The following is a 54,456-nucleotide window of genomic DNA, read 5'->3' on the forward strand; positions in this document are numbered from 1 at the left end:
GACGAGCGGAGGCGATTCCTCGACCGGCGAATTCCTGGCACCACCGGCCGGCGCGCAGGGCGCCGTGTTCACGCCGTTGCCGCCGCCCCGGATGCCGCCGAAGGACGAGCAATAGGCTCTTCACCATCGCGACAGGGCAGTGCTGGCAAACCGCGCGCCGCTGGCGCATGTTCTTGACCTCCCTCAATTTAGCCTTATCGGCTCCCAATAAGGTTCGAGGGTGGAGGGTGCGTGCTTCTCGCTGTCTTCTCGGATATCCACGGCAACCGGCAGGCGTTCGAGGCGTGCCTGAAAGTCGCGCGGGCGCGTGGCGCCGAGCGCTTCATCCTGCTTGGCGACTTCGTCGGCTATGGCGCCGATCCGGAATGGGTGGTGGATACCGCGATGGAGCTGGTTGTCCAAGGCGCCGTCGCCGTGCGCGGCAATCATGACCAGGCGGTGAATTCCTCGGCCGAGACCATGAATGCCGAGGCGCAAATCGCGATCGAATGGACCCGCGGCCGGCTCGACACCGCGCAGCGGCGGTTCCTGGCGGAATTGCCGATGCTGGTGGAGGACGGCGATCGCCTGTTCGTGCATTCGGAAGCCTCCAGCCCCCGAAGCTGGCACTATGTCCGATCGACCGCCGACGCAGCCAAGAGCCTGATCGCGACGCCGGCTCATGTCACGTTCTGCGGCCACATCCACCGCCCGGCGATCTATTCGATGTCGGTGACGGCGAAGATGTCGGGACTCGTGCCCAAGACTGACGTCTCCGTACCGCTGCTGCGCGGCCGGCAATGGCTTGCGGTGCTCGGCTCGGTCGGCCAGCCGCGCGATGGCGATCCATCCGCGGCTTTCGCGCTGTTCGACACGGTCTCGTGCCAGATCACCTATTGCCGCGCGCCCTACGACGTCGAGACGGCCGCGAACCGGATCCGCGAGAACGGCCTGCCGCATTGGCTCGCCGACCGACTGTCGCAGGGGCGTTAGAGGCCGATGCCGAAACCCCTCGTCAAATCGGGCGCAGAGATCGACGGCTACACGATTGGCGAATGCGTCCATGCCGGCGGAATGGCGACGCTGTGGACCGTCACCCGTCCCGGCCTCGACGTGCCGCTGCTGATGAAAATTCCGCGGGTGTCGGAGGGCGAGGACCCCGCGGCGATCGTCTCCTTCGAGATGGAGATGATGATCCTGCCGCGGCTTGCGGGTCCGCACGTGCCCTCCTGTTTCGGCACCGGCGATTTCGCCCACCAGGCCTATGTCGTGATCGAGCGCATCTCCGGGACCACGCTCTACAAGCGGTTGCCCGACCTGCCGCTGCCGTATGACGAGGCGCGGCAGCTCGTCGCCAGGATCGCAACGGGGCTTGCTGATTTGCACCGGCAGAACGTGATCCATCACGACATCAAGCCGAGCAGCATCATGTTCCGCGAGAGCGGCGAGGCGGTGTTGATCGACTATGGCCTGTCGCATCACAACCATCTGCCGGACCTGTTGCAGGAGGAATTCCGCCTGCCTTACGGCACCGCGCCCTATATGGCGCCAGAACGGTTGTCAGGGGTGCGCGACGATCCGCGCAGCGATCTGTTCTCGCTGGGCGTGCTGCTCTATTTCTTCACGACCGGCGAGCGGCCGTTCGGCGAGGGCGAGACACTGCGTGCGATGCGGCGCCGGCTTTGGCGCGATCCGCACCCGCCGCGCGGCTTGCGCGCTGATTATCCGCCCTGGCTCCAGGAGGTGGTGCTGCGGTGCCTCGAGATCGAACCGGTGCGGCGCTATCCGACGGCGTCGCAGCTCGCCTTCGATCTGACCCATCCGGACCAGATCAGGCTCACCACACGCTCGGAGCGGATGAAGCGCGACCCGTTAAGCGTCGCTTGGCGGCGCCGCTTCAACCAGGGCGTCATGCAGCCGCGCGCGAAATCGGATGTCGCAGCCCAGATCGCATCAAGCCCGATCCTCGCGGTCGCGCTCGACACGGTGGAAGGCGCCCCCGAGCTGAACGAAGCGTTGCGCGTCACCACCGAGCGTATTCTCGCCACGCTGCCGTCGGCGCGGCTCGCCTGTCTCAACGTGCTGAGGCTCAACCGCATCGCGATTGACAGGACGCTGGATGAGCAGGGCTCCAACAAGCATATCGACCGGTTGGTGGCGCTCAGACACTGGGCCACGCCGCTCAAGCTCGATGAGAGCCGGCTCTCGGCTCACGTGCTGGAAGCCGTCGATCCCGCGGCGGCCATCCTGGAGTTTTGCGAGGTCAACCACGTCGACCACGTCATCATCGGCGCGCGGCAGGGCTCGTTCAGGCGCACGCTGCTCGGCAGCGTCTCGGCCAAGGTGGCCTCGGAAGCGGCCTGCACCGTCACCGTGGTACGGCCGCCGCGAATGGCTGCGGATGCGGGCGAGGAGGCCGGATAGGGCCGCGCTCTGGATCCTGGAGGCTCAGGCCGCGTGAGCGGTGTGGACGGAGCGCTTGCGACGGATCGGCCAGGAGAATTGCGGGCCGGGCTCGCAGTGATCCGCGCTGCCGCCGAAGAACTGGATGATCTCGCGGCACGGCTCGCAGTTGAACAGGTTACGCGACGCGGATGCCTTGGTCATTTCCTTGAGGCAGTTCGGGCAATGCGGCTTCATGAGCTTGGTCCAGAAAAGAATTCAATGCCGGCGCGGTGACCGGAGCGGGTGATCCAGGTCCATCTCGGGCCCGGTGTCGTCGCGCATCTCGCCTTCGGTGCGTTCGAGCCGACCGAAGAAAAAATCGAGGTCAGGATGTGGGCGCCGCGGGATGCGGCACCGGCGCTTCGGCTGACGTTTCACGAGCGCGATCTGCATGGGGTCAGGCCCGATACCAGTCGCGACGAGCGATGCGGGCCGAGCGTACCGAGACCTTCACCGGTCCGGCCGATGGACCAAACACAACAAACGCACAAAAACCAAGCCACAACGCCACGCCAGTCCAGACCAGGGTCGTCGTCATGATGTGCTCCCGCGAAAACAGGCAAGAATCACTTGCGGTGATTTGCGCGAATCAGGGAAGCCCGGAGGAGTACGGATCAAGTTGCAAATTTAGGCATTACGCGCCGCAACACCCGTAGAGGCCGCACGTCTGCGGAGTCGAGCGGGCCCTCAGATCGCCTCGCCGCGTGCACCCGCGGCGGCGTTGCGGATTGCGGCGATGTTGGTCTTATAGGCATCCTGCGTGCCGCCCCTGAACACGGACGTGCCGGCGACGAAGGCGTTGGCCCCGGCCGCAGCCAGGGGACCTGCGACGTCGGGCCCGACGCCGCCATCGACCTCGATATCGATCGGCCGGCCCGCTGTCATGGCGCGGATGTCGCGGATCTTGCCGATCGCGGAGGGGATGAAGGCCTGGCCGCCGAAGCCGGGATTGACCGACATCACCAGCACGAGGTCGACCAGGTCCAGGACGTATTCGAGCGCACTGATCGGCGTGCCCGGATTGAGCGAAACGCCGGCCTTCTTGCCGAGTGCGCGGATCGCCTGAAGCGAGCGGTGCAGATGGGGACCGGCCTCGGCATGCACGGTGATGTGGTCGCAGCCGGCTTTCGCGAAGGCCTCGAGATAGGGGTCACAGGGCGAGATCATCAGATGCGCGTCGAAGATCTTCTTGGTGTGCGGGCGCATCGCCTTAATGACGTCGGGGCCATACGAGATGTTGGGAACGAAGTGCCCGTCCATGACGTCGAGATGGATCCAGTCGGCTCCAGCGGCGTCCACGGCGCGCACCTCCTCGCCGAGCCTGGAGAAATCCGAGGCCAGGATCGAGGGCGCGATTGCCAGGGGGCGGGGAGCGAAGGCTTGGGTCATGGCGGTTTCCCGTGGCGGCCGTGGAAGATGGACTCGCCTAACATGGGCCTCTCAGCCGGGCAATGCAGGGGCGGCGTGCTTCCTGTGGGCGGAAATTTCTGCCGCGACCGGCATGAATTGCCGGTGTTCCGGGCCGTGCAAAGTGCGGTGAAAGCGGATTTCATTGAGCTTTTTGCGCTGGCACGGCGCTTGCTGACTTCACCTGAACAGAACATTGGCCGCGGCATGCCGCATCGGTTGGAGTTGTGCAATGTTGTTTGCTCTTGGGGCCGTATCGAGCGCACTCGACGCGATCCAGTCGCTGACGAATTCGAAATCGTCCTCGTCGACGCAGAAGACGGGATCCTCGCAAAAGCCCGCGACCAATCCGTTCGCGATCGAGAGCGGCAGCAACAGCACGACCGGCGCGGCCTCGTCGGTCAATGCGGGCAAGACCCCGCAGATCTCGCCGGAGACGATGAACGCGCTGTTCGCTGCGCAGAGCCAATCCTCGGACAGCACCGGCAGCGCCGCCAGCTCGACCTCGTCGAGTTCGACGTCCTCCTCCTCGACGCGCCGCGACGCCGCCTTGAAGGATCTGTTCTCGCAGATCGATGGGGACGGCGACGGCAAGATCACCAAGTCGGAATTCGAGAATGCGCTCGGCGCCGGCGGCACCAATCTCGCGCAGGCCGACGACGTTTTCTCGAAGCTGGATTCGAATACCGACGGCAGCGTCAGCCTCGATGAGATGTCGAAGGCGCTGAAGAGCGGCCATCGCGGCCACCATCACGCGCAAGGTGCGGGCGATGCCTCCGGCAGCGGTTCGGATTCCTCCTCGCGATCCAGCGGCGGCTCGACCTCGACCTCGACGACCGGCGCCGACGGTTCGACCACCACCACCGTCACCTATGCCGACGGCTTCAAGATGTCGACGACGGTCCCGGGCGCCCCCAGCTCCCGTAATTCGGCGTACGATCTGTTCGCGCAGTTGATGCAGCGGCAGGGCGGGCAGGGACAAGGCGCCTCAGCGGCTGTCGGTTCATCGATGTCGATGAGCGTGTAACCTTGCTCACGGCTAGCCTGCATATTCGTGCGTGATGTCACGATAGACATACCGATCACGGATTTCGCGGTTGAAGAACGTACCCTTTGAGCGCACATTCTTGAACGCGGCGGCGACCTCGGGCGGAACGTCCGCGTAGACATAGACGCGTCCGCTGACGAAAGTCACCGTCAGCTCGCGCCTATCGGGGGCGTAGCGGAAAAAGCGGATCACGGAAGACGGCATGGTTGTGCACCTTGTCGGCCAGGGTAACGCCGTGTCAGCCGTTTCGTTTCTATCCGAACCGGTCCTTCCACGCCGGCATTGCGCCGGCAAAGGACAGGGCCGTCGCATTGTAGACGCCGCGAGCGATGGCGCGTGCGACCACGTTGGCGGCGATCGTTCCGAGCTCGGTAAGGCCGACCAGCGGCTCGATCGGCTTCTCGCCCGTTGCGGCGGCGAACAGCACGTCGCCGTCGGTCGGGGCATGCACCGGATAGATCGCACGGGCGAACCCGGTATGCGCGATCATCGCAAGCCGCTTGGCCTGGGGTTTGGTCAGCGTGGCATCGGTGACAACGACGCCGATCGTGGTGTTCTCGCGCGCGTTCGCGGCGGGTCCGCCCTTGATGCGCATCGCCAGCATGTCCGGTGTGAACGTGGACGGCAGGCCGCGCCCGCCGAACTCGCCGTTCTCCTCGAAGGGCGCAGCCCAGAACCAAGGCCCTTCGCCAACGGTTGTGCTGCCGACCGCGTTGACGACCATGATCGCGGCGACCTTGATACCATTGGCCAGGACCGCGGAGGCCGACCCCAGTCCACCCTTGAAGGTCGCGGTGGTGGCACCGAGGCCGGCGCCGACGCTGCCCAGTGCGAAATCGTCGCTGGCGGCCAACGCTGCGGCGTAGCCGAGGTCGCGATAGGGCGCGAAGCGTCCCCAGGCCTTGTCGCCGCCGTTGAGCAAGTCGAAAACGATTGCGCCAGGCACGATCGGAATCACCGCCTCGCGAATCCGCAAGCCGCGGCCTTGTTCGGCGAGCCAGGCCTGGATGCCGCCGCCGGCGTCGATTCCAAAGGCGGAGCCGCCGGACAGCGCGATGGCGTCAACGCGATCGACGGTGCTGGCGAGGTCGAGCAACGCGTCTTCGCGCGTGCCGGGTCCGCCGCCGCGAACATCGATGGCCGCAACCGCGGGGGCGTCGAAGATGATCGCGGTCGTGCCAGTGGCGATTTTCGCATCCTCGGCATGGCCGACGCGGACGCCGGCGATATCGGTGAGAAGGTTTTTCAAGGCGGCTCCGCAGGCTGAAAGGCGCTCGCTTCAGCGATATCGCAGGGATGCCGCAGGCTCAACCTGCGAGCGCGGTCCTCAGCATCTTGGCGAGCTCGGACTTACGGTAGGGCTTTGCCAGCAGCAGCACGCCGGAATCGAGCCGCCCGTGATGGACGATGGCGTTCTCGGTGTAGCCCGAGGTGAACAGCGTCTTCAGGTCGGGGCGGCGGCGAGCCGCCTCGTCGGCGAGCTGGCGGCCGTTCATGTTGCCGGGCATGATGACGTCCGTGAATAGCAGGTCGATGTCCTTGTCGGCGTCGATGATGACGAGGGCCTCGGCCGCGTTGGCGGCTTCGAGGGCGGTATAGCCGAGGCTCTTGATCTGGGTCACGACATATTGGCGCACCAGCGCGTCGTCCTCGACGATCAGGATCTTTTCGTGGCCGCCGGTGACCGGCGCGTTCTGCAGCGCCTCGAATTCGGTCTCCTGCACGCCGCTCGAGCGCGGCAGGTAAATCTTCACGCTCGTGCCGTGGCCTTCCTCGCTGTAGATCTTGATGTGTCCGCCGGACTGCTTGACGAAGCCGAACACCATGCTGAGCCCGAGGCCGGTGCCCTTGCCGACCTCCTTCGTGGTGAAGAAGGGATCGAACACCCGGTCCATCAACTCCGGCGGGATTCCGGAGCCGGTGTCGCTGACGGCGATCATGACGTAATTGCCGGCCACCACGTCGGGATTCATGCTGGCATAGCCGTCGTCGAGGAAGATGTTGCGCGTCTCCAGCACCAGCGTTCCGCCGTCGGGCATCGCATCGCGCGCGTTCAGCGCGAGGTTGAGGATCGCGGTGGAAAGCTGACCCGGGTCGATCAGTGCCGGCCACGCATCCTCGGTGAGTTGCGGCATGATGGTGATCTGCTCGCCGAGCGTGGGATGCAGGAGCTTTGCGGCCTCGAGCGTCAATGCGTTGACGTCGATTTCGCGCGGTTGGAGCGGCTGCTTGCGGGCGAACGCGAGCAGATGCTTGGTCAGTTGCGCGCCGCGCTCGGCGGCGTCGTCGATCAGCTTGGTGATGGCGGCGAGCTCGGGACGGTCAGCGACCGCGTCCGCCAAAATTCCGATCGTGCCGGTGATGACGGTCAGCACATTGTTGAAGTCGTGCGCGACACCGCCGGTCAATTGACCAATCGAATCCATCTTCTGGACGTGCCTGAACTGCGCCTCGGCCGCCTGCTTCTCGGTGAGGTCGCGGCCGATGAAGAAATGGCGCTTGACCGGCTCGGACCAGGTGCCCATCCAGTTCAGCGTGACCTCGTGACCGTCGTAGTGGTAGTAGCGCGCCTCGAAGCTGCGCTTGACCGCGCCACGCCGCGCCGCGCGCATCTCGTCGCGCGTCTTCTGGAGGTCATCGGGATGAATGAACTCGGTGGCGCTGTGCCCGATCATGTCTTCCGGATTCAAGCCGAGAATGGTCTTCACGCTCGGGCTGACCTGGATGAAATTGCCAAAACCGTCGGTGACCAGGATCAGGTCCTGTGAGGTCTCGAAGATCCGCTGCCGCTCCTCGACCTCGCGGCGCAGTTTTTCTCGTGCCTGCTTCTCTTCCGTGATGTCGTGGGCGATCTTGGAAGCGCCGATGATCTGTCCGTTGGCTGATTTCAGCGGAGAAACATTGAGGACGACGTCGACCCGCCGGCCGTCTTTTCGGATCCGGACCGTCTCGTGCTGTGCGATCGTTTCGTTGCCGCCGACCCGGTTCAGGATACCCCTGACCTCGGCCTTGCGGTCCTCCGGGACGATGATGTCGATCGGCTGCCCGATGGCCTCCGCGGCGGCATAGCCGAACAGATGTTCGGCGGCCTTGTTCCAGCCCGTGATGACACCGTCGAGCGTCTTCGTGATGATGGCATCATTGGCGGATTCGACGACGGCGCCGTACAGGGCAAGGCGCTTGCCATAATAGTCGCGATCCAATGCCGACTGCTGGCGCAGCCTGCCGACGAGACCCAGCGTATGCGCCTGGAGGCGGACATTTTCGATCAGGAGCACCGCGAGCACGAAGGTCGCCGCGCAGAGGCCGTAGACACGACCGGCGTAGAAGCCGAGATCGAAGCGTGCCACGTTGACGATCGCCGACAGCGCGATGTCGAACAGCCATGCGCACATCACCACCATGAGCCAGACATCGATGACCGAATGCGGACGGCGGAACCACAGCGAGACCAGCGCGGCGAAGCTCAAGGACCAGACAAAGGACACCACGCCGATCATGATCTGCGTGTAGCCGCCATCGCGCAGCAGGACCGGAAGCAGGTCGTGCTGCGCAGTGACGATCCAGGTCAAGACGATCATGATCGTGACGACGCCGACCACGCTGGCGTAGATCGCCTTGCTAGCCGAGCCCGTGATCCGGGCGCCGCCGTCGGCCTCCTTCAGCCAGGCGTAGGCCAGCACGCAGAGCGGAAAGCCGCCGTGCCAGATCATGTAGAGCCAGACCGTGGTCTGCTGGTTGGCCCCCAGCAGCCCGGTCGGCGAAAAAAGTCCGGGGAAGGTGAGGGCATGGACCACGGCCGCGGCGGCTGTGAACAGATAGCCCGTCGCGAGCACGAGCAGCGCGCTGGTCCTGAGCACCGCAAACTGCGACAACAGCAGGACGGCGGTGACAATGTCCGCGACCACAAGGGCGGATTGATAGCTGGCGACGAAGGCTGGCACGGGCAGTAGCGAGATACCCGCGAAGGGCACGGCCACTGCGAACAGGATCGACGAGACGCCCACGATCGCCAATGCTGCGGTGCGGTCCTTCGGGGTAGCCGGCAACGTCGAAAGGAATGTGCTTCGATCGGTCGTCGCAGACACGTGCAGCTCGCGCAGATCGGTTTTGAGCATCTTCGCCAATCTCATTTGGCCCAATCAATTTCTGCCCATGGTAGCGGGTTCTGGGCACGCATCATGACAAAACCCACTGCGACTCAACCGAAGGTTACAGTTTACTTAATTTTGGGGGGAACGCGCACCGGGGATCGGGTAAGATGCGCTTTACTGGATGGTGCAATAATGCTCTCCCGCAGCTGCGGGTTCCAGGTTTGAACCAGGCATTTTGATTTCAGGATCCGGGAGTTGTTCCCTATGCCCCGCGTTCTCATCATCGACGACCAGAAGGACGTCCGTGCGATGGTCGCGATCGTGCTGCGCGTCAACCGTTATGAGGTCGTTGAGGCCGACAGCGGCGCAGCCGGGGTGAAAGCCTTCACCGAGGTCGGCTTCGACGCGGCAATCGTGGACATTTTCCTCGGCGATACCAGTGGCGTCGAGGTCATCACGACCCTGCGCGAGCTTGCACCGAGCCTCCCGGTCGTTGCCGTGTCGGGGATGACGGCGCTGGACTTCATGGAACAATCGCCCCACCTCGCCAGCGTGGTCTGCCTGCAAAAGCCGTTTCGGCCGAACGATCTTCTTCAAGCGCTGAGGAAGGCCCAAGCCGCGGTGGACGGCGCGATACAAGCAGCAGTCTGATCCTAACGCAGGAAGAAACGCCCCGGGCGAGCCGGGGCGCGATGATGATTGGAGGAGGCCTTCAGGCCCCGGCAAGCGTGCTTAGGTGCCGTTGCCGCTGATCGCGGCGTAGCCGCCCTTGGCGTCCCATTTGTAGACGACGTAGTCGAGCTGCTTGATATCGCCCTTGGAGTCATACTCGATCGGCCCGATCACGGTATCCCACTTGCCGGCCTTGATGGCTGCCATGACCTTCTTGGCGTCGGTGGTGCCGGCCTTCTTGGCCGCCTCCGACCAGACCTGCATCGCTGCGTAGGTGTAGAGCGTGTAGCCCTCGGGGTCGATGTTCTTGGCCTTGAAGGCTTCGACGATCTTCTTCGCGGTCGGCTTGTTGCGCGGATCGGGGCCGAAGGTGAACAGCGTGCCTTCGCCGGCCGGGCCGGTGATGGAGGCGTATTCCTTGTCGGCGAGTGCGTCGCCGGCCATCAGCACGGTCTTCAGGCCCTGGTCGCGCATCTGGCGCAGGAGAAGGCCGCTCTCTTGATGGTAGCCCCCGACATAGACGAGATCGATGTTGTCGCGCTTCAGCCGCGAGACGATCGCGTTGAAGTCCTTGTCGCCCTTGTTGTAGGACTCGTACATCTTCTCGGTGACGCCGGCCTTGTTGAGCGCCTTCTTGGTCTCGTCCGCAAGACCCTTGCCGTAGGTGGTCTTGTCGTTGAGGATGGCGATGTTCTTGCCCTTGTAGTTCTTGGCGATGAACTGGGCGGCGACCAGGCCCTGCTGGTCGTCGCGGCCGCAGACGCGCGCCACGTTCCACAGTCCGCTATCGGTGAACTTCGGATTGGTGGAGGCGGGAGTAATCTGGAGCACGTTGCCGTCGGCATAGGCTTCCGACGCGGGGATCGACGAGGACGAGCAATAATGCCCGGCCACGAACGGAATTTTCGCGCCGGCGATCTTCTCGGCGATCGAGCGCGCCTGTTTCGGATCGCAGGCGTCGTCCTCGACGGACAACGCGAGCTTCTTGCCGTTGACGCCGCCGGCGGCGTTGATATCGGCTACGGCCATCTCGGCGCCGTTCTTCATCTGGCGGCCGAAGGCGGACTCGCCGCCGGTCATCGGACCTGCGACTGCGACGGTGACATCCTGCGCGAATGCCGCGCTCGACAGCGCGATCGATGCGCCGAATGCCAGACCGATGAGCTTCAGTGATTTCATGAGATACCTCGAGGGTGGTCGCCTGTGGAAGTTACCGGGCATGCCCGGTTCAAACCGGCGCCATTCTTGAATGAATTCGAGGAGAAGTCACCGGCAAAATACGGGCATTGGCAGAGATATCGCCAAATTCGGCCGCACGGGTTCGCCTTGGGCGGCCTCAGCCGTGCCGGCCGCCTTCCAGGTAGGCGGCGCGAATCTCGGGGCGCTGCAACAACTCGGCACCGGTCCCGGCCAGGGTGATCAGGCCATTGACCATGACATAGCCGCGATGGGCGAGCTTGAGCGCGTGGTTGGCGTTCTGCTCGACGATCAGCACGGTCAGGCCGTCCTGCCGGTTCAGAGTGCGGATCGCATCGAAAATCTGGCGCGCGATCAGCGGCGCCAGACCGAGCGAGGGCTCATCAAGCAGGAGCAGGCGAGGGCGGCTCATCAAAGCGCGGCCGATGGCCAGCATCTGCTGCTCGCCGCCAGACAGGGTTCCCCCGCGCTGGCCGTAGCGTTCCTTCAGCCGCGGAAACAGCGTGAACACGCGTTGTAGCGTCACCTCGCGTTCGGCGTCGGTGCATTCGGTGGCGTCCGCCCCCATCTGGAGATTTTCCGCCACGCTCATGCGCGGGAAGATGCGGCGGCCTTCCGGCGATTGCGCGATGCGCAAATGCGCGATCTCGTGGGTGGGCACTTCGGTGATGTCGCGGCCTTCGTACAGGATCTGGCCGGCGCGGGCGCGGGGCTTGCCGAAGATCGTCATCATCAGCGTCGATTTGCCGGCGCCGTTGGCGCCGATCAGCGCCACGATCTCGCCGGCATTGATCTCGAGGTCAACGCCCTTCAGCGCCTCGATCTTGCCGTAGGCAGCGCGAAGGCCGTGGATCGCGAGCAGGGCAGTGGGCGACGTCACGACCCGCTCTCCATCACGGCCGCCGCCTCTTCCTCATCGGTGCCGAGATAGGCGGCGATCACCTTCGGATCGTCGCGAACCTCGCGCGGGGAGCCTTCAGAGATCTTCACACCGTGGTCCATCACCACGATATGGTCGGAGATCTCCATCACCACGGACATGTCGTGCTCGATCAGCAGGATCGAGGTGCCGAGCTCGTTGCGGATCGACAGCAGCAGCTCGCTCAGGGCGGCGCTCTCGCGCGCATTGAGGCCGGCGGCGGGTTCGTCCAGGCACAAGAGCGCGGGCTCGGTGCACATCGCGCGTGCGATCTCGAGTCGTCGCTGGTCGCCATAGGCAAAATTACCGGCAGCATCGTCGGCGCGATCGAGCAAATTGACGCGCTTGAGCCAGTCGGTGGCGAGATCGATCGCGCGCTTCTCGGCGTCGCGGTAGACGGGCGCGCCAATGAGCCCGAGCAAGGTGAAGCCGGAGGCGCGCATCAGCGCGTTGTGCTGCGCCACCATCAGGTTTTCCAGCGCGGTCATGCCGGGAAACAGGCGGATGTTCTGGAAGGTGCGGGCGACCTTGGCCTGCTTGGCGATGCGGAAATCGTTCAGCCGTTCCAGCGCGATCACCTTGCCGTCGTCATGGCCGAGGCGGATGGCGCCGCCGCTCGGCTTGTAGAAGCCGGTGATGCAGTTGAAGACCGTCGTCTTACCGGCACCGTTGGGTCCGATCAGCGCGGTGATCTTCTTCCGCTCGGCAGCAAACGACAGGTCCTGCACCGCGACGATGCCGCCGAAGCGCATGGTGAGCCGGTCGACCTCGAGAATCTGGTCGCGGCTCATCCGTGCCCCTCCTTGACGAGGTCCGATGAGATCGCGTGGGCCTTGGTCAGGTACACGGTCGGCGCGCGATGGCCGATCAGGCCGCGCGGCCGCCAGATCATGATCAGCACCATGGCCATGCCGAACACCAGCATGCGATAGCTCTCGAGGCTCCGGAACAGTTCGAAACCACCGATCATGGCGAGCGCTGCGAGCGCCACGCCAAGCTGCGAGCCCATGCCGCCGAGCACGACGATGGCGAGCACCAGCGCCGATTCCTGGAAGGTGAAGGATTCCGGGCTGATGAAGCCCTGGCGGGTCGCAAAGAACGCGCCGGCAAAGCCGCCGAACATCGCACCGGTCGCGAATGCCGTGAGCTTCGTCGTGGTGGTGTTGATGCCGAGCGCGCGGCAGGCGACCTCGTCCTCGCGCAGGGCTTCCCAGGCACGGCCGATCGGCAGGCGGCGCAGCCGGATCGTCACCCAGTTGGTGAGCAGCGCGAGCGCCAGGATCAGGTAGAACAGGAAGACGATGCGATGGGTCGGAGAATATTCGATGCCGAGTCTGGCGGCGAGCCCGTTGTCGCTGTTGTCGAGCGGGATGCCGAAGAAAGAGGGGCGGGGAATGCTGGAGACGCCGTTGGGGCCGCCGGTCAGATCCTGCCAATTAATGATGACGAGGCGAATGATCTCGCCGAAGGCGAGCGTCACGATCGCGAGGTAGTCGCCGCGCAGGCGCAGCACGGGGAAACCGAGCAGCACGCCCCAGAATGCGGCGAGGACGCCCGCTAGCGGCAGGCAGATCCAGAATGACCAGCCGAAATTGGTCGCAAGCAGCGCGTAGGAATAGGCGCCGACCGCATAGAAGGCGACATAGCCGAGATCGAGCAGGCCAGCCAGCCCGACTACGACATTCAACCCCCAGCCCAGCATCACATAGGTGAGCACGAGGATGGCGAGATCGAGGATGTAGCGCTGGTCATAGAAGATCACAGGCACCAGCAGGGTGAAGATCAGAAGCGCCGGTGCGAGATAGCGGCCGAGGAACGACATTCCGCTCTGCACCGCCGGCGGCACCAGCTTCTCGGCGCCGGTCGGACCGATCCATTGCTTGAGCAGCTCGAGCACGATCGAGCCGCCGAATACCGCGGCGACGAGGGAGGCGACCTCGCCGAAGCGCGTCCAATAGGTGAGCTGGCCGTCGGAACCGGCTTCGGTGCGGACGCCGACCATCAGCGAGAACAGCACCAGCGCGATCAGTGCGTTGACGCAGGCGGTCTTCAGGAGAGCGGGGATGCCCGATGCGGTTTTGGCCGTATTGATCGAGGGAGCTTTCACGCGCGCGACCGTCAGACTTTTTCGACTTCGGGGCGGCCGAGCAGGCCGGTCGGCATGAAGATCAGCACGACGATCAGGATCGAGAACGCGGCGACATCCTTGTATTCGACCGAGAAATAGGCCGACCAGAACGTCTCGATCAGCCCGATCGCGAGCCCCCCGAGCATGGCGCCGGGCAGCGAGCCGATGCCGCCGAGTACGGCCGCGGTGAACGCCTTGATGCCGGCGACGAAGCCCATGAAGAAATCGACCAGGCCGTAATAGAGCAGGTACATCAGGCCGGCCACTGCGGCGAGCGCAGCGCCGATCACGAAGGTCATGGAGATAGTGCGGTCGACGTTGACGCCGAGCAGCGCCGCCATGGTCTGGTCCTGCTCGCAGGCGCGCATGTCGCGCCCGAGCCGTGTGCGCGACACCAGCCAGGTGAAGATCGCCAGCAGCACGATGGTGGTGATGACCACCACGATCTGGATATTGGAGAGCTGGATGACGAAGCCATCGGCGCTCTCGTGCAGCGTATAGCCGCCGGTGATCACTGGCGGCACTGGCTTCACCCGCGCGCCTTGCGCCACCTGCGAATAGTTGGTCAGCACGAACGACATGCCGATCGCCGACAGCATCGGCGCGAGGCGGAAGGAGTGGCGCAGCGGACGGTAGGCGATGCGCTCGATGGTCCAGCCATACAGGGCGGTGATCGCCATCGAGACCAGGATCACGATCAAAAGGATCACCGGGACCGCAGTCAGGCCCGTCGAGACCAGCAGAAGGAAGGTGATCAGGGCGATGAAGCCGCCGATCATGAAGACATCGCCATGGGCGAAGTTGATCATCCCGACGATGCCGTAGACCATCGTGTAGCCGATCGCGATCAGCCCGTAGATCGAGCCGAGCACGAGACCGTTGATGAGCTGCTGGGCGAAATAATCCATAGGCTGCCGTACCCAAATCTGACGCGGCTCAAAGGGAGCTCTTCGAGAGAGTGCTGGTTTCTTCTCGGGCCCCGGCAGCCCTTAAGCATTCTCGTTTTGTAACAGGAGGGAACTGGCGGCTGCAACCGGCCTCGCCTCCGCATCAAGGCTTTTACAGAGATCATTTGGCGCTCCGGTTCCCCCGCAATGGGCGGAACCGGCTCCGTCAGCGCCATCGGATGCCTGTCGGGAGGCAGTTAAGGTAAACAAAGGGTTTAAATTGCCGCCACAGTCTGATGCGAGTTAGCTCCCGGCAGAGCCTTTCATCGAAGGCGCGGCCAAACGAAGCGGGAAGCGGCATGTTCGGAAACTGGCGGATCGGTTCGGTCAACGGCGCACTTCTGGCGGCCTATTTCATCCCGACCTGGACCCTCGTTGCCTTCAACATCATGGTGGCGCCGGTGCACGGCCTCTATGAGCGGCCGAGCGTCGCAGTCGCTCTTTTCCTCAGCGACCATCTCCAGATGGCGGGGATGGACACGGTGCGCGCCGCCTGGCTGCTGGCGCTGGGGCGCTTAACGGTGGTGGCGTTCTTTGCGATCTACCTTGCGCTGCTCTGCATCCCCCGTATCCGCAAGAACGGCGGCAGCGACGAAGCGCTCGGCATTGCGCTTGCGATCGGCAGCCTGATCTCGTTTGCGAGCATGATCATGGCCTCGAAGGTCGGCGAGATGGCCGCGCTGCGGCTGCACGCCACCGAACTTCTGCTCTTGCTCGGTGCCGCCATCGTGGTGGTGATCGAGCGGCCCGCGGCGGCGCCCAAGATCGTTCAGAAGCCCGTCGAGGCCACCCCGCCGCTAGGTCTTGAGCAGGCCGAGCTCCTGCACAATCGCTGAGGCTTCCTTGACGGCGTGGTTCGCCGCCGGCACGCCGCAATAGATCGCCTGCTGCAGCAGGATTTCCTTGATGTCGTTGGGCGTGAAGCCACCCTCAGCGAGGGCCGCGCGCACATGCAGGCGGAATTCATCCCATTGCCCAAGCGCAACCATGGTGCCGATCACCAGCACCCGCCGCGTGCGCTCGTCGAAATGCGGCCGCGTCCAGATCTCGCCCCAGGCGTAGCGCGTGATCATGTCCTGGAAATCGGTGTTGAATGCATTGCGACCCGCGATCGACTTGTCGACCCAGGCATTGCCCAGCACTTTTCGGCGCACGTTCATACCGGCATCGCGGCGTTTCTGGTCGTCCATGCTGTTTCCTCCTTCGTCATTGCGAGGAGCGAAGCGACGAAGCAATCCAGTCTCTCACGGCAGACGGATTTCTGGTTGCATCGCTGTGCTCCCAACGACGGTTGTGGCTAGCGTTGCGTCAAAAAGCCCACGACCGCGTCGGTGAATGCGTGCGGCTGCTCGACATTGGAAATGTGGGCGGCGTCAATGATGGTCATGCTCGCGCCGGGAATGCTTGAGCGGATCAATTCACCCGCCGAAATCGGCGTCGCCATGTCGTGGCGGCCGGCGATCACCAGTGTCGGGTTCTTGATGTTCGGCAGCAACGCGCGCTGGTCGAGCGTCGACAGCGCTTCGCAGCAGGCGAGATAGCCTTCGAGCGGCGAGGCCAGCAGCATCTCCTTCATCCTGGCGGTGATGTCGGGCGCGCGCTCGCGGAAATCCTGGGTGAGCCAGCCGGCGATAACGGCGTCGGCGACGGCGGCGATGCCGCCCTTCTTCACCGCGTCAATGCGCTCGAGCCATTTGGTCGGCTCGGCGTAGTAGCAGGAGGTGTTGGCGAGGATGAGCTTGCCGAAGCGCTCCGGCGCGTTCGCGCCGAGCCATTGCCCAACCATGCCGCCCATCGACAGGCCGCACCAGTGCACTTTTTCGATATTGAGGTCGTCCAGGATGGCGAGCACGTCGCGGCCGAAGCGCTCCATGGTGTAGGGGCCGGGCGGAACGTTGGACTTGCCGTGGCCGCGGCGGTCGTAGCGGATGACGCGGAATATCTGCGTCAGTGCCTTCATCTGCGGCTCCCACATCTGCAGCGTGCAGCCGAGCGAGTTCGAGAGCATCAGCGTCGGCCCGCCGTCGCGGCCCTCGACGGAGACGTTGATCAGGCAACCGTCGGCATCAATCATGGGCATGCGGGCGTCTCCGTTTTATTTGCGCGCAGGACTGCTTTATTCGCGTTCGAGGCTGTCGAGCAGGCGATCGATCAGGGCTTGGGAAGCGCCTTGATAGGCCATCGGCTCGAGCAACGCCGCAATTTTTTCCGGCGAAAGATGCGCAGTGACATGCGAATCGGCTGCGAGCACCTCGCGCAGATGCTTCTTCTCGGCGACCGCGCGCTTGCTCGCGGCCTCGATCAGATGATGCGCATCGCTCTTGCCGATCGTCTCGGCCAGCGCAAAGGTAACCGCTTCCGCCATGATCAGCCCGTGCGTCGCATCGAGATTGCTGCGCATGCGCGCGGCATCGACATCGAGACCCTCGGCGATGTCGACGATGGCGGCAAGCGCGCCGGAGGTGACCAGCATCAATTGCGGCAGCGTCGGCCATTCCGCGTGCCAGGGACCGGCGCTGCGTTCGTGGTCCTGCACCTGTGCGGCAAAAATCGTCGCTGCGAGCTGAGGCGCCATGGTCGCGCAGCCGAGCGCGCTTGCGGCTGCGACCGGGTTGCGCTTGTGCGGCATGGTCGAGGAGCCGCCGCGGCCTTCCCCGGCGGGCTCGAACGCCTCTGCGACGTCGGTCTGCATCAGCAGCGAGACGTCGCGCGCGATCTTGCCGCAGCTTCCGGCGAGAATCGCGAAGGCTGATGCGGCTTCCGCGATGCGGTCACGGTGGGTGTGCCAGGGGGCTTCTGGCAATGGCAGGTTCAGCTCCTGCGCCAGCCGTTCTGAAACGACGAGCCCCTTGTCGCCAAGTGCCGCAAGCGTGCCGGCCGCGCCGCCGAATTGCAGTGCGAGGCCCTCGCGGCGCAGCCGCCTGAGGCGGCAGCGGGCGCGGGCAAGGCTTGCGGCATATTCGGCGGCCTTCAGTCCGAACGGCATCGGCAGGGCGTGCTGGAGCCAGGTTCGCGCCACCATTGCCGTGTTGCGATGACTGCGCGCAAGTGCGGCAAAGCCCTTGATGGCGCGGCTGAGATCGGCGTCCAATGCATCGATGCCGGCGCGAAGCGTGAGCATGGTCGCGCTGTCGATGACGTCCTGGCTGGTCGCGCCCCAATGCACGTAGCGTGCGGCCTCGGCGTCGGCCTTGCCGACATTGGCGGTTAGAGTCTTGACCAAGGGGATCGCGAGATTGCCGGATCGAGTCGCGGCCTCGGCCAGCGCAGCCATGTCAAAGGTATCGGCCTTGCACGCGGCTTCGATCGGGCCCACCGCGGACGCGGGAATCACACCCGTGGCCGCCTCGGCTCGGGCGAGGGCTGCCTCGAATTCGAGCATATTCTGAAGGGTCGACCGGTCGTCGCAGACCGCGCGCATGGCCACGCTCGACAGCATCGGCGCGAGCAGGGGGGAGAGGGATGTGCTCATATTGTGCGGGACCTAACCACCATGACCCGCCTGTGCCAATCCCAAACCGGCGGCGCAAGCTTTTTGCAGTTGCGAATATGCATTGCACGTGACCGAGGGCCACCCTTTCTTTTGCCGCCTCCGTGCGGTACTTGAGCTGCATTATAGTTGCGCGATCCAAGTTCGGTCCCGGGAGGCACCCAATGGCCATGACGATGAACGGCGAAGTCCAGCTTGCGGCGCCGCGCGAGGCCGTGTGGGCCAAGCTCAACGATGCCGAGGTGCTGAAGGCCTGCATCCCCGGCTGCGAGGAGCTGGAGAAGACCGACGATGGCGGCTTTCGCGCGACGGCGAAAATGAAGGTCGGTCCGGTGTCGGCGCGCTTCAAGGGCAAGGTCACACTGTCCGATCTCGACCCGCCGAACGGCTACAAGATCTCCGGCGAAGGCGAGGGCGGGGTGGCCGGCTTCGCCAAGGGTGGCGCCGTGGTCAAGCTTGCGGAGAAGGACGGCGGCACGCTTTTGTCCTACGAGGTCGAGGCGCAGATCGGCGGCAAGTTGGCGCAGCTCGGCCAGCGCCTGATCAACGGCGCCGCCAAGAAACTGGCCGACGAATTTTTCGCGAACTTCGCCAAGGCGGTACAGGGCTGAAGGCCAACACCTCAAGCATTGCGCCTTTCGGCATATCGCGTTTTGTCATGGCGCCTTGCATTCCGGGTGATGTTGCCCCGGGGCATAATGGCCCATATGATGGGTTGGAATAAATATAAGAACCGCTTCGACGGGACCCGTCGGGGCGCTGATAGAGAGTGTTTATGGCAAAAATCTCCCTCATCGTGAACGGCAATCCTGTCACGGCCAATGTCGATCCCCGCACCCTGCTGGTGCAGTTCCTGCGCGAGAATCTGCGGCTCACCGGCACCCATGTCGGCTGCGACACCTCGCAGTGCGGCGCTTGCGTCGTGCATCTGGACGGCAAGGCCGTGAAGTCCTGCACCACGCTCGCCGTGATGGCCGACGGCCACGAGGTCAAGACGATCGAGGGCCTGGCCGCCGACGGCGCGCCGCTGCATCCGATGCAGGAGGCCTTCCGCGAACACCATGGCCTGCAGTGCGGCTTCTGCACGCCCGGCATGATCATGACCGCGATCGACATCGTCCATCGCAAGGGCAACGAGCTCGACGACCACACCATCCGCGAGGAGCTGGAAGGCAATCTCTGCCGCTGCACCGGCTACCAGAACATCGTCACCTCGATCTCCGCCGGCGCCAAGGCGATGGCGAAATCCGATCTCGCGTAAACCTCGCGCGCACTCTGCGATCAGGACATTCAGATGTACGATTTCAAATACCATCGCCCCGGGACCGTTCGGCAGGCCGCCAACCTCCTGGTGAAGAACGAAGACGCCAAGGTGATCGCCGGCGGCCACACGCTGATTCCCGTCATGAAGCAGCGCCTCGCCAGCCCGCCGCATCTGGTCGACCTCTCCCACATCGATGGGCTCAACACGATCGAGATGAAGGGCCGCGCGCTCGTGATCGGTGCCACCGCCAGGCATGCCGAGGTCGCAAGCTCCGCCATCGTCGGCGAGGCGATCCCGGCGCTCGCGAACCTGGCCGGCCAGATCGGCGATCCCGCCGTGCGCCACAAGGGCACGATCGGCGGCTCGCTCGCCAACAACGACCCGACAGCGGACTATCCGGCTGCCGTGCTTGCGCTCGGCGCCACCATCGTCACCAACAAGCGCCGCCTCAAGGCGGAGGAGTTTTTCCAGGGCCTGTTCACGACGGCGCTCGAAGCCGACGAGATCATCACCAAGGTGATGTTCCCGCTGCCGAAGAAGGCGGCCTATATCAAGTTCCGCAACCAGGCCTCGCGTTACGCGCTGGTCGGCGTGTTCGTGGCGCGGCGTCCCTCCGACGTGCGGGTCGCGGTCACCGGCGCCGGCTCCGAAGGCGTGTTCCGTGTCACCGCATTCGAGGAAGCCCTGAAGAAGCGCTTCGCCGCGAAGGCGCTTGAGGGCATCGAGGTGCCGGCGGACGGCCTCAACAGCGACATCCATGGCAGCGCCGAATACCGCGCGCACCTCATCGGCGTGCTGACGCGGCGTGCCCTCGACGCCGCCAACGCCAAGGAGTGAGTGATCCTCACGCCTCGGCCCAAACTTGTCCCCGGTGAGGGCGTAGCGAGACTGGCTTTTTCATGACCTCAGCGGCCAATACGTCCGGTGCCAATACTTCAGTTGTATTGCCGGCATCGGTCGATTCGATGCTCGAACTCCTGACGTCGCGCGGCTATCTCGCCGAGCGATCGCTGGCCACGGTGACCTATCTGTCGCTGCGCATGGGCCGGCCGCTGTTTCTGGAAGGCGAAGCCGGCGTCGGCAAGACCGAGATCGCAAAAGTGCTGTCGGCGGCCTTGGGGCGGAAGCTGATCCGTCTACAGTGTTACGAAGGCCTCGACGTTTCCTCGGCGGTCTACGAATGGAATAGCGCCGCGCAGATGATCGCGATCCGGATGGCGGAAGCCGCCGGCGACACCGATCGCGATCAGCTCTCCTCCGATATCTTCGCCGACCGCTACATGATCAAGCGGCCGCTGCTGCAGGCGCTGGAGCCCGACGTTGCGGGACCGCCGGTGCTCTTGATCGACGAGCTCGACCGCGCCGACGAGGCGTTCGAGGCGTATCTGCTCGAAATCCTCAGCGACTTCCAGGTGACGATTCCCGAATTCGGCACCGTGAAGGCGCCGCATCCGCCGATCGTGATCATCACCTCCAACCGCACCCGCGAAATCCACGACGCGCTGAAGCGGCGCTGTCTCTATCACTGGGTCGATTATCCCGATGCCGATCGTGAGCTCGCGATCGTCAAGTCGCGCGTGCCGGGCATCTCCGCGAAACTGTCGCAGCAGGTCGTGCGCTTCGTCCAGGCGCTACGCAATCAGGATTTCTACAAATCGCCGGGCGTTGCCGAGACCATCGACTGGGCCACTGCGCTGTCGGAGCTCGACGCCCGCTCGCTGACCCCGCAAGTGGTCGGCGACACGCTGGGCGCGCTGCTCAAATACCAGGACGACATCACGCGGATGCAGGGCGACACCTTGCAGAAGGTGCTGAAGGACGCGACGAGCGAGTAACTTGTCATTCCGGGGCGCGCGGGAGCGTGAACTCTGGTGCGCAATTGCGCACCTGAGAATCTCGCGCCACAATCTCTGGATTCCGGGTTCGTCGCTTCGCGACGCCCCGGAATGACGGAGCGAGGAAAGACCATGGCCATCAACCACCTTGCGCCTGAGCAGACCGAGCAGTTCGCCGACAACATCGTGGGCTTCGCCCGCGCGCTGCGTTCGGCCGGCATGCCGGTCGGGCCGGGTGCGGTCATCGATGCCATGAGCGCGCTTGAGGTGATCGACATCGGCCACCGCGCCGACGTCTTCACCACGCTGGAGGCGATCTTCGTCAAGCGCCATGAACATGCGCTGATCTTCAAACAGGCCTTCAACCTGTTCTTCCGGGCGTCGGAAGAGTGGAAGCACATGCTGGATTCGGTGCCGTTGCCGGAGCAGGCCAAGAAGAAGCCGCAGGCCGGCTCCCGCCGCGTCCAGGAGGCGATGTCGCAGCCTCGCATGACGGAGACGCCGCAGCACCAGGAGCAGGATTTGCGCCTGTCGGTCTCCGACAAGGAAATCCTTCAGAAGAAGGATTTCGCTCAGATGAGCGCGGCTGAGATCACCGAAGCGCTCCGCGCTGTCGAGCGGATGCGGCTGCCGCAGGCCGAGCTATTGACGCGCCGGCACCGGCCTGATGCGCGCGGGCTTCGTCTCGATTTGCGCCGCACCTTACGCGCGTCCTTGCGCACCGGTGGCGACATCATCGACATCCATCGCCTCGGGCGGATCGAGAAACCGGCGCCGATCGTCGCGCTGCTCGACATCTCGGGTTCGATGAGCGAGTACACCCGCCTGTTCCTGCATTTCCTGCATGCCATAGGGGACGCGCGAAAACGTGTCTCGGTGTTCCTATTCGGCACTCGCCTCACCAACGTGACCCGGGCGCTGCGCCAGCGCGACCCCGACGAGGCGCTGGCGAGCTGCTCGGCCTCGGTCGAGGACTGGGCCGGCGGCACGCGGATCTCGGCCTCCCTGCACAATTTCAACAAATTGTGGGCGCGGCGCGTGCTGAGCCAGGGCGCCATCGTGCTGCTGATCTCCGACGGGCTGGAGCGGGAAGCCGATTCCAAGCTCGCCTTCGAGATGGACCGGCTGCACCGTTCCTGCCGGCGGCTGATCTGGCTCAACCCGCTGCTGCGGTTTGGCGGCTTCGAGGCCAAGGCCCAGGGCATCAAAATGATGCTGCCGCACGTTGACGAATTCCGTCCGGTACATAATTTGAGCTCGATCCAGGAGCTGATCACCACGCTCTCCCGGCCGCTGCCGCCGCATCACCGCAGCTTGATCCGCTCCGCAGCCTGAGAGGTAGCCATGCTCGATCGCGACGAGGATATTCTGAAGGCGGCGGAGGACTGGCAGAAGGCCGGCCGTGGCGTCGCGCTCGCCACCGTGGTCGAGACCTGGGGCTCGGCACCGCGTCCGGCGGGCTCGAGCCTAGTCATCAACGACGAGGGCACGTTCCTGGGGTCCGTCTCCGGCGGCTGCGTCGAGGGCGCCGTGGTCACGGAGGCCATGGATGTGATCCAGAGCGGCAAGCCCAGGATGCTGGAGTTTGGGGTTGCCGACGAGACTGCCTGGAATGTCGGGCTGTCCTGCGGCGGCACCATCCGCGTCTTCGTCGAGAAAGTCGGCTAGCCGTGAAGCTCGAGATCCTGCACGAACTCAATACCGAGCGCGCCGCGCGCCGCGCGGTGATTTTGGTCACCGACACCGAGAGTGGTGAGCAGCGCCTGGTGAAGGCCAAGGATTTTGCCAAGGATCCATTAGGCGCCGAGCTCGACAAGCAGCTTCGCATGGGCAAAAGCGCCAGCGTCGAAGCCGGCGGCAAGAAGCTTTTCCTCAACGTCTATGCGCCGACCGCAAAGCTCGTCATCGTCGGCGCCGTCCATATCAGCCAGGCTCTGGCACCGTTGGCGCGCTCGCTCGGCTACGACGTCACCGTGGTCGATCCGCGCACGGCCTTTGCGAGCCCCGAGCGCTTCCCCGACGTTCCACTGGTCGCGGAATGGCCCGACACGGCGCTGCCGCTGCTCAACGTCGACGCCTACACGGCCTTCGTCGCGGTAACGCACGATCCCAAGATCGACGATCCCGCGCTGCTGCACGCCTTCGAGCGCAACTGCTTCTATATCGGCGCGCTCGGATCGCGGAAGACGCACGCCAAGCGCGGCGACCGGCTGCGGGCGCAAGGCGCCAAGGAGGCTGACATCGCGCGCATCCACGCGCCGATCGGGCTTGCGATCGGCGCGGTCTCGCCGTCCGAGATCGCGGTCTCGATCATGGCCGAGATCACGGCGGTGCTTCGCCTGCCGCCCAAAGAAAAAGAAGAAGCCGCATGAAGTTCGGCCCGGCGAGTCCCAGGGATGCGATCGGCGGGGTGACCGTCCACACCCTGCGCCAGGGACCGCTGGTGCTGAAAAAGGGCACGACGATCGGCCCGGCCGAGGTCGAGGCGCTGGAGCGCGCCGGCATCAAGGACGTTGTGGTGGTGCGGATGGAGGAGGGCGATGTCTCCGAGGACATCGCTGCCGCCAGCATCGCGCTCGCGGTCGGCGGCGAGGGCATCCATGTCGAGCGCGCCTTCACCGGCCGGGCCAATCTGTTCGCCGCGCAGCCAGGCGTGCTGGTGATCGATCGCGCCGCGGTGGACCGCATCAACAATATCGACGAGGCCATTACCTTTGCCACGCTCTCCGCCTACAAGCCGGTGGTCGAGGGCGAGATGGTCGGCACCGTCAAGATCATCCCGTTCGGCGTCAAAGGAAACTTGCGTGATGCCGCGGTGAAGGCCGCGGGTCGCGACGTTCTGAAGATCGCGCCTTACGTCATCAAGCGCGTCGGCGTGGTCTCGACGCTGCTGCCCGGCCTGTCCTCCAAGGTGATCGACAAGACGTTGCGGATCACCGCCGAGCGGCTGGCGCCAGCCGGAGCCGGCATCATCGCGGAGCGGCGGGTTCCGCATGAGGAGCAGGCGCTGTCGGCTGCGATCAAGGAACTGCTGGGACTTGGCGCCGAGCTCGTGATCGTGTTCGGTGCATCCGCGATCGCCGACCGCCGCGACGTGATCCCTGCGGCCGTGACCGGCATCGGCGGCGAGATCGAGCATTTCGGCATGCCGGTGGATCCCGGCAACCTGCTGCTGATTGCCCGGGCCGGCGCCGTGCCGGTGCTGGGCGCGCCCGGCTGCGCGCGCTCGCCGGTCGAGAACGGCTTTGACTGGGTGCTGATGCGGCTGCTCGCGGGCATCAAGGTGACGCGGTCCGAGCTGATGGGCATGGGTGTTGGCGGCCTCCTGATGGAGATCGTCACGCGCCCGCAGCCGCGCGCAAAACCGGAGATCGAGGGCAACAACCAGGTCGCGGTCATCGTGCTCGCAGCAGGCCGCTCGACCCGGATGGGTGGGCCGAACAAGCTACTGGCCGAGCTCGATGGCAAGAAGCTGGTGCGAATAGCGACCGAGCAGGCGCTGGCCTCCAAGGCGTCCGAGGTGATCGTCGTCACCGGCCATCAGACCGAGCTGATCGAACAAGCCTTGCAGGGCCTGAAGGTGCGTTTTGTCAAAAATCCGGATTTTGCCGGCGGCATCGCAAGCTCGGTCAAGGCGGGCATCGCGGCCGTTCCCGAGGCGTCCGACGGCGCCGTGGTCTGCCTCGGCGACATGCCGCTGATCGACGCCGGCCTGATCGACCGTCTCATCGACGCGTTCGCACCGGACCGCGGCAATCTCATCGTCGTGCCCGTCAGCGAAGGTCGCCGCGGCAACCCTGTGCTGTGGTCGCGCCGCTTCTTCAAGGAGTTGATGACGCTCGACGGCGATGTCGGCGCGCGCCATCTGATCGCCAAGCACACCGAGGCCGTCGCCGAAGTGCCGGTCGACGGCGAGAGCGCCTTCCTCGACATCGACACGCCGCAGGCATTGGAAGCGGCACGGCGGGGATAGCGGTTCGTAGGGTAGGCAAAGGCGCGCAGCGCCGTGCCCACCATCCCTCGACACGGTGGTGTTTGATTGGTAGGCACGCGTCGCTTTGCCACCCTGCGGCACGCCCAGGCCTCAATTCAACGCCCCGTTCACCATCTGGAAACAACCGCCGCTTACAGTCACCTTCACCTGCCTTGGGGGGAGGGGTGTTTTTCCATGGCTTCGAACGTCCTCGCGCGCCGTTGCGCGATGTTTTTCTTTGCGCTGTCCGTCTGCATCGCGGGCGCTCGCCATATCACGGATGCGCATGCCGCCGGTGCATTTGCGGTCGGCAAGTGCGGCGCTTACGGCCAGGCCTTTGATTATGGCGCCGAGCACGAAGCCCGTGCGGCGGCGCAGAAGCAGTGCAAGGGCGATTGCACGACCGTGACGATGAAGCGCGCCTGCGCCGCGATGTCGGTCGATCTTTCCAATCCCTGCGGCGCCTATGGCTATGCCGTCAAGCCGAAGATCTCGACCACGCTCAATGCCGCCACGCGCGAATGCTACAAATACGGCGGCAAGGAATGCGTGATCCGCGCCTGGGCCTGCGACGCCAAGGGTTGATTCCTGTTGCAGTCATTCCGATCGTGCGTAGCATCGAATCCGGAATGACAGTCGGGGAGTTGCATGCAGTTCGATACCAAGATCGCCATCGTGATTCGTACCGATCTTCAAGCCTGGCAGAAGCTCAACGTCGCGGCCTTCCTCACCAGCGGCATCGCCGCGGCCTTTCCGGAATGCATCGGCGAGCCCTATGAGGACGCGTCGGGCACGAAATATCACGCGCTGATCGGTCAGCCGATCCTGATCTATGGCGCCGACGGTCCCGCATTGACGCGCGCGCTCGATCGGGCCCTGACGCGCAACGTCAAGCCGGCGGTCTATACCGAGGACATGTTCAAGACCACTCATGATGCCGCCAACCGCGAGGTGGTGAGGGCAGTGGCGCGCACCGATCTCAATCTCGTCGGTCTCGCGATGCGCGCGGAGCGCAAGGTGATCGACAAGATCGTCGACGGGTTGAAGTTTCATAGTTGACGTGAACGCGCGCGGTCTTGCGCGCGCTTCCACCTGCGATGCCTCACCCCGGCGGCATGCCCGCGAATTTGGGCAGGTCAGGGTCAAGACGATCCCAGTGATGTCCGCGCGCGGCGAAAGTGACCGCCTGCGGCTTGTAGCGGGCGGGCTCGTCGAGGCTTGCGGCGCGGATCGTGAAGACGTCGGGCTGTGCCGCGAAGGTCATGTACACAGGCACGCCGCACTGTGTGCAGAAACCGCGCGTCTTCACGTTGCCGCTGTTGGCGACCATGTCCCAATGCTTTGCCTCGCCCGTCACCGTGACGCCGTCGCGTGCGAATGTCATGTACGAGCCGTGGGCGCTGCCGCTTTCGCGCTGGCAGTCCCGGCACTGGCAGTGATTGCTGAACAGCGGCTCACCGGCAATCGAATAGCGGATCGCGCCGCAGGCGCAGCCGCCGGTATAGGGCTTGGTCATGCGATTACTCCTTACTTGTCTTCGCCGCTGATCTCGTCGAGCTGGCGGACGACCTTCTTCCAGCCGCCGCTCATGCCCGTGTAGGCCGATTCGTTCCTGGGCAAGACGAAGCCCGCATGAACCAGACGGATCCGCGTGCCGTCCTCGACCGGGGTGAGGGACCACGTCACGACGGTGTCGAGCGGCGCGCCGTAGCCAATGTTGCGCTCATCGCCGCCCTTCCAGGCGTAGACGAGGCGGCGGTTCGGCATGACTTCCAGGACCCGGCAATGGATGACACCATCCCATGCGCCGCCCGGCGTGGTCTGGTAGGTGAAAGAGTTGCCTTCGACGGCCTCGAAACCGGTCGGCGGCATCAGCCAGCGCGCGATCAGCTGGGCGCTGGTCAGCGCCTTCCAGATCGTCTCCGGCGCATGAGGGAGCACCTCGTCGATGACGATGTCTTTTGTCTCGGCTTTCAATCCAACAGCACTCACGGGTCGATCTCCTTCAAGAGGTCACGCAGGTTCTGGAAGCGCTCGCGCCAGAACACGCCGTAATGGTCCATCCAGGAGACCAGCGGTTCGAGGCCTTGCGGCGCGGCACGGTAATAGACGTTGCGGCCCTCGGCACGCTCGGCGACGAGGCCGGCCTGCTTGAGGGACTTCAAATGTTGCGAGATCGCGCCTTGCGTCACGCCACTTCCCCGCGTGATTTCAGCGACGCTGATCTCCGTGCTCTCGAACACGCGTTCGAAGACGGCGCGTCGCGTCGGGTCCGCGAGGGCGCGCATGACGGTGGTAACGGGATTTGGGGCGGCTTCGATCATAGGATTAGATTAGCCGTCGCTAATGAATTAGTCAATACTAATTTGTGGACCAGATTGGGTCCGTAGCGCTGTCTTGACTATGACTGACTGGTCAGTCATATCCGATCAATGACCAGGAAACCCGCCAAAGCCGCCACGCCGCCCGCAGCTCGCTCCAACGCGAAGGCCAATTCACGCGCTGGGGAGGATGCGGTGTCCGCGCCGAGCCGTGCCACGCGCGCGGCGGAGCGGCGCGCGGCGATCGTGGATGCCGCGATGGAGGAATTCATCGCGCGGGGCTTTGCCGCGACGCGGCTCGACGACATCGCGAAGCGTGCGGGTGTCGCCAAGGGCACCATCTACCTGCACTTCAAGGACAAGGAATCGATGTTCGAGGAGCTGGTCCGGACGGTGATCGTGCCTGTCGTGACCCGGTTGACGGCATTGCCGCCACCGGCGGGCTCGGTGCGCGATCTGGTCGAGGCGTTTGCGAGCAACTTCCTGAAGGAGGTCATCGGCACCAGGCGCGGCGATCTCGTGCGCCTGATCGTGGCCGAGGGGCCGCGGTTTCCCTCCGTGGCCGACTTCTACTACCGCGAGGTCGTCTCGCGCGGCATCTCCGCCATGCGCGCCCTGATCGAGCTCGGCATCGCCCGCGGCGAGATCCGCCAGAAGAACCTGGCGCATTACCCGCAGATCCTGGTCGCACCCGCGATGATCGCGGTGATCTGGCAGAGCCTGTTTGCGCGGCACGCGCCGCTCGACGCGCAGGACATGCTGCGCGTTCATCTCGATTTGATTTTTGGCGAACGGAGCACGACATGAGGTCGTCGCAAGCAATTTCTGTACTCGCATTGATCGCGGTCCTCGCGACCGGGCTTGCCGGCTGCAAAGACAAGCGTGATCCCGGCTTCCAGGGCTGGGTCGAGGCTGACATGATCTTCGTTAGCCCAGACGAGGCGGGTCGCGTGACGAAGCTCAACGTCCGCGAGGGCGATCAGGTCAAGGTCGGCGATCACCTCTATTCCGTCGACGACGATCTCCAGCTTGCCGATCTCAACCAGAACAAGGCGACGCTGGCGAATGCGCAGCAAACCTACGATCGCGCGGCTTCGCTGAGCAAGACCGGCTCGGGCACGCAGGCCAATCTCGACTCGGCCGTCTCCGCCTTGCGCGTCGCCGAGGCGCGGGTGGCGACCTCGGAGACGCGGATGGCGCGGCGCAAGGGCTTTGCGCCGGTCGCCGGCACCATCCAGCAGATCTATTTTCGCGAGGGCGAGATGGTGGCGGCCCAGCGGCCCGTGCTCTCGATCATGCCGCCCGGCAACATGAAGCTGCGCTTCTTCGTGCCGGAGACCGAGCTGCCGAAGCTTGCGATCGGCGATACGGTGCGGATCGCGTGCGACAATTGCGCCGCCGATCTCACCGCAAACATCTATTTCATCGCAACCTCGGCCGAATACACGCCGCCTGTCATTTACAGCCTCGAGGAGCGCAACAAGCTCGTCTATCTGATCCAGGCGCGGCCTTCGCGTCCCGACGCCTTGCGCGTCGGACAGCCGATCGACGTCTATCTCAATCCAAAAACTCCGGTGGCGGACAAACGATGAGCGGCAATGGCATCGCGATCGACGTCAAGGGCCTGACCAAGTCGTTCGGCGGCCGGGAGGTCGTGCACGATCTGTCGATGCAGGTGAAACGCGGCTCGATCTACGGCTTCCTCGGGCCGAACGGCTCCGGCAAGACGACGACCATCCGCATCCTCTGCGGCCTGCTCACACCCGACAGCGGCGAGGGCACCTGCCTCGGCTACGACATCCTGAAGGACGCCGAAAAGATCAAGCGCCAGGTCGGCTACATGACCCAGCGGTTCAGCCTGTATCAGGACCTGTCGGTGCGCGAGAATCTCGAATTCGTCGCGCGGCTCTATGGCCTTGCCGACGCCCGCGGCGCCGCGCGCGACATGATCAAGCGGATCGGGCTCTCGGGACGCGAGGAACAGCTCGCGGGCGAACTCTCCGGCGGCTGGAAGCAGCGGTTGGCGCTAGGTGCCTGCACATTGCCCAGTCCGAAACTGCTGCTGCTCGACGAGCCGACCGCCGGCGTCGATCCCAAAGCGCGGCGCGATTTCTGGAACGAGATTCATGCACTCGCGGCCGACGGTCTCACCGTGCTGGTCTCGACCCACTACATGGACGAGGCCGAGCGCTGTCACGAGATTGCTTATATCGCCTATGGCCATCTGCTCGTGCATGGCACCGTGGACGAGGTGATCGCGAAATCCGCGCTGACGACCTACACCGTGACGGGCGAGGACCTGAACGAGCTCACGGCTGCGCTCACCGGCAAGCCGGGAATCGACATGGTGGCGCCGTTCGGCACGTCGCTGCACGTCTCCGGCCGCGACGTCGCCGCGCTCGAGGCCAGCATCGCGCCGTGGCGCGAAAAAAGCGGACTGCATTGGCACAAATCATCGCCGTCACTGGAAGACGTGTTTATCGAATTGATGAGCCGTTCCAAGGACAATTTCCAATGAGCGCGGTCGATCATCCTGAACCCCAGCACGCGATCCGGGAGCGCTTCGGCTTCTGGAGGCGCTCCTATGCGATGCTGATCAAGGAGTTCATCCAGCTCAAGCGCGACCGCGTGTCATTTGCGATGATCGTGATGCTGCCTGTGATGCAGCTGCTCTTGTTCGGCTATGCCATCAACACCACGCCGCACAATCTGCCGAGCGCGGTGCTGCTTCAGGAGGATTCCGATCTCGCACGCTCGATCCTGAAGGCGCTGGAGAACACCGCCTATTTCCGCTTTCTCTACGAAGTCCACGACGTCGAAGATTTCGACAATCTCCTGAAATCCGGCAAGGTTCTGTTCGGCGTCGAGATCCCGCGCGGCTTCGAGCGGGCAGTGCGGCGCGGCGATAAGCCGGCGCTGCTGGTCGCGGCTGACGCCACCGATCCAGTGGCGGCGAGCGCGGCGATCGGCTCGCTCGGCATGGTCGTGCAGACCGCACTCAAGCACGATCTCTACATCGGAGATCCCCCGGAGATGCCGTTCGAGATCCGCGCGCACGCCCGCTACAACCCCGCCGCCGCGTCGAGCCTCAACATCGTGCCGGGCCTCGTCGGCACCATCCTGACCATGACCATGCTGATCTTCACCGCGCTCTCGGTCACGCGCGAGGTCGAGCGCGGCACGATGGAGAGCCTGCTGTCGATGCCGATCAAGCCGGTCGAGGTGATGTTCGGCAAGATCATTCCCTACGTGCTGGTCGGGTTCGTGCAGGCGTTCCTCATCATTGGCATCGGGGTCGGCCTGTTTGGCGTGCCGGTGCTCGGAAATCTGTTCCTGCTGGCGCTGCTCTCGACGCTCTTCATCACGACCAATCTGGCGATCGGGTACACGATCTCGACGCTGGTGCAAAACCAGCTCCAGGCGATGCAGATGTCGATGATGTTCTTCCTGCCGAGCATCTTGCTGTCCGGATTCATGTTCCCGTTCGCCGGGATGCCGGCCTGGGCGCAATATGTCGGTGAGTGCCTGCCGCTGACGCATTATTTGCGCATCGTCCGCGCCATCATGCTGAAGGGTGCGAGCATGCAAAATTTGCGTTTCGACGCGTTGGCGCTGGCGGTCCTGATGCTGCTCGCCATGACCATCGCCGTGACGCGCTTCCGCCGCACGCTGGATTGAGGCAAGATGCCCCTGGAATCAAGGGGGCGGAATGGTCAGTTTTGCGAGCAGGAAGGCCCGGCAGCATGCCGTGATGTCCGAAGACTTCGAGCGCGAGCTGACGCGCGAGGTGCTGCGCACCGAGCTCGTGCGAGTGAGGGCGCTGATCACGACGGGCTGCGTCATCGTCGTGTTCCTCACCGCGATCTACCTCGTCAATTCCTCCGTGGTGCAGCGGGTCTGGCGGGGCACGGAGGGGCTTGCCGAGGTCTATGGTCTCCTGACCGGCTTCATCCTGTTCGAGGTCTGGGTCCACAGCCAGATCAGGCGAAACCTCAAGCTCGACCGCGATCTGCCGGTGATCCGGCGCTATATCGGCGCGCTGATCGAGACCTCGCTGCCGACCGTCATCCTGATCCTGCAGATCCGCAGCATGGGCGCGAGCCAGGCGCTCGGCTTCGTCGTGCCGCTGATCTATTTCATTTTCGTCATCCTCTCGACCCTGCGGCTTGACTTCTGGCTGTCCACCTTCACCGGCTTCGTCGCTGCGGGTGAGTTGCTCGCTGTGGCGCTGATCTTCGATCCCGCCAGCGGGAGCGGCGAGCCGCAGATCTATTTCCACGCGGTGCGAAGCACCATCATCCTGATCTGCGGCGTGCTTGCAGGCGCGGTCGGTGCGCAGCTCCGCCGCCAGTTCGCCGCAAGCATTGCCGCAGCGACCGCGCGCGACCGGGTGACCAACCTGTTCGGTCAGCACGTTTCGCCGCAGGTGGTGGAGCGGCTGATGGCGGCGGGGACGAGCGCCGCCGGCGACCTCCGCCGCGTCGCCGTGATGTTCGTCGATTTCCGCGGCTTCACCGCCGGCGCGCAGTCGCGCACCCCGCAGGAGGTGGTCGACCGGCTCGACGGCGCCTTCGCCGTCCTGGTCGACATTCTCGACCGCGAGGGGGGCATCGTGAACAAGTTTTTGGGCGACGGCTTTCTGGCCCTGTTCGGCGCGCCGCTGGAGACCTCCGACGCCGCGCACCGCGCGGTCGCCGCGGGCCGCGAGATGCTGACCGCGATGGCGCGCATCAACGCGCAGACGAGCTGGCCGCTCAGAATCGGAATCGGCATCCATTTCGGCGAGGTCGTCGCCGGCAATATCGGCTCGCCCCGGCGCAAGGAATACACGGTGATCGGAGACACCGTGAACTTCGCCTCCCGGCTGGAGGCGCTGAACAAGGAGTTCGGCTCGCAGCTCTTGATCTCGGCGGCGGTCCACGAGGCGCTGGGCGAGGACGGCGACGATGCGGTGTCGCTTGGGGAGGTCGAGGTGCGCGGCTATGAGCAGAAGGTGGCGGTGTTTCAACTGGGGTGAGGGCCGCCGCCTGCGCCTTCACTTGTGAGTCGCGTTTCGTTGAAGCGGCTCGCGTTTCGTTGAAGGCGCGTGATGAAATATCCTTGGTAGCTTTGGGTCTTGCACGGTGGAAGCCGAAAATCTCAGCTTCCCTTTGTTACCCGGAGAAAGCCAATGACTCGATCGATCCTTGTTGCAGCCGCCCTGATCGCCGCTGTCACCCAAAGCCAGGCCGCATCGGCGCGGGACAGCGTGCCGCGCCGCGCCGCAACTCACGTGGCGGCCGACTGCGTCAGGGCTCCGGCAGCAGGCGCGTATGCCTCTGCGCCTTACGCACAGCCGCCTTGCCTGCCCAACACGGCGTCCGCGTACTAACTCGCGGCAGAGACGAAGCCGGGCCGGTGAAGTCCGCCAGCCCGGCGTCGCGAACGCTGATGGCGGACTGCGCGGGATCTCGCGCTGGAGGCCGAGTAGATTCGGCGCCGTATCGCAACGGCGCGGCCGGCGAAGATTTTGCGAAGACGGCCTACCCGCTGCTGCGCAACGCGTACGGCCTCGATCGACTGCTCTGGGGCAGCGACTGGCCGCACACGCAGTTCGAGAAGGCGCAAAGCTACGCGAAGAACCGGCGATTTATCGATGGGCTGATCGTCGATCAGAGTGAACGCGCGCAAGTGCTCGCATCGCCACGTTCGCTCTGCCGCTTTTGATCCGTCTTCCGCGATTGCTCCGATTGCACTCTATTTTGGGGCATGACGGGCGATGTCGCCGGCTTGTAGAGTGCCGGCGATGCAGCCGACCGAGGCTGCGCTTGCGTGAAGAGGAAGCGAAGATGCAGCGCCGCTACATCACCGTCGACGTGTTCACCGACCGCGCCTTCGGCGGCAACCAGCTCGCCGTGGTGCTGGATGCCGGCGGGCTCTCCACGCAGCAGATGCAGGCGATCGCGACCGAGTTCAACTATTCGGAGACGACCTTCGTACTGCCGCCGCGCGATAAGGCCAACGACGCCGAAGTGCGCATCTTCACGCCGGTGTTGGAGATCGCCTTTGCCGGTCATCCCAATGTCGGCACAGCCTTCGTGCTGGCGTCGCTGGCGAAGGAGCCGAAACCTCGCCTGCTGTTCGAGGAGAAGGCGGGGCTCGTGCCGGTCGAGATCGTGCGGGAGCAGGGCCGGGTGGTCAGAACGGAGCTGACCGCGCCGCAGCCGCTGGCGCGGTATGCGCCACTGTCACCTGCTGAAGCCGCGAGTTGCATCTCGCTCGGCGCGGATGACATCAAGACCGACAACCACGCAGCGCACGTCGTCACCGTCGGAAACGCGTTTCTCGTGCTGGAGCTGCATTCGCGCGAGGCGCTGAAGCGGGCCCGGCCGGATGCCGCGGCCTATGGCAAGATATTGCCACGCGATGGCGCCCGCTCGGTGTGGTTTTATACCCGTGACGTGCCCGCAGCGGAGGCGCCATGTGAGCGCCAGGCGCGCATGTTCATGCGCGGCGCCAGCGGCCTCACCGAGGATCCCGCGACCGGCAGCGCAACCGTCGCAGCCGCCGCGCTGTTCGCCGATCTCGATCCCAGGCGCGACGGCGAGTTGAGGCTCACGGTCGGCCAGGGCTTTGACATGGGCCGGCCCAGCATCCTGCAGACGCGCGTGCGCAAGCAGGACGGCAAGATCGTCTCCGCCCATGTCGGCGGCAGCTGCGTGCAGATGATGGAAGGGACGTTGAGGCTTGATGGGGAGGGTTAGCTCTCTATTCCATCGTCATGCCCGGGCTTGTCCCGCCTGCGCGGCCGAAGCCGCTTCGGCGACGCGAAGGCCCGGGCATCCACGTTCTTCGTGCTGCGTGGCAAGGCGTGGATGGCCGGGACAGGCCCGGCCATGACGGAGAGAGTCGTTCAGGCCTGCCGTCCCGCCAAATTCTTCACCGTTACCCCATCGCGCTCCTCGATGATCTCCGCGATCATCTGGCGGTGGCAATGGGTGTGGTCGCGCTCGTAGCAAAGCAGGCAGACGGGACCGGCTTTCTTCACCAGCGCCGAGAGCTCGTCCATCTGCTCCCTGGCCTCCGGCGTCTTCAGGTGCTTTGAGAAAACCTTCTCCAGTACATCGTATTGCCCGCTGCGGGCGGCGAGGCGGCCTTCCTTGGGCGTGCCGAGCGCTGCCAGATGGACATAGGCGATGCCGCGTTCATCGAGGCCTGCGGCGAGCTGCCTCTTGGAAAAGCCGGGCCGGCGCGATGACGTCACCGCGCGCACGTCGACGACGAGCTTGACGCCGGATTGCTCCAGCTCGTCGAGCACTGCCTTCGGCGGCGTCTGCTCATAGCCGATGGTGAAGAGCTTTTTTGCCTTTGCCATGAGACACCTTTAGCGAAATACCTCAGCTCACCCGTGCGATCAGTTCCATCGCGCCGGCTGGCGCGCGCACCTTGCCCTCGTGGATGACATAGGCGAACACGTCGCGCGGCTCCTTCTTCGGCTTGGCCTTGTCGACCTTCGGCAGGTCGTCGGGTTCGCTTCCCTCGGCCCAGTCCTGAAAGCGCTTGGCCCAGGCATCGAGCTGCTTCGGCGGATAGCAGGTCTTGATCTCGTCATTGCCCTTCTGCAGTCGCGCATAGACGAAATCGCCGGCGACGTCGGCGATCGCCGGATATTTGCCGTGCTCGGCGAACACGACGGGCGTCTCGAATTCGCGGATCAGCGCGACGAAATCCGACGTGCAGAAACTGTCGTGACGGACCTCGACGACGTGGCGCAGCGCGCGTCCCTCGAGCTTGCGCGGCAACAGCTCGAGGAATTTTCCGAAATCGGCGCCGTCGAATTTTTTGGTCGGCGCAAACTGCCACAGCACCGGCCCAAGATGATCGCCGAGTTCCAGCACGCCGGAATCATAGAAACGCTTGATGGAATCCCCGGCCTCGGCCAGCACGCGCCGGTTGGTGGCGAAGCGCGGCCCCTTCACCGAGAACACGAAACCATCAGGCACCTCGCTCGCCCATTTGCGAAAGCTCTCCGGTTTCTGCGAGCCGTAATAAGTCCCGTTGATCTCGATCGAGGTCAGCTTCGAGGCGGCGTAGGACAGCTCCTTGGCTTGCGTGAGCTTCTCCGGATAGAACACCCCGCGCCATGGCTCGAAGGTCCAGCCGCCGATGCCGATGAAGATGTTGCCGGATTTTTTGGACGCGGTTTTTGCTTTGGCCACGGGAGGATCTCGGATGCGGGAGGAGGGCCTCCATCCTAATCAAACCAGTTGTGATTGGCCAGTTGCGACGTCCCGTCTAAGCTCGCGATAGGATCTGCGAAAAAAGGAGAACAAGATGCGGATGCTGATGGTGGGAGCGGCGCTCGTCATGATGACATCTGCTGCCATGATATCTTCAGTTATGGCCGACGATGACGATGCCAAGGGTGCGCAGAAGCTCGCCACGCAGGGCCGCGACGATTATTGGCATTGCCTGGCGCGGGAATATTCGCGCGTCGGCAATCAGGGCCTGTCGGAACAGGATTTTGGCCGCTCCGTCGCCGGAGCCTGTCCGTCGGAGCGACAATACTACCGGGTGGCACTGCTCGATTATCTCACCACGCAATATCCGGATATTGATGCCGGCGCCCATCTCGCGACCGCGAACAGGGCGGTGGAGGCGGCGCAGAAGGACATCGTGACGGCCTTCGTCAAGCACAAGCCGCCGCAGAAATAGCCCATTGAACCGGTGCGTCCGACAAGCCCTTCCGGCAGCGCGCTCATCCATGGTATCACTGGGCGCATCTGGAACAGGGATGGGTTTCCATGTCGTCTGAGTCGGTGGGGGGCATTTTGGGCGCGATCGTCGCGGCGATCGTGCTTGCGATGGCCGTCGTCTTTGGGCCGATCGGCCAGTACGGCAAGCCGCCCAAACCTGCGAAGGCCGAGCCGGCCGGGGCTGCGGCGCCGGCGGCCCCTGCCGCGCCCGTGCCGCGAGGGCCGGTGATCAAGGAAGTCCCGAACCAGTAAGCGCGTGAAAAAGGCCTCTTCCGCCCCTTGTAAAGCGGCGTTACCGTTCCCATTTAGCTTCTAACGGCGACGTTGAGCGAAAAACTCCGGCGCTGGAATGACCTTGGAATAGCACAGGCTGCGCCGGATGTACGCGCGGCCCGCCGTTCCGGGGTCGTTGGCATTTTGGGCCCCTTTTGGGGCCGCCCCCCAGAGAAACCCTGGCTTGCTGGCGCAAGTTCTTGGCAGCACAGGACGCGGCGGATATACGCTGCCGTCATGAATGAAGCGATCAGACCGGGCTCCGACATCCCACAGAAGGCTTCGCCGGCGCCCGAATTGTCGGTCGTCGTCCCGACCTTCAACGAACGCGACAATGTCACGGTGCTGTACCGGCGGCTGGAGGCCGTGCTGGCCGGCATCGCCTGGGAGGTCGTGTTCGTCGACGATAATTCGCCTGATGGCACCTGGGACGTCGTGCGCGCGCTGGCCCAGCGCGATAGCCGCGTGCGCTGTGTCCGCCGTATCGGCCGCCGCGGCCTGTCGGGGGCCTGCATCGAGGGCATCCTAGCCTCCAGCGCGCCCTATGCGGCCGTGATCGACGCCGACCTCCAGCACGACGAGACGCAACTGCCGAAGATGCTGTCGCTGCTCGCGAGCGGGCAGGCCGAGCTCGTGGTCGGCAGCCGCTACATCGAGGGCTACAAGAGCGAAGGCTTCAACAAGCAGCGCGCCGGCGCCAGCGCGCTGGCAACGGAACTCGCCAGGAAAGCGCTGCGGGTCGAGATCGCCGATCCCATGAGCGGCTTCTTCATGGTTCGCCGCGACCGCTTCGAGCAGCTGGCGCCGAAACTTTCCGTGCACGGCTTCAAGATCCTGCTCGACCTCGTCGCAAGCGCTAACGGCACCTTGCGCGCCATCGAAATTCCCTACACGTTCGGCGAGCGCCAGCACGGCGAAAGCAAGCTCGATTCCATGGTCGCGCTGGATTTTCTCGGCCTCGTTCTGGCGAAGTTCACCAACGATGCTGTCTCGTTACGTTTCCTGCTGTTCGCGATGGTCGGCGGGATCGGCCTCGTGGTGCATCTCACCACCCTGTTCATATCGCTCGAGCTGTTCAAGGAGCCGTTCGCGGAAGCGCAGGCCTCCGGCGCCATCGTCGCGATGACCAGCAATTTCGTTCTCAACAACTTCCTCACCTATCGCGACCAGCGGCTGAAGGGCTTTGCGCTGCTGCGCGGCCTGATCGCGTTCTACATCGTGTGCAGCGTCGGCCTGCTGGCCAATGTCGGCGTCGCCTTCTCGGTCTACGACCAGGAGCCGATCTGGTGGCTTGCGGGTGCGGCCGGGGCGCTGATGGGCGTGGTGTGGAACTACGCGATGTCCGGACTGTTCGTCTGGCGCAAGAAATAGCTCACGATGGGCGGGGCTGATGCGCGGATCGTCCGCAATACCGCGCTGGTGATCCTTGCGCTGGTCGGCTTGCGGCTCGTCGCAGCCGCCGTCACGCCGATCACCTTCGACGAAGCCTATTACTGGATGTGGTCGCAGAACCTCGCTGGGGGATATTACGACCACCCGCCGATGGTTGCCTACGTCATCCGCGCCGGTACCCTGATCGCGGGCGACACCGAACTCGGCGTTCGCGTGGTCTCGATCCTGCTCGCGCTGCCGATGAGCTATGCGGTCTATCGCTCCGCCGCGATCCTGATCGGCGGCGCGCGGGTGGCCGCGACCAGCGCCATCCTGCTCAATGTAACGCTGCTGGCCTCGGTCGGCACGCTGATTGTCACGCCCGATGCGCCGCTTCTGGTTGCCTCCAGCTTCGTGCTGTTCTTTCTCGCCAAGGTGCTGGAGAGCGGCCGCGGCATCTGGTGGCTCGCGGTCGGCGCAGCCGTCGGTGCGGCGCTCCTGTCCAAATACACCGCGATGTTCTTCGGGCTGGCGATCCTGATCTGGATCGCTGCCGTGCCGAAACTGCGGCACTGGTTTCTCTCGCCCTGGCCGTATCTGGGCGGTTTCGTTGCGCTCGCGTTGTTCTCGCCGGTGATCCTCTGGAATGCCGATCATCAATGGGTCTCGTTCGCAAAGCAGCTCGGGCGCGCCAGGATCGAGGATTTTCGTCCGGTCTTCATCGCCGAGCTGATTCCGACGCAGATCGCGTTCGCAACCCCGCTGGTGTTCATCCTCGGCGCGATGGGGCTGCACGCGCTGACCTGGCGCCGGGCCGGCGCACTCGCCTCGCGCGTGCTGATCGAGACGATGTTCTGGACCATCGTCGCCTATTTCGTCTGGCATTCGCTGCATGCCCGCGTCGAGGCCAACTGGTTCGCGCCGGTCTATCCGCCTTTCGTCATCGCGGCGGCCGCCGCCGCCAATCTGGTGCAGTGGAAGCCGCGGCAGCGTCGCCTGGTGGATTTCTGCCTGCGCTGGGCCGCACCCACCGGCATCGTGATGTTTGCCGCGCTGATCGTGCAGGCCAATACCGGCTGGCTGTCCGGCTATCGCCGCGATGCGACCGTGCGTAGCGTCGGCGTCGGCTGGCGCGAGCTCGCTGCCGAAATCGAAGCGGTGCGAGCTCGCAATGGCGCGACCTGCGTGCTTGCCCCGGACTACGGCACGACGGGCTGGCTCGCCTTCTATCTGCCGCGCGGCAGCTGCGTGGCGCAGCAAAACCAGCGCATCCGCTGGGCCAACATGCCCGAGCCGGATCCAAAGCTGCTTGCGGGCAAACTGATCTATGTCGACGAGCTGCGCTCTGACGGCCATCCCGCCGTCCACGATCTCTTTGCCAAGGTGACGCAGGTCGCGCAATTGCAGCGCAAGCGCGGCCCGCTCGTGATCGAGACTTACAGCATCGATCTGCTCGAAGGCGCCAAGGGCGACGTGCTGGACCGCTCGCCGCCGCCGGAAGCGCGGTAGCTCTCCTCGGAACGACGACGAAAGTTCAGTTGATCATCTCGGCCTTGGTCGAGGCCTGGTTCGGCCTGTCCTGGTCGCGCCAGAACCAGACGCTCACGACGCCGGAGCGGCCGCGGACCTGCGTGAGCAGGGGGCCCGACAGAACGCCGTGGGGAGCGCCCTGGAAATCGGCCGCATCCAGCAGCGTATCGCTGAGCGCGAGACGCGCGCCGTTTTTAGCAGCGACCTCCATCAACCGGCTCGCGACGTTGACGGTGTCGCCCGTCGCCGTGATGTGCTGATGGCTTTCGCCGAGGCGGGAGGCGACGATCGGGCCGAAATGCGCGCCGATCTTGAAGCCGAGCTGATCCCTGATCGCTGGCGGCAACCACGCGATCCAGCGCTCGACGCCGCGGTGCAGGTCGATCGCGCATTTCAGCGCGCGTGCGGCGTCGTCGGGCATCGCGCCGGGCAGGCCGAACAGGATCATGGCGCCGTCACCGAGAAAGCCGCTGATCATGCCGCCGCAATCGACCGCGGTCTTCTCGATCAGCGCGTGAAACGCCTTCAGAATGTCCTGGAGTTCACCCGGATCGATCCGCTCGCTCAGCGCCGTGAAGCCGGAGAGATCGATGAAGACCATTGCTGCGTCCTGCCGGACGGGTGTTGACAGGAAATTCGGATCCCGCGCCAGCCACTCCTGCACGGCCGGCGCCTGGAATTGCGCGAGCGACCGGCTCTTGGCGGCAAAATATTGCGTGCGGCGGCCTCCCGCCCACAATTGCACGCCGGCAAAGACCGCAACCGGCGGCACTGCCGCGGCGAGCGTGCTCGCGGCGTTCAACCAGACGCCATGCGTGAACGCAAACAGATTGAACCCGGCCCAGGCGATCATCACCGCGGCCGCGGCGACGATGCCGAGCGCGCTGCGCCGCCAGGCGAGCAGGCCCACCAGCAGCACCGGCAGCAGGATCGCGATGAGCGCGTCGGCGATGTGGACCTTGCGGTCGCGCACGATGCTGTCCCCGGCGACGAGATGGGTGATCGCGGTGGAGACCACTTCGACGCCGGGCATTAGAGAATCGAACGGTGTTGGGTAAAAATCACCGCCGCCGGCGACCGAGGCCCCGATCACGACGATCCGGTTCTCGATCGCCGCGCGACTTAACGTGCCGTCGAAGATGCTCTGTGCGCTGACGGTGCGGATGGTCCGGCGCGGGCCGTAATAGGTGATCGGTAGCGCGAAGTCGGCATCGGTGGGCACCGCGCGGTCGCCGAGCATCAGATGGTCCGGCGCGATCGTCAGCGACTTGTCGAGCGCGCGCGCCGCGACCCGCAACGGAAAGGACAGCTCGACCTTGTCGCTCGTCCGGAACAGCATCGGCACCGAGAGCGGCGAGCCCGATTGTCCGGTCGCAACATTGACGACGCCGACCTCGGCATGATCGGCGAACGCCGGCAAGGGCAGCAGGAAGCGCTCGGCCTGCGGCAGCGCGGCGAGGGGGCCTTGGCCGCTGGTCTCCACGGTCTCGCTGGCGGACGGGAAGATCGCTGCGGCGGCAAGGACGATGGGACCCGTAGCCAGCGTATTTGCCAGCGTAGCGTCGCCGATCGCAGCGCTGCGATCGACCAGCAGCAGGTCGATCGCGACGACCTTCGGCTTGAACTGCACGATGGTGTCGACGACGCGGGCGAGATCGGCGCGCGGCAGCGGATAGCTGCCGCCGCGCTTCACGACGGTGTCGTCGATCGCGACGATGGTGACGAGATCGGGCGGAACCCGCACGCCGCGGACCTGCGTCCGCCAATCCGTCAGCGTCGCCTCGAGGCGATCGAGAAACCGCAGATGACCGTTGGCGTGACCGGCATAGATGCCCGCGCCCCACAGTGCGGTGAGGACGAGTGCCACCAGGATCTGAACGCGTCGGCTACTCATGTGGTCGTGTTGCAATTTCTCTATCGTCCAAATGCTGTTCGCCGCGCCCAGGTGACCCGAACCATTGGCCAAGTCTTACTGACCAAGTCTTGCCATCAACGCGTCGACGCGCGGCTGGCCCCATGTCTTGACCGTCAACGGGCCTGTGGCTTCCACGTCGACGCCTTGGCCACGGTCTAATACCACGCTGCGCCCACCATTCCTTCGGCTCACGCCGACACGGCCGTCAGCCACGAAGACGGAGGTCTTGGCCTCTGCGACATCGACCGCCCATTTCGTGCCGCGCACCGCGGCGATCGCCTGCGGCGTCAGCACCTTGAAGGGATTGCCGCCGGGCTTCTTGGGCACCTCGACCAGCAGCGCTTTGCTGCTCAACTCCACCGAGTCTATATGTCCGTCGCGGTTAGCGTCCTTAAGTTCAAATCTGGCACCGCTTTCGGCAACGATCGTGATGCCGTTGTCGCAGCGCCAGGTCTGCGTACCGGCAGCAGATGGCGTCGCCGTGCAGCCCACATTGGCGGCAGGCTGGGCAATCGCGTGTCCGATCAACAGAAACGACCCCGCCAGAGCGAAAAACCCTGCGCGCACGAACTCTCTCATGCCAGCCTCCGTTTGCGTGCTCGGCACAGTTCAAGGCGATCTTGATACGGTACCGTATCACACGCAGAGGCTGCTGAAAAGTGCCGGTTGCCGTAGCTATTTTCTCGCTGCGGCCTTTTCCAGTGCGGTGCGATCAACTTTCGGTCAGGGCACCTGCTCGCGTGCGCGGTGTAGCTGCTGACAACCGCGCTGCGGCTGCGGAGCAGAGGGTGCTTGCGCACCAGCCTCGCGCAACGCTTCCCCGCTATCTTCCGGGTATTGAACACCACGAAAACGACTTGGTTGGATGGCCTTAGAGATGCGGCCGGAGACGGTCGCCGGCAACGCCAATCCCGCCGAGAATTATAGTTAACAGACGCCCTTAAGTCCGTAGTTCTGCGGGCTTTTTTCTCGAAATGGGACACCCGAACGGGTTGCCTCACATCCGCCCGAACTTAATCCGCATTTAACTAAAAGTGGCCTTAATGACGCTCCGACCCTCTGCGAGATGCTGTTCCCGGATCGTGACCAGCGGCGCTTCGAAGGGGGACCGAGTGACACCGTTCTGGACGCAAGGCGAATGAGTACGAGTATCGCTGCGCAAGGCATCGCGGCACGAAAGTCCAAAGGATTCTCGAGCAATTCCTATCGGAAGCCTTCCCGGAAAATGACCACCCAAAACGTGCTTGGCGCCGCCGTGATCGGCTGCGTCGTGCTTGGCGCCGGCTGGACCATCTACAGCAACATCTTTGCCGCCAGCGTCTATCCGACCGTCGGCAGCAGCGGCTACGACGAGCCCGTGATCAAGCGGGCGCCCAGGGTCGCGCTGCGCGAGGCCGGTGAGGCCGTCAAGGACGCCTTTGCGCTCTTGCCCGACCGCTTGCAGGTGGCAGCGCCGATCTCGCGCGAGATGTTCAACGATCGCTTTGCCGCGGCTGCGACCCAAGGCGTGACATCGAATGCGGCCAGCGCCGCGCCCGCAACCAAGGTCGCCGAAGCCAAGGACGCGCCGAAGCCGAGCGTGATCGCGAGGGTCGCGGAAGTCCTGAAGCCAGGTCCCGCCAAGATCGCTGACGCTGCGAAGTCCAAGCGCGGCGCTGACGCGCCGCTGCAGCTTGCCTCGGCAGATCCGGCCGAGATCGTGCCGGCGCCTGAGGCGAAGCCAAAATCGATTGCCGATCGCGCCAAGGCTGCGGTGATGTCGATTACCGGACCGCGCCAGTCGATGGTGGAAAAGCTCTGGGGCAAGCGCGAGCCGTCCGGTGGGCTGCTCGCCTATGCCTCGGCCGACGCCAGCGTGACCGCCTCCATCGCGCCGAGGGAGCAGAACCCCATGCTCGGCGGTTCGGCGCCCTATGAGCGTGACACCGCGGTCTACGACATCTCCGCTAAAACGGTTTACTTGCCCGACGGCACCAAGCTCGAGGCGCATTCCGGCCTCGGTTCCAACCTCGACGACCCGCGCTCCTCGCGCGTCCGCATGCGCGGTGTGACGCCGCCGCATATCTACACGCTGAAACCGCGCGAGGCGCTGTTTCACGGCGTGCCTGCGCTGCGCCTGACCCCGATTGGCGGTGAGAGCGCGATCTACGGCCGCGACGGCCTGCTCGCGCATACCTTCATGCTCGGGCCCAACGGCGATTCCAACGGCTGCGTGTCGTTTAAGGATTATTACGCGTTCCTCGACGCCTACCGCAACAAGGGCATCCGCAAGCTCGCGGTGCTGGCGCGCGTGGACTAGGCTCAGTCAATTCGAGATCACGCAAAAGGGCCGCTTGCAGCGGCCCTTTTCTGTTTCGCTTCGCGCGTGCGTTTTAGCCCGGCCAGCACTGCCCGCCGCCGTCGATCCGCAGCACCTGACCGGAAACGAAGGCGCCCATGGGCCCTGCGAAGAATTCGACAACGCGCGCGACCTCGTCGACGGTTGCGATCCGGTCGAGCGTGCCGGTCTCGACCATTCTGTCGGGGTCGACTGCACGCGTTCCGAGGAAGCGGCCGGTGCGGGTATCTCCGGGCGCGATGCAGTTGACGGCGACGTCGTAGGGGCGGAGCTGGTCGGCCAGGCATCGCGTGTAATGGATCACGCCGGCCTTCGAGACCGCATAGATCGAGCCTTGGGTACGTCCCTTGAAAGCGGCGACGGAGCCAAGCGTCACGATGCGGCCGCGTCGGCGCTCCATCATGCCGCGCGCGACCGCCTGGCATGTCAGGATGGTGGAGAGCAGATTGCGCTCCAGCACCGCGCGCACGTCGGCCTCCTTGATATTCACCGCATCGTTCGGATCGGGCTTGCCGCCGCCGGCCGCGATATCGCCCCCGGCATTGTGCACGAGAATGTCGATCGGGCCGAGTGCCGCTTCGGTCTCCGCGATGACGCGTGCGATGTCCTCGCCCTTGGTGAGATCGCCGAGCACGCGCTGGCTGCGAACGCCGAATTCGCGGCCGATCTCGACGGCGACCGCGGTGAGGGTGGTGCCCTCGCCATACTCGGCCGGCCCGTTCTCGCGCATGCCGTGGATAGCGACGTCAGCGCCGAGCGCGGCAAGCTTCTCTGCAAAAGCGCGGCCGAGCCCGCGTCCCGCGCCGGTCACCAGTGCAACTTTGCCTGCCAGAAGCTTGTTGGTGTCATGCGATGTCATGATCTTGTTCCTGTTGTGAATGTCAGTCTGCGGCGAGGTCGAGGCCGATCGCCAACGCCTGCACGAGGCACATCGGTGCGACAAGCGTACGCAGCGCGGGCTCAGGCATGTCCTGGATCTCGAACACGACGCTCGCGCCCTCGACGATCGGGCTCAAAAGGCTGTCGGTGATGGAAATCGTGGGCACGCCCCGCGCGACGAGTTCGGGAAACAAGCGCGCCGTATCCGGATAGTAATTTCGGAAGCTGATCGCGACCAGCGCGTCGTCTGATGTCGCCGCGTGCGACTGCTCGTGGATGCTGCCGCCAAGGCCGTCGAGCAGGACGACGCGCCGTCCGAGCTTGCGCAGCACGTACGCGAGGTGGATCGCAACCGGGAACGAGCCGCCCAGGCCGAGCAGATAGATGTCACGTGCCTTGGCAAGGATCGCGGTTGCGGCGTCGAGTTCGCGCGCATGGACGGATTGGCTGAGCGTGACCAGCGATGATTGCGCTTCGGACACGAAACGCGACAAGACCGCGGCCGGCTGGCGGCCGAGCACTGACTTCTCCTGGCTCTTCATGCGGGCGAGGCGCGCCTTGTAGCTTGGCGCGACGCCGGCGACGAGACGGGAGCGGAACACCTGCTGCATCTCGGTGAAGCCGCCGAACCCGAGCGCATGCGCGAAGCGAACGATCGCCGACGGCGGCACCCCTGAGCGCTGCGCCACCTCGGCCACGGTGCCGAGTGCGACATCGGTCGGGTGATCGAGCACGAACTCCGCGATCTGCTGCAGCCGGCCGGACAGTGCCCGGTGCCGCTGCGCAATCGCGCCGCGCAGTTCGTCATAAGTCATGGCGCCAGCCGCCTTGTTCATCGAGTCGGATCTCCGGATCGGTCGCCTGTTTAACGGCATTTCACCATTTGGATCAAATATTCTACTTTACATAATATATGGAATGAATATTCTAATCCCACAAGAAGCAAAAGACTTCGGAAACGGGAGGACACGATGAGAGGGCGTCAGATCTCACGGCGAAGCGTTCTGAAGGGCAGCTTGATGGCGAGCGTCATCGGCGGCGCCGGCAGCTTCTTTGGGCCGTGGAGGCAGAATCATGCCTGGGCGCAAGGCGCGAAACCGATCAAGCTGGGCCTGACGTGCGATGCCAGCGGTCAATACGGCAACAGCGGCCAGGATGATTTCCGCGGCATCAAGATGGCGATCGACGAGATCAACGCCAAAGGTGGCGTACTTGGGCGCCAGGTCACTTTCATCACGGCGGACACCGAGACGACGCCAGCTACGGGCAGCCGCGTCGCGGAACGTTTCATCACTCGCGAGGACTGCACCATCCTGATCGGCGCGCTGCATTCGGGCGTCGCCAACGCCATCACACAGGTCGCCCGCAAATATGGTGTGATCTACATGAACACCAATTCCTCCGCGCCCAGCGAAGCCGGGGAGAACTGCTCGCGCGTGAAATTCGTATGGGACGGCAACGGCACCAATTTTTCCAAGGCGTCGGTCAAGAACGCGGTGGACTCCATCGGCAAGAACTGGATGCTGCTGACCAACGACTATGTCTGGGGTCACACGACGTCTGCCGCGACCAGGACGCAGGTCGAGAGCGCCGGTGGCAAGATCCTCGACAATCTGCTGGTGCCGCAGAACACGCGCGACTTTACTGCCTATCTGCTGAAGATCCAGCAGGCCAAGCCCGATGTTGTGGCGACCGCCGTTGGCGGCGACGATATCAAGGCATTGCGCGAGCAGGTGGCGCAGCTCAAGCTCGACGGCAAGCCGGCCTGGATCAACAACCAGCAGGACTGGCCCGACGTATGGGGTGCGCCTGACAGCCTGTTCGGCGTGTTCGGCACCACTTGGTATCACAAGCTGCCGCTGCCCGGCGTCGCCGAATTCGTCAAGAAGTGGCAGGCCGCCAACAAGGACGGCCCGATCCCGGTGCCGGGCAACGTCTCCTACAACGGCTACATGTCCACGCGCGAACTGCTCCGTGCGATCGAGCGGGCAGGGTCGACCAACAACGTCAAGATCATCAAGGAGCTCGAGAACCTGAAGGTCTCGGCGACCGATCGCATGCAGCATTTCGACGCCTACATGGATCCGATGACGCACCAGATGCAGCAGACGATCTATCTGGCGCGGCGCAACGCCAAGCCGGTCGACAATGCCGATCTGTTCGAGATCATCAGCTGGACGGAGCCGAAATCGGCCGCCGATGATGCGGCACCCGGCAAGTGCAAGCTCACCCCCTACGAGCAGGTGCCGACCGTCGACTCCTAGAGACGGTGCGTCACATCGCAGAACGAGCGGCGCGCCTCCGGGACCGTCAGCCTCCCGGATGACACATGCCAGTTGCGAGAGCCAAGAACCTTGTTCGACCTTCTTCCGCATCTCCTCAACGGCCTGACGCTCGGCCTGTTGTTCGCGCTGATCGCACTCGGCTTCATGCTCATCGTCGGGCTGATGGAGCAGATCAACCTCGCGCACGGCTCCCTGTTCGCGCTCGGGGCTTATGTCGCCATGCAGCTCACGGGGCCGCGCCCTCCATTGCCGATGGAACTTGCGAAAGCGTGGCTCGCGCTGCCGCTCGGCTGGCGCTATGCGGCGACGTTGATCATTGCTCCCGTGATCGTGAGTCTGGTCGGCATGCTGATCGAGCTCTGCATGCGGCGCACTTACGGCAAGGATCCGCTCTACGGGCTGCTCCTGACCTTCGGCGCCGCGATGGTGATCGAAGAGATGATCCGCCTGGTGTGGGGCACGCGCGACTACGTGCTGCAGGTGCCGTCCGCCATCAACGGCGGCTTCCTGTTCGGCGACCTGATCTGGTCGACCTATCGCTTCTACGCAGCGGGCATCGCGGCCGGGGTCATCGGCCTGGTCTGGCTGTTGATCGAAAAGACCTCGTTCGGTGCGACGGTCAAGGCCGGCGCGCATGACAGCGAGATCGTTCGCGCGCTCGGCATCAACCTGTCGCGGTTGCGGATGCTGGTCTTCGTGTTCGGCACGATGCTGGCCGCGATCGCGGGCATCATCGTCGCGCCGATCTGGGGCATTCGCCCGCATATGGGCGTCGATGCGGTCATTCCTGCGTTCCTGGTGATCGTGCTCGGGGGCGTCGGCAGCTTTTGGGGTGCGGTCGTGGCGGGTCTTTTGGTCGGACTGTGTGTCGGCCTTGCCGGCGCCTACGCGTCCGAATGGTCGCTGTTGTCGATGTACATCTTGCTCGTGGCCGTCGTGACGTTCCGCGCGCGCGGCCTCTGGGGCAAAAAAAGCGTGCTCGAGGCCTAAAGGGAATGATTGTGGGACCAAAATCTTCACCGGACGCTGCGCGCCTCGTGACGCCGACGATGCTGGTGCTCTGGCTCGTGCTTGCAACGGTGCCGCTCTGGATCACGCGGATCGGGCTCTATCCCTATCTCGGGATCGAGATCCTGATCTGGTCGCTCTATGCGCTCGCATTCAACCTGGTGCTGGGCACCGCCGGACTTCCGTCGTTCGGTCATGGTGCCTATTTCGGCATCGGCGCCTACGCGTTCGGTCTCTGTCAGTTCGACATCGTCGCCAATCTCTGGATATGCCTGATTGCCGCGGCCGCGGCGGCAGGTCTCGCCGGCGTGCTGGTGGCGCTGTTCATCTCGCACAGGCGCGGCATCTATTATGCCTTCATGACGATTGCCTTCGGCCAGATCTTCTGGACGTTGGCGATAAAATCGCACCGGATCACCGGCGGCGAAGACGGCCTTCTCAAGATCAAACGGTTGCCGGCCGATTTCGGGCTTGTGTCGTTCGATCTCAACGACAATGTCGCGTTCTACTATTTCGTGCTCGCCGTCTTTGCGGTCGGCACCGCCGCATTGTGGAGGCTGGTGCACTCGCCCTATGGCCGCGTGGTCGCTGCGATCAGGCAGAGCGAAATTCGCGCGAGCCATCTCGGCTATAATGTGTGGCTCTACAAAGTCGCGATCTTTGCGCTGTCGGCCGCCGTCTCGGGGTTTGCCGGCGGATTGTTCGCCATGGCGCAGCTCGCCGCATTCCCCGACGTCATGAGCCTGCATCAATCCGGCTACGTCGTGATGATGACGCTCGTCGGCGGTGGCCTCGTCAGCTTCTGGGGTCCGGTGATTGGCGTATTTCTCTTCCTCACCGCCCGAGACGTGATCGGTGCGCTGACCAATGCCTGGATGCTCCATTTTGGTCTGCTCTTCATCGCCATCGTGCTGTTTCGCCCCGAAGGCATTGCCGGCGCGATATCCGCTGCCGTGCAGCAGCACTCACTCGGCGCCTTACGGCAGCGCGGTACCTCGGCGATGCGGCTGCTGTTCGGGAGCGGGCGATGAACATGATCGAAGCCGCGGCCGTTCATGTCCGCTTCGGCGACCGCGTCGTGCTGGAGAGCGTCGATCTCGCGGTCGCGGAGGGCGAGTTTCACGGTGTGATGGGCCCGAACGGTGCCGGCAAAACCACGTTCTTCAATGTCCTCACCGGCCGGGTGAAACCGAATCGTGGTCGAGTCCTGCTCGCCGGCGAGGATGTCACGGGCCTCAGCCCGCACCGCATCGCCGCCAAGGGCATCGCCCGCTCGTTTCAGATCATGACACTGTTCGACGAATTCTCCGCGCGTGACAACGTCATGATGGGCTTGCCCGAGTTTCGCGCCCGTGGCCACGATGTCGCGCGCGCAGCGGCGGGCGACAGCCGGCTTGCCGCGAAGGCCTCTGAATCGCTGGCGGCAGTCGGGCTTGCCGACAAAGGCGACATCCGCGCCAAGGACCTGTCCTATGGCGACCGGCGCGCGCTGGAGATCGCGGTCGCCCTGGCGCAGGCGCCCCGGGTGGTGTGCCTGGACGAGCCGACCTCCGGCCTCGGCTCCGACGGGGTGCACCGGCTCGCAGCCCTGATTGCTCGCCTGAAGGGGCGGCTGACCATCGTCGCGATCGAGCACGATATGGAGTTCCTGTTCTCGTTGGCTGACCGGATCTCGGTCATCCATTGGGGCCAGGTGGTGGCGCGCGGAACGCCACACGAACTGCAGCAGAACGAATGGGTGCGGCGCTCCAATCTCGGGAAGTTCGCATGATCCTCGAAGTGGACGCGGTCGATACCTTTTACGGCGAGACCCAGGCGCTGTTCGGCGCCTCGCTTGCCATCGAGCACGCCAAGGTGTTTGCGCTGCTCGGCCCTAACGGCGCCGGCAAGACGACCATGCTCCGCTCGATTCTGGGGCTGACGCGTCCGCGCCGCGGCTCCGTTTGTTTCGACGGTCACGACGTCACGCGCGATCCGACCCACGAGATTGCGCGCGCCGGCATCGGCTGGGTACCCGACGACCGCCGGCTGTGTCCGACATTGACGGTTGCGCGCAACCTGTCGATCGCGCAAAAGCGCACGCGCTTTCGCCACTGGAGCGTCAAGGAGGCCGCTGCGATCTTCTCACCGCTCGAATATCTCATGGAGCGCGACTGCGAAAACCTGTCGGGCGGCGAAATGCAGATGGTGGCGATCGCCCGCGCGCTGGTCGGCTCGCCGGGACTGGTGCTGTTCGACGAGCCGAGCCAGGGACTGGCGCCGAAAATCGTCGGCGACGTGCTTGCGACGATCCTGCGCATGAAGGATGAGGGTATTGCCTCGCTGGTCGTGGAGCAGAACGCCGAGATCGCGCTGTCGGTCGCAGACCATGCCGCGGTGATCGATCGCGGCCGGATCGTCTGGACCGGGGAGGCCGCGGCCTTGCGCGATGACCGCGGGCTTCGTCAGCGCTTGCTGGGAGTACAATAAGTGGCCGCACCGCTGCTCGTTCTCGACGACGTTCGAAAGGTCTATACACGGGGCCGCGTGATCCGCCGACCGACATTCACGCTACAGGCAAACCTGTCGCTGGACGAACCTGATATCGTCGGTGTCGTCGGCCCGAATGGCGCCGGCAAGACGACCTTGTTCGAGATGATGACGGGCTCGAACGCCCCGACCTCCGGGCGCGTGCTGGTCGCGGGCACCGATATCCATGGTGTCAAATATCGCGAGCGCGACCGGCTCGCGATCCACTATCACCAATCCTATCAGGTTAGGCGCTTCCGGAAGCGCATTCCGTCCGCCTTCCTGGCGCCGTCGCCAACCCGGACGCCGCTGGTTCACCTGTTCGACGAACCGCAGTTCAACCTGCAGGATGGCTATATCGGCTTCATGCTCGATTTCTTCCGCAAGCTGCGCGACGAGGGGCGGCTGGTCGTTCTCTGCATGCATCCGACGGCGGCCTGGCACCTCGACATCCTTGCCGAGATCGCCGGGCGATTCCTCTTTGTGGCCGGCGGTGGGGTGACACGCATGGCCGATTTCGGCGCTCTGGTCGCCGAGCCACGCTTCCGCTCCTATCTGGGGCCGGAGATGACAAAGGCGGCGGACGCGATTTGTCACCGAGCTATTCCCATCCCGACCTAACGCAGAAAAAAGCGACCACAGGAGAATCCGTTGGCCTATTCGAACACCCAGCTTTTCATTGGCGGCAAATGGCGACCGGCCCATTCGGGCAAGGTGATCGAGGTCCGCAATCCCGCGACTGAAGAGGTGATCGGCACGGTCGCCCATGCCGGACGGTCCGACCTCGACGAGGCACTCGCCGCAGCCAGCGCCGGGTCCAAGATCTGGCGAAACGTTGCTCCCTTCGAGCGCTGCCGCATCATGCGCAAGGCGGCCGCGATCATGCGCGAGCGCAATGACGAGATTGCGCCGCTGCTCACGATGGAACAGGGCAAGACTCTTGGCGAGGCCAAGATGGAGGCGATGGCTGCCGCCGACGTGATCGAGTGGTTTGCGGAGGAAGCCAAACGCGCCTATGGCCGCCTGATCCCTGCGCGTGGGCCGGGCATCTACCAGCTCGCGATCAAGGAGCCGGTCGGCCCGGTTGCGGCGTTCACGCCCTGGAACTTTCCGATCAATCAGGTCGTGCGCAAGCTCTCCGCCGCACTCGGCGCCGGCTGCTCGATCATCGTCAAGGCCCCGGAGGAGACGCCGGCCTCGCCCGCACAGCTGATCCGCGCGTTTGCGGACGCTGGCGTGCCCGATGGCGTCATCAACCTTGTATACGGTATTCCCTCGGAGATCTCGGAATATCTCATTCCGCATCCGGTGATCCGCAAGATCTCGTTCACGGGCTCGACCCATGTCGGCAAGCAGCTCAATGCGCTCGCGGGCCTGCACATGAAGCGTGCCACCATGGAGCTCGGCGGTCATGCGCCGGCGATCGTTTTCAAGGACGCCGACGTCGCATCGGCCGCGAAAATTCTGGCGGCGGCAAAATATCGCAATGCCGGGCAGGTTTGCATCTCGCCGACGCGGATGCTGGTCCAGGATGACGTGTTCCGTGAATTCGTCGACACATTTGTCGACAGCGCCAAGTCGTTCAAGGTCGGCAACGGCCTCGATCCCGACTCCAAAATGGGCTCGCTCGCCAATCCGCGCCGCGTCACCGCCATTGAGGGCATGGTGCAGGATGCCGTCGGCAAGGGTGCAAAGCTCGAGACCGGCGGTAAACGCGTCGGCAACAAGGGCCATTTCTTCGAGCCGACCGTAGTGAGCGACGTGCCGAAGGATGCGCGCGCCATGAACGAGGAGCCGTTCGGCCCGCTCGCGCTGATTTCGCGCTTCTCATCCTTCGACGAAGTTGTCGAGGAGGCCAACCGCTTGCCGTTCGGGCTGGCGTCCTACGCCTTCACAAGCTCGACCAAGACGGCGGCCGCGATCGGTTCGGCCGTCGAAGCCGGCATGATGTCGATCAACAGTTTTGGTCTGGCGCTGCCCGAAGTGCCGTTCGGCGGCATCAAGGATTCCGGCTACGGCTCGGAGGGCGGCACCGAGGCGATGGAGGGTTATTTCAACACCAAGTTCATCAGCCAGACGGGCGTGTGACCGGCCGGGGATGCGCAGCTAGCGTTTGACGAAAACCAGATTGCAGGCCCGCGCCTCGTTGCGCTTGCCGGCGCCGCGGGTGCGATCGAACTGCGCATCGACGGTAAAGGCGTAGGGCGAGCCGGGCGCGAGATTGTTCAGCGTGTACGCGCTCGCTCCCGTCGTGCCGCGCGCGCTCAAGGTGGTCTTGCCGTCCGCCGGGATCTGGCCGTCGATCTCGAGCCGGTTGATGTTGTTGCCCGGACCCTGCGCCTCGGCATGAAGCACGCCGTTCGTGACGGTGGCGACCAGAGGTCTGGTGAAGCCCTGCGCCTTGCCGGTGGCCAAGCAGTTCAACGTCACGTCCCAGCTGCCGTCAAAATCCTTGCTTCCGCCGCTCCGGCCGTTGCCTGACGGCGCGAGCGCCACCTTCTGCTTCAGCCCCTCGATCCGAGCTTTGGCGAGCGTGGCGAAGATGCAATTCGGGAATCTCGCGAGGTGATCCTCGAAAGCGCCCAGCGTGCCGATGCCGTCGGCAGCCTTCCAGTGTGCTTCTGCTGCTGCGCAAGGGTCAGCCCGGGGCGCGGCTTGTGGCGCCGCCGGCGCCACCGTGACCGACACCGGTCCGTTCAGGTAGAACTTGCCGATGATCGACAGCGACAGCTCCGGGAGTTGGGTCTTGCCGCTGGAATCGTAGACGTCGCTGCTGATGTCGCGAAAGACTTCGCCGATCTCCTGCGGCTCCTCGATGTGCTTCAGGAACGCCGTCGTATAGGGGCTGTTGCGGCCGCTGCCATCGGCCGCCGTCTGCCCGGACTGGGTTGAGAACGACACGATCGTGCCGCGCGGTGCTTCGACTTTCGACAGGCCCCGCCCGATCGAGGCGCCGCGCGTCATGCCGGCGGAGCGTTTCAAGGTTTCGGCCAGCGGATTGTCGCGGCAGGAATCGAGGATGAGGATGCGCAGGTTCTTGGCCTGCTGCAGGTCGTTCACGATGTCGTCCACCCGCAGGAAGCGCTTCAGCTCGGCTTCGTCGCTCAGCACGGCATCGACAGGCATCAGATAGTTCACGCCGTTGTACTGCATCGCATGGCCGCTGTAGTAGAACATGGCGACGTCGGCTTTGCTCGCGGCGCGCGCGAAGCGGATGGTGAGGTCCTGCATGTCAGCTTGGCGCAGGTCGATGCCCTGGAGCACCTCGAAGCCGCTGCGCTTGAGCGAGGCGGCGACGTCTTCGGCATCGTGCGACGGGTTGGGAAGCTGCGCCGTACTGGCATAGGCGCCATTGCCGATCACCAGGGCGACGCGGGTTTCCGCCGATGCCGGCGCAACGGAAAGCCAGCAGACCAGGAGGGCAAGGCAAAGTCCGGCCGGGCAAAATCTGGAAAGAGCACGCATGAATGCCTTCCAAGGAAATGTCGAAAAATATCCCTCCAGATTAGCGCATGCCGCGCCGACATCAATGCCCTGCCGGAGCACCGCTCAGATTTCCCGGCCGTGACATCCTGTCACGCCGGGCTCGCCGCCATCGTCATGCGGACGGCCATTTCGGTCGCAATCGCGTCCCGCACGGCCGGTCGCGCCTGCATGCGCGCGAGATAGGCCGACAACGATGGCCATTGCGCGACGTCGATTCCCGCGGGACGGAGCAACAGCAAAGCCCAGGTGAGATGGGCATCCGCGACGGTGAAGCTGTCGCCGACGAGGAATTCGCGGTCCGTCAGATGCGCGGCAGGCATCGATAATGTCTGCGCTATTCTTGCACGCGGCTTGGCGAGCGAGGCGTCGTCCTTGTACCAGAAGGTTGGAAACAGGAACGCCTTGTGGA

Annotated in this window: 61 protein-coding genes (2 of these 61 cut by a window edge); 35 read left to right on the forward strand and 26 right to left on the reverse strand. The window is 64.5% G+C overall.

Features of this window, described 5'->3' with window-relative positions:
• The 3 genes from IVB50_RS22185 to IVB50_RS22195 all read left to right on the forward strand — a co-directional run.
• On the forward strand, positions 1-115 hold the final stretch of the coding sequence (locus IVB50_RS22185; RefSeq protein ID WP_018455562.1) for a hypothetical protein. It extends 491 nt beyond the left edge of the window; only the last 115 of its 606 coding nucleotides appear in the window; the start codon falls outside the window, past its left edge; it ends in the stop codon at positions 113-115.
• Positions 116-231: 116 nt separating this feature from the next.
• The gene (locus IVB50_RS22190; protein WP_085351051.1) at positions 232-972 is read left to right on the forward strand and encodes a metallophosphoesterase family protein; all 741 of its coding nucleotides are present in this window, start codon (positions 232-234) and stop codon (positions 970-972) included.
• Positions 973-978: 6 nt separating this feature from the next.
• A complete protein-coding gene (locus IVB50_RS22195; RefSeq protein WP_018455564.1) occupies positions 979-2,403 on the forward strand; it encodes a bifunctional serine/threonine-protein kinase/universal stress protein in 1,425 nt (474 codons plus the stop codon).
• 24 nt (positions 2,404-2,427) lie between these two features.
• On the opposite strand, the gene IVB50_RS22200 is transcribed toward IVB50_RS22195, so the two are convergent.
• The 4 genes from IVB50_RS22200 to rpe form a co-directional block, all read right to left on the reverse strand.
• Positions 2,428-2,619, reverse strand: a complete 192-nt coding sequence (locus IVB50_RS22200; protein ID WP_085351052.1) for a hypothetical protein — start codon at positions 2,617-2,619, stop codon at positions 2,428-2,430.
• 21 nt (positions 2,620-2,640) lie between these two features.
• Positions 2,641-2,817: a hypothetical protein gene (locus tag IVB50_RS22205; protein WP_162847283.1), complete on the reverse strand. Its 177-nt coding sequence runs from the start codon at positions 2,815-2,817 to the stop codon at positions 2,641-2,643.
• A gap of 4 nt (positions 2,818-2,821) precedes the next feature.
• Positions 2,822-2,962 carry a hypothetical protein gene (locus tag IVB50_RS22210; protein WP_162847284.1) on the reverse strand — a complete coding sequence of 47 codons (141 nt, stop codon included), beginning with the start codon at positions 2,960-2,962 and terminating at the stop codon, positions 2,822-2,824.
• 149 nt (positions 2,963-3,111) lie between these two features.
• Positions 3,112-3,813 (reverse strand): ribulose-phosphate 3-epimerase, encoded by a 702-nt coding sequence (gene rpe / locus IVB50_RS22215; protein WP_018455567.1) that lies wholly within the window; start codon positions 3,811-3,813, stop codon positions 3,112-3,114.
• Between the two features lie 250 nt (positions 3,814-4,063).
• On the opposite strand from rpe, the gene IVB50_RS22220 reads away from it, so the two are divergent.
• Positions 4,064-4,858 (forward strand): EF-hand domain-containing protein, encoded by a 795-nt coding sequence (locus tag IVB50_RS22220; protein WP_247297303.1) that lies wholly within the window; start codon positions 4,064-4,066, stop codon positions 4,856-4,858.
• 12 nt (positions 4,859-4,870) lie between these two features.
• On the opposite strand, the gene IVB50_RS22225 is transcribed toward IVB50_RS22220, so the two are convergent.
• From IVB50_RS22225 to IVB50_RS22235, 3 genes are read right to left on the reverse strand one after another with little or no spacing between them, the layout of a single operon-like run.
• Positions 4,871-5,083, reverse strand: a complete 213-nt coding sequence (locus IVB50_RS22225; RefSeq protein WP_085361687.1) for a KTSC domain-containing protein — start codon at positions 5,081-5,083, stop codon at positions 4,871-4,873.
• Positions 5,084-5,132: 49 nt separating this feature from the next.
• Positions 5,133-6,128 carry a P1 family peptidase gene (locus IVB50_RS22230; protein ID WP_085361688.1) on the reverse strand — a complete coding sequence of 332 codons (996 nt, stop codon included), beginning with the start codon at positions 6,126-6,128 and terminating at the stop codon, positions 5,133-5,135.
• Between the two features lie 58 nt (positions 6,129-6,186).
• Positions 6,187-8,997: a PAS domain S-box protein gene (locus tag IVB50_RS22235; protein WP_085385070.1), complete on the reverse strand. Its 2,811-nt coding sequence runs from the start codon at positions 8,995-8,997 to the stop codon at positions 6,187-6,189.
• 240 nt (positions 8,998-9,237) lie between these two features.
• On the opposite strand from IVB50_RS22235, the gene IVB50_RS22240 reads away from it, so the two are divergent.
• Positions 9,238-9,624 (forward strand): response regulator, encoded by a 387-nt coding sequence (locus tag IVB50_RS22240; RefSeq protein WP_018455572.1) that lies wholly within the window; start codon positions 9,238-9,240, stop codon positions 9,622-9,624.
• An 81-nt stretch (positions 9,625-9,705) separates the two neighbouring features.
• On the opposite strand, the gene IVB50_RS22245 is transcribed toward IVB50_RS22240, so the two are convergent.
• The 5 genes from IVB50_RS22245 to IVB50_RS22265 form a co-directional block, all read right to left on the reverse strand.
• Positions 9,706-10,824, reverse strand: coding sequence for a branched-chain amino acid ABC transporter substrate-binding protein (locus IVB50_RS22245; RefSeq protein ID WP_018455573.1), 1,119 nt, complete (start codon positions 10,822-10,824; stop codon positions 9,706-9,708).
• 157 nt (positions 10,825-10,981) lie between these two features.
• Positions 10,982-11,722 carry an ABC transporter ATP-binding protein gene (locus IVB50_RS22250; protein WP_018455574.1) on the reverse strand — a complete coding sequence of 247 codons (741 nt, stop codon included), beginning with the start codon at positions 11,720-11,722 and terminating at the stop codon, positions 10,982-10,984.
• Positions 11,719-12,552 carry an ATP-binding cassette domain-containing protein gene (locus IVB50_RS22255; RefSeq protein WP_018455575.1) on the reverse strand — a complete coding sequence of 278 codons (834 nt, stop codon included), beginning with the start codon at positions 12,550-12,552 and terminating at the stop codon, positions 11,719-11,721. The genes IVB50_RS22250 and IVB50_RS22255 overlap by 4 nt, the downstream gene beginning before the upstream one ends.
• Positions 12,549-13,868 (reverse strand): high-affinity branched-chain amino acid ABC transporter permease LivM, encoded by a 1,320-nt coding sequence (gene livM, locus IVB50_RS22260; protein ID WP_018455576.1) that lies wholly within the window; start codon positions 13,866-13,868, stop codon positions 12,549-12,551. Before livM ends, IVB50_RS22255 begins: the two co-directional genes overlap by 4 nt.
• 11 nt (positions 13,869-13,879) lie before the next feature.
• On the reverse strand, positions 13,880-14,797 hold the full coding sequence (locus IVB50_RS22265; protein ID WP_018455577.1) for a branched-chain amino acid ABC transporter permease: 918 nt from the start codon (positions 14,795-14,797) through the stop codon (positions 13,880-13,882).
• A gap of 338 nt (positions 14,798-15,135) precedes the next feature.
• Here IVB50_RS22265 and IVB50_RS22270 point away from each other — a divergent pair, with 338 nt between their 5' ends.
• Positions 15,136-15,672, forward strand: coding sequence for a hypothetical protein (locus IVB50_RS22270; protein ID WP_018455578.1), 537 nt, complete (start codon positions 15,136-15,138; stop codon positions 15,670-15,672).
• Here the strand turns inward: IVB50_RS22270 and IVB50_RS22275 are convergent.
• The 3 genes from IVB50_RS22275 to IVB50_RS22285 form a co-directional block, all read right to left on the reverse strand.
• Positions 15,634-16,026 carry a carboxymuconolactone decarboxylase family protein gene (locus tag IVB50_RS22275; protein ID WP_085351059.1) on the reverse strand — a complete coding sequence of 131 codons (393 nt, stop codon included), beginning with the start codon at positions 16,024-16,026 and terminating at the stop codon, positions 15,634-15,636. The two genes, IVB50_RS22270 and IVB50_RS22275, sit on opposite strands and share 39 nt — an antisense overlap.
• A 107-nt stretch (positions 16,027-16,133) precedes the next feature.
• On the reverse strand, positions 16,134-16,916 hold the full coding sequence (pcaD, locus tag IVB50_RS22280; protein WP_018455580.1) for a 3-oxoadipate enol-lactonase: 783 nt from the start codon (positions 16,914-16,916) through the stop codon (positions 16,134-16,136).
• Between the two features lie 36 nt (positions 16,917-16,952).
• On the reverse strand, positions 16,953-18,308 hold the full coding sequence (locus IVB50_RS22285) for a 3-carboxy-cis,cis-muconate cycloisomerase (protein ID WP_026232978.1): 1,356 nt from the start codon (positions 18,306-18,308) through the stop codon (positions 16,953-16,955).
• Between the two features lie 182 nt (positions 18,309-18,490).
• On the opposite strand from IVB50_RS22285, the gene IVB50_RS22290 reads away from it, so the two are divergent.
• From IVB50_RS22290 to IVB50_RS22335, 10 genes are all read left to right on the forward strand, one after another.
• Positions 18,491-18,937, forward strand: coding sequence for a carbon monoxide dehydrogenase subunit G (locus tag IVB50_RS22290; protein ID WP_018455582.1), 447 nt, complete (start codon positions 18,491-18,493; stop codon positions 18,935-18,937).
• 164 nt (positions 18,938-19,101) lie between these two features.
• Complete coding sequence (locus IVB50_RS22295; RefSeq protein ID WP_007602418.1) at positions 19,102-19,587, forward strand: (2Fe-2S)-binding protein; 486 nt, start codon at positions 19,102-19,104, stop codon at positions 19,585-19,587.
• 33 nt (positions 19,588-19,620) lie between these two features.
• A complete protein-coding gene (locus tag IVB50_RS22300) occupies positions 19,621-20,427 on the forward strand; it encodes a xanthine dehydrogenase family protein subunit M (RefSeq protein ID WP_204511636.1) in 807 nt (268 codons plus the stop codon).
• A 62-nt stretch (positions 20,428-20,489) separates the two neighbouring features.
• Positions 20,490-21,425 carry a MoxR family ATPase gene (locus tag IVB50_RS22305; RefSeq protein ID WP_026232979.1) on the forward strand — a complete coding sequence of 312 codons (936 nt, stop codon included), beginning with the start codon at positions 20,490-20,492 and terminating at the stop codon, positions 21,423-21,425.
• Positions 21,426-21,557: 132 nt separating this feature from the next.
• The gene (locus IVB50_RS22310; RefSeq protein ID WP_085361694.1) at positions 21,558-22,760 is read left to right on the forward strand and encodes a VWA domain-containing protein; all 1,203 of its coding nucleotides are present in this window, start codon (positions 21,558-21,560) and stop codon (positions 22,758-22,760) included.
• Between the two features lie 9 nt (positions 22,761-22,769).
• Positions 22,770-23,093, forward strand: coding sequence for an XdhC family protein (locus IVB50_RS22315; RefSeq protein ID WP_007602422.1), 324 nt, complete (start codon positions 22,770-22,772; stop codon positions 23,091-23,093).
• A gap of 2 nt (positions 23,094-23,095) precedes the next feature.
• Positions 23,096-23,797, forward strand: coding sequence for an XdhC family protein (locus tag IVB50_RS22320; RefSeq protein ID WP_018455586.1), 702 nt, complete (start codon positions 23,096-23,098; stop codon positions 23,795-23,797).
• Positions 23,794-25,398 (forward strand): molybdopterin-binding/glycosyltransferase family 2 protein, encoded by a 1,605-nt coding sequence (locus IVB50_RS22325; RefSeq protein ID WP_247297305.1) that lies wholly within the window; start codon positions 23,794-23,796, stop codon positions 25,396-25,398. Before IVB50_RS22320 ends, IVB50_RS22325 begins: the two co-directional genes overlap by 4 nt.
• A 195-nt stretch (positions 25,399-25,593) precedes the next feature.
• The gene (locus IVB50_RS22330; protein ID WP_247297307.1) at positions 25,594-25,983 is read left to right on the forward strand and encodes a DUF4189 domain-containing protein; all 390 of its coding nucleotides are present in this window, start codon (positions 25,594-25,596) and stop codon (positions 25,981-25,983) included.
• A 63-nt stretch (positions 25,984-26,046) separates the two neighbouring features.
• Positions 26,047-26,457, forward strand: a complete 411-nt coding sequence (locus IVB50_RS22335; RefSeq protein WP_018455589.1) for a DUF2000 family protein — start codon at positions 26,047-26,049, stop codon at positions 26,455-26,457.
• Positions 26,458-26,500: 43 nt separating this feature from the next.
• Here the strand turns inward: IVB50_RS22335 and IVB50_RS22340 are convergent, their stop codons facing one another.
• From IVB50_RS22340 to IVB50_RS22350, 3 genes are read right to left on the reverse strand one after another with little or no spacing between them, the layout of a single operon-like run.
• Positions 26,501-26,914: a GFA family protein gene (locus IVB50_RS22340; protein WP_018455590.1), complete on the reverse strand. Its 414-nt coding sequence runs from the start codon at positions 26,912-26,914 to the stop codon at positions 26,501-26,503.
• An 11-nt stretch (positions 26,915-26,925) separates the two neighbouring features.
• Positions 26,926-27,390, reverse strand: coding sequence for an SRPBCC domain-containing protein (locus IVB50_RS22345; protein WP_247297309.1), 465 nt, complete (start codon positions 27,388-27,390; stop codon positions 26,926-26,928).
• Complete coding sequence (locus IVB50_RS22350) at positions 27,387-27,722, reverse strand: metalloregulator ArsR/SmtB family transcription factor (protein WP_018455592.1); 336 nt, start codon at positions 27,720-27,722, stop codon at positions 27,387-27,389. Before IVB50_RS22350 ends, IVB50_RS22345 begins: the two co-directional genes overlap by 4 nt.
• Positions 27,723-27,830: 108 nt before the next feature.
• Here IVB50_RS22350 and IVB50_RS22355 point away from each other — a divergent pair, with 108 nt between their 5' ends.
• The 7 genes from IVB50_RS22355 (at position 27,831) to IVB50_RS22390 (ending at position 34,462) form a co-directional block, all read left to right on the forward strand.
• Positions 27,831-28,526: a TetR/AcrR family transcriptional regulator gene (locus IVB50_RS22355; RefSeq protein ID WP_018455593.1), complete on the forward strand. Its 696-nt coding sequence runs from the start codon at positions 27,831-27,833 to the stop codon at positions 28,524-28,526.
• Positions 28,523-29,311 carry an efflux RND transporter periplasmic adaptor subunit gene (locus IVB50_RS22360; protein ID WP_247297310.1) on the forward strand — a complete coding sequence of 263 codons (789 nt, stop codon included), beginning with the start codon at positions 28,523-28,525 and terminating at the stop codon, positions 29,309-29,311. Before IVB50_RS22355 ends, IVB50_RS22360 begins: the two co-directional genes overlap by 4 nt.
• A complete protein-coding gene (locus IVB50_RS22365; protein ID WP_018455595.1) occupies positions 29,308-30,237 on the forward strand; it encodes an ABC transporter ATP-binding protein in 930 nt (309 codons plus the stop codon). The genes IVB50_RS22360 and IVB50_RS22365 overlap by 4 nt, the downstream gene beginning before the upstream one ends.
• Positions 30,234-31,397 carry an ABC transporter permease gene (locus tag IVB50_RS22370; RefSeq protein WP_018455596.1) on the forward strand — a complete coding sequence of 388 codons (1,164 nt, stop codon included), beginning with the start codon at positions 30,234-30,236 and terminating at the stop codon, positions 31,395-31,397. The genes IVB50_RS22365 and IVB50_RS22370 overlap by 4 nt, the downstream gene beginning before the upstream one ends.
• A 31-nt stretch (positions 31,398-31,428) precedes the next feature.
• Positions 31,429-32,736, forward strand: coding sequence for an adenylate/guanylate cyclase domain-containing protein (locus IVB50_RS22375; RefSeq protein WP_018455597.1), 1,308 nt, complete (start codon positions 31,429-31,431; stop codon positions 32,734-32,736).
• A 380-nt stretch (positions 32,737-33,116) separates the two neighbouring features.
• On the forward strand, positions 33,117-33,425 hold the full coding sequence (locus IVB50_RS22385) for an amidohydrolase family protein (RefSeq protein ID WP_240550529.1): 309 nt from the start codon (positions 33,117-33,119) through the stop codon (positions 33,423-33,425).
• Positions 33,426-33,547: 122 nt separating this feature from the next.
• On the forward strand, positions 33,548-34,462 hold the full coding sequence (locus IVB50_RS22390) for a PhzF family phenazine biosynthesis protein (RefSeq protein ID WP_085396321.1): 915 nt from the start codon (positions 33,548-33,550) through the stop codon (positions 34,460-34,462).
• A gap of 149 nt (positions 34,463-34,611) precedes the next feature.
• On the opposite strand, the gene IVB50_RS22395 is transcribed toward IVB50_RS22390, so the two are convergent.
• A complete protein-coding gene (locus tag IVB50_RS22395) occupies positions 34,612-35,073 on the reverse strand; it encodes a DUF488 domain-containing protein (protein ID WP_018455600.1) in 462 nt (153 codons plus the stop codon).
• A gap of 22 nt (positions 35,074-35,095) precedes the next feature.
• A complete protein-coding gene (locus tag IVB50_RS22400; RefSeq protein WP_085385045.1) occupies positions 35,096-35,917 on the reverse strand; it encodes a DUF72 domain-containing protein in 822 nt (273 codons plus the stop codon).
• Positions 35,918-36,032: 115 nt separating this feature from the next.
• Here IVB50_RS22400 and IVB50_RS22405 point away from each other — a divergent pair, with 115 nt between their 5' ends.
• The 4 genes from IVB50_RS22405 to IVB50_RS22420 all read left to right on the forward strand — a co-directional run bounded on the left by IVB50_RS22405 (position 36,033) and on the right by IVB50_RS22420 (position 39,607).
• Complete coding sequence (locus IVB50_RS22405) at positions 36,033-36,413, forward strand: hypothetical protein (RefSeq protein ID WP_085351074.1); 381 nt, start codon at positions 36,033-36,035, stop codon at positions 36,411-36,413.
• A gap of 89 nt (positions 36,414-36,502) precedes the next feature.
• The gene (locus IVB50_RS22410; protein WP_085351075.1) at positions 36,503-36,706 is read left to right on the forward strand and encodes a hypothetical protein; all 204 of its coding nucleotides are present in this window, start codon (positions 36,503-36,505) and stop codon (positions 36,704-36,706) included.
• A gap of 258 nt (positions 36,707-36,964) precedes the next feature.
• On the forward strand, positions 36,965-38,098 hold the full coding sequence (locus IVB50_RS22415; protein WP_085351076.1) for a glycosyltransferase family 2 protein: 1,134 nt from the start codon (positions 36,965-36,967) through the stop codon (positions 38,096-38,098).
• 6 nt (positions 38,099-38,104) lie between these two features.
• Positions 38,105-39,607, forward strand: coding sequence for a glycosyltransferase family 39 protein (locus IVB50_RS22420; protein WP_204511628.1), 1,503 nt, complete (start codon positions 38,105-38,107; stop codon positions 39,605-39,607).
• A 25-nt stretch (positions 39,608-39,632) separates the two neighbouring features.
• Here IVB50_RS22420 and IVB50_RS22425 read toward each other — a convergent pair whose 3' ends face one another.
• Both IVB50_RS22425 and IVB50_RS22430 read right to left on the reverse strand, forming a co-directional pair.
• Positions 39,633-41,522 (reverse strand): adenylate/guanylate cyclase domain-containing protein, encoded by a 1,890-nt coding sequence (locus IVB50_RS22425; protein ID WP_247297313.1) that lies wholly within the window; start codon positions 41,520-41,522, stop codon positions 39,633-39,635.
• Positions 41,523-41,597: 75 nt separating this feature from the next.
• Positions 41,598-42,122, reverse strand: coding sequence for a FecR domain-containing protein (locus tag IVB50_RS22430; RefSeq protein WP_026232987.1), 525 nt, complete (start codon positions 42,120-42,122; stop codon positions 41,598-41,600).
• 646 nt (positions 42,123-42,768) lie between these two features.
• On the opposite strand from IVB50_RS22430, the gene IVB50_RS22435 reads away from it, so the two are divergent.
• On the forward strand, positions 42,769-43,842 hold the full coding sequence (locus IVB50_RS22435; protein WP_018455608.1) for a DUF2778 domain-containing protein: 1,074 nt from the start codon (positions 42,769-42,771) through the stop codon (positions 43,840-43,842).
• A gap of 73 nt (positions 43,843-43,915) precedes the next feature.
• On the opposite strand, the gene IVB50_RS22440 is transcribed toward IVB50_RS22435, so the two are convergent.
• The gene (locus tag IVB50_RS22440) at positions 43,916-44,740 is read right to left on the reverse strand and encodes an SDR family NAD(P)-dependent oxidoreductase (protein WP_247297316.1); all 825 of its coding nucleotides are present in this window, start codon (positions 44,738-44,740) and stop codon (positions 43,916-43,918) included.
• Positions 44,741-44,762: 22 nt separating this feature from the next.
• Positions 44,763-45,596: a MurR/RpiR family transcriptional regulator gene (locus IVB50_RS22445; RefSeq protein WP_018455610.1), complete on the reverse strand. Its 834-nt coding sequence runs from the start codon at positions 45,594-45,596 to the stop codon at positions 44,763-44,765.
• Positions 45,597-45,731: 135 nt separating this feature from the next.
• Here IVB50_RS22445 and IVB50_RS22450 point away from each other — a divergent pair, with 135 nt between their 5' ends.
• From IVB50_RS22450 to IVB50_RS22480, 7 genes are all read left to right on the forward strand, one after another.
• The gene (locus tag IVB50_RS22450; RefSeq protein ID WP_247297318.1) at positions 45,732-47,024 is read left to right on the forward strand and encodes an ABC transporter substrate-binding protein; all 1,293 of its coding nucleotides are present in this window, start codon (positions 45,732-45,734) and stop codon (positions 47,022-47,024) included.
• A 90-nt stretch (positions 47,025-47,114) separates the two neighbouring features.
• Positions 47,115-48,035: a branched-chain amino acid ABC transporter permease gene (locus IVB50_RS22455; RefSeq protein WP_085351081.1), complete on the forward strand. Its 921-nt coding sequence runs from the start codon at positions 47,115-47,117 to the stop codon at positions 48,033-48,035.
• A gap of 5 nt (positions 48,036-48,040) precedes the next feature.
• On the forward strand, positions 48,041-49,084 hold the full coding sequence (locus IVB50_RS22460; protein ID WP_247297320.1) for a branched-chain amino acid ABC transporter permease: 1,044 nt from the start codon (positions 48,041-48,043) through the stop codon (positions 49,082-49,084).
• Positions 49,081-49,824, forward strand: coding sequence for an ABC transporter ATP-binding protein (locus IVB50_RS22465; protein WP_247297322.1), 744 nt, complete (start codon positions 49,081-49,083; stop codon positions 49,822-49,824). Before IVB50_RS22460 ends, IVB50_RS22465 begins: the two co-directional genes overlap by 4 nt.
• Complete coding sequence (locus IVB50_RS22470) at positions 49,821-50,522, forward strand: ABC transporter ATP-binding protein (RefSeq protein ID WP_247297324.1); 702 nt, start codon at positions 49,821-49,823, stop codon at positions 50,520-50,522. Before IVB50_RS22465 ends, IVB50_RS22470 begins: the two co-directional genes overlap by 4 nt.
• Entirely contained in the window at positions 50,523-51,182 is a 660-nt protein-coding gene (locus IVB50_RS22475; RefSeq protein WP_204511621.1) for an ATP-binding cassette domain-containing protein, read from the forward strand.
• A gap of 30 nt (positions 51,183-51,212) precedes the next feature.
• Positions 51,213-52,649 (forward strand): NAD-dependent succinate-semialdehyde dehydrogenase, encoded by a 1,437-nt coding sequence (locus tag IVB50_RS22480; protein WP_247297326.1) that lies wholly within the window; start codon positions 51,213-51,215, stop codon positions 52,647-52,649.
• An 18-nt stretch (positions 52,650-52,667) separates the two neighbouring features.
• On the opposite strand, the gene IVB50_RS22485 is transcribed toward IVB50_RS22480, so the two are convergent.
• Together IVB50_RS22485 and IVB50_RS22490 are read right to left on the reverse strand one after the other, a co-directional pair.
• Positions 52,668-54,026 (reverse strand): caspase family protein, encoded by a 1,359-nt coding sequence (locus tag IVB50_RS22485; protein ID WP_247297328.1) that lies wholly within the window; start codon positions 54,024-54,026, stop codon positions 52,668-52,670.
• A 110-nt stretch (positions 54,027-54,136) separates the two neighbouring features.
• Positions 54,137-54,456: the 3' portion of a glutathione binding-like protein gene (locus tag IVB50_RS22490; protein WP_247297330.1), read on the reverse strand. 319 nt of this gene lie beyond the right edge of the window; 320 of the gene's 639 nt are visible here — the last part of the coding sequence; the start codon falls outside the window, past its right edge; its stop codon occupies positions 54,137-54,139.

Origin of the sequence: Bradyrhizobium sp. 87, from assembly GCF_023073015.1 — a bacterium.
GTDB classification, from domain to species: Bacteria; Pseudomonadota; Alphaproteobacteria; order Rhizobiales; family Xanthobacteraceae; genus Bradyrhizobium; species Bradyrhizobium canariense_D.

Bases quoted from the DNA above. Each gene is read 5' to 3' on its own strand.
- IVB50_RS22195 (WP_018455564.1), top strand. From the start codon at position 979: ATGCCGAAACCCCTCGTCAAATCGGGCGCAGAGATCGACGGCTACACG.
- IVB50_RS22200 (WP_085351052.1), bottom strand. From the start codon at position 2,619: ATGAAGCCGCATTGCCCGAACTGCCTCAAGGAAATGACCAAGGCATCC.
- IVB50_RS22205 (WP_162847283.1), bottom strand. From the start codon at position 2,817: ATGCAGATCGCGCTCGTGAAACGTCAGCCGAAGCGCCGGTGCCGCATC.
- IVB50_RS22210 (WP_162847284.1), bottom strand. From the start codon at position 2,962: ATGACGACGACCCTGGTCTGGACTGGCGTGGCGTTGTGGCTTGGTTTT.
- rpe (WP_018455567.1), bottom strand. From the start codon at position 3,813: ATGACCCAAGCCTTCGCTCCCCGCCCCCTGGCAATCGCGCCCTCGATC.
- IVB50_RS22220 (WP_247297303.1), top strand. From the start codon at position 4,064: ATGTTGTTTGCTCTTGGGGCCGTATCGAGCGCACTCGACGCGATCCAG.
- IVB50_RS22225 (WP_085361687.1), bottom strand. From the start codon at position 5,083: ATGCCGTCTTCCGTGATCCGCTTTTTCCGCTACGCCCCCGATAGGCGC.
- IVB50_RS22235 (WP_085385070.1), bottom strand. From the start codon at position 8,997: ATGCTCAAAACCGATCTGCGCGAGCTGCACGTGTCTGCGACGACCGAT.
- IVB50_RS22240 (WP_018455572.1), top strand. From the start codon at position 9,238: ATGCCCCGCGTTCTCATCATCGACGACCAGAAGGACGTCCGTGCGATG.
- IVB50_RS22245 (WP_018455573.1), bottom strand. From the start codon at position 10,824: ATGAAATCACTGAAGCTCATCGGTCTGGCATTCGGCGCATCGATCGCG.
- IVB50_RS22255 (WP_018455575.1), bottom strand. From the start codon at position 12,552: ATGAGCCGCGACCAGATTCTCGAGGTCGACCGGCTCACCATGCGCTTC.
- IVB50_RS22265 (WP_018455577.1), bottom strand. From the start codon at position 14,797: ATGGATTATTTCGCCCAGCAGCTCATCAACGGTCTCGTGCTCGGCTCG.
- IVB50_RS22270 (WP_018455578.1), top strand. From the start codon at position 15,136: ATGTTCGGAAACTGGCGGATCGGTTCGGTCAACGGCGCACTTCTGGCG.
- IVB50_RS22275 (WP_085351059.1), bottom strand. From the start codon at position 16,026: ATGGACGACCAGAAACGCCGCGATGCCGGTATGAACGTGCGCCGAAAA.
- pcaD (WP_018455580.1), bottom strand. From the start codon at position 16,916: ATGCCCATGATTGATGCCGACGGTTGCCTGATCAACGTCTCCGTCGAG.
- IVB50_RS22285 (WP_026232978.1), bottom strand. From the start codon at position 18,308: ATGAGCACATCCCTCTCCCCCCTGCTCGCGCCGATGCTGTCGAGCGTG.
- IVB50_RS22290 (WP_018455582.1), top strand. From the start codon at position 18,491: ATGGCCATGACGATGAACGGCGAAGTCCAGCTTGCGGCGCCGCGCGAG.
- IVB50_RS22295 (WP_007602418.1), top strand. From the start codon at position 19,102: ATGGCAAAAATCTCCCTCATCGTGAACGGCAATCCTGTCACGGCCAAT.
- IVB50_RS22300 (WP_204511636.1), top strand. From the start codon at position 19,621: ATGTACGATTTCAAATACCATCGCCCCGGGACCGTTCGGCAGGCCGCC.
- IVB50_RS22305 (WP_026232979.1), top strand. From the start codon at position 20,490: ATGACCTCAGCGGCCAATACGTCCGGTGCCAATACTTCAGTTGTATTG.
- IVB50_RS22310 (WP_085361694.1), top strand. From the start codon at position 21,558: ATGGCCATCAACCACCTTGCGCCTGAGCAGACCGAGCAGTTCGCCGAC.
- IVB50_RS22315 (WP_007602422.1), top strand. From the start codon at position 22,770: ATGCTCGATCGCGACGAGGATATTCTGAAGGCGGCGGAGGACTGGCAG.
- IVB50_RS22325 (WP_247297305.1), top strand. From the start codon at position 23,794: ATGAAGTTCGGCCCGGCGAGTCCCAGGGATGCGATCGGCGGGGTGACC.
- IVB50_RS22330 (WP_247297307.1), top strand. From the start codon at position 25,594: ATGGCTTCGAACGTCCTCGCGCGCCGTTGCGCGATGTTTTTCTTTGCG.
- IVB50_RS22335 (WP_018455589.1), top strand. From the start codon at position 26,047: ATGCAGTTCGATACCAAGATCGCCATCGTGATTCGTACCGATCTTCAA.
- IVB50_RS22340 (WP_018455590.1), bottom strand. From the start codon at position 26,914: ATGACCAAGCCCTATACCGGCGGCTGCGCCTGCGGCGCGATCCGCTAT.
- IVB50_RS22350 (WP_018455592.1), bottom strand. From the start codon at position 27,722: ATGATCGAAGCCGCCCCAAATCCCGTTACCACCGTCATGCGCGCCCTC.
- IVB50_RS22355 (WP_018455593.1), top strand. From the start codon at position 27,831: ATGACCAGGAAACCCGCCAAAGCCGCCACGCCGCCCGCAGCTCGCTCC.
- IVB50_RS22360 (WP_247297310.1), top strand. From the start codon at position 28,523: ATGAGGTCGTCGCAAGCAATTTCTGTACTCGCATTGATCGCGGTCCTC.
- IVB50_RS22365 (WP_018455595.1), top strand. From the start codon at position 29,308: ATGAGCGGCAATGGCATCGCGATCGACGTCAAGGGCCTGACCAAGTCG.
- IVB50_RS22370 (WP_018455596.1), top strand. From the start codon at position 30,234: ATGAGCGCGGTCGATCATCCTGAACCCCAGCACGCGATCCGGGAGCGC.
- IVB50_RS22375 (WP_018455597.1), top strand. From the start codon at position 31,429: ATGGTCAGTTTTGCGAGCAGGAAGGCCCGGCAGCATGCCGTGATGTCC.
- IVB50_RS22390 (WP_085396321.1), top strand. From the start codon at position 33,548: ATGCAGCGCCGCTACATCACCGTCGACGTGTTCACCGACCGCGCCTTC.
- IVB50_RS22395 (WP_018455600.1), bottom strand. From the start codon at position 35,073: ATGGCAAAGGCAAAAAAGCTCTTCACCATCGGCTATGAGCAGACGCCG.
- IVB50_RS22405 (WP_085351074.1), top strand. From the start codon at position 36,033: ATGCGGATGCTGATGGTGGGAGCGGCGCTCGTCATGATGACATCTGCT.
- IVB50_RS22410 (WP_085351075.1), top strand. From the start codon at position 36,503: ATGTCGTCTGAGTCGGTGGGGGGCATTTTGGGCGCGATCGTCGCGGCG.
- IVB50_RS22415 (WP_085351076.1), top strand. From the start codon at position 36,965: ATGAATGAAGCGATCAGACCGGGCTCCGACATCCCACAGAAGGCTTCG.
- IVB50_RS22420 (WP_204511628.1), top strand. From the start codon at position 38,105: ATGGGCGGGGCTGATGCGCGGATCGTCCGCAATACCGCGCTGGTGATC.
- IVB50_RS22425 (WP_247297313.1), bottom strand. From the start codon at position 41,522: ATGAGTAGCCGACGCGTTCAGATCCTGGTGGCACTCGTCCTCACCGCA.
- IVB50_RS22430 (WP_026232987.1), bottom strand. From the start codon at position 42,122: ATGAGAGAGTTCGTGCGCGCAGGGTTTTTCGCTCTGGCGGGGTCGTTT.
- IVB50_RS22435 (WP_018455608.1), top strand. From the start codon at position 42,769: ATGACCACCCAAAACGTGCTTGGCGCCGCCGTGATCGGCTGCGTCGTG.
- IVB50_RS22440 (WP_247297316.1), bottom strand. From the start codon at position 44,740: ATGACATCGCATGACACCAACAAGCTTCTGGCAGGCAAAGTTGCACTG.
- IVB50_RS22445 (WP_018455610.1), bottom strand. From the start codon at position 45,596: ATGAACAAGGCGGCTGGCGCCATGACTTATGACGAACTGCGCGGCGCG.
- IVB50_RS22450 (WP_247297318.1), top strand. From the start codon at position 45,732: ATGAGAGGGCGTCAGATCTCACGGCGAAGCGTTCTGAAGGGCAGCTTG.
- IVB50_RS22460 (WP_247297320.1), top strand. From the start codon at position 48,041: ATGATTGTGGGACCAAAATCTTCACCGGACGCTGCGCGCCTCGTGACG.
- IVB50_RS22465 (WP_247297322.1), top strand. From the start codon at position 49,081: ATGAACATGATCGAAGCCGCGGCCGTTCATGTCCGCTTCGGCGACCGC.
- IVB50_RS22470 (WP_247297324.1), top strand. From the start codon at position 49,821: ATGATCCTCGAAGTGGACGCGGTCGATACCTTTTACGGCGAGACCCAG.
- IVB50_RS22485 (WP_247297328.1), bottom strand. From the start codon at position 54,026: ATGCGTGCTCTTTCCAGATTTTGCCCGGCCGGACTTTGCCTTGCCCTC.